Here is a 56564-nt window from a genome sequence, read left to right as displayed (position 1 = left end):
ACTCTGCAGTAGATTTTGGTCCCGCAAGGACATCTTGCGATTTAAGACAAAATACGAAATGGAAATCAAAGTCACAAGACCGAGACCGCCAATCTGCATCAAAAACATGGAGATTACTTGACCAAAGCCATTGTAGACCTCTGCAACAGGAAAAACAGAAAGCCCTGTCACACAGACCATAGAAACAGCGGTAAAAAGATGGTCGAGATAAGTTGTCGCAGGAGCGTTGTGGTAGTGCGCAATAGGCAGCGATAGCAAGAGGCTACCGATAAAGATAACCACCAAAAAGCTAAAGCTCAGCTGTTTGGTAACAGACATGCGATGGATATTAAAAATCGAAAACATAAAAACCTCACTACAGTGGCTTCTTAGCAGGAAGCCCAGCTCGTCTAGGGTATTTATTTGGCGTTTCTTTTTTCTTTTCGACGATTGTCAAATTGCGCTTATCACCGTTTGGTAGTTGGTAGTCACGACTGGTGATGACGCTAGCAAAAAGCAGGGTCAAAGCAGTTTTAGCCTCACTCAGTTCACTACCTGCTGCCGAAGCTTTGAGAGCGATGAGGCGTCCATTGAGTTTTAGAAAAGGAATCGTCAGCTCTGACAACACTTGCATTCTAGCGACGGCACGTGCGGTGACGATGTCAAATTGCCCACGAAAAGCCTTGTCATGTCCAAAATCCTCAGCCCGTCCGTGGTAAAAATGCACACCGTCAAGCTCTAATTCCTCTGCTAAATGCTTTAAAAAAGTGATGCGCTTGTTGAGCGAGTCGATGATGGTCACATCAAGTTTAGGAAAGATGATTTTCATAGGCAGGCTAGGAAAGCCAGCACCCGCTCCAATATCAAGCAATCGGATGTCTTCATTCTTAATATCCCCAAATAAAATAGGGCTAATAGAGTCGTAAAAGTGCTTGAGATAAACGTCATTTTTCTCTGTGATGGCTGTGAGATTTATCTTTTGATTCCACTCCACAAGTAGCTCAAAATAGCGCTCAAACTGCTCTTTTTGCTCTTGCGTCAGATGGATATTTTGCTGCTCTAACTGTTGGTAAAATTCTTTAGGTGTCATGTGTCCTCCTTTAGGTCTATAGGCTTTTATTGTACCAAAATGCTGGTAAAAAATATATCAGAAACAATGTCTTTATCTTGAGTTTATCTAAAAAATTGTTATAATATAATAAAACAGATAAATGGAGGTTCTACAATGATCTGGATTATTTTGGCTATTATTGTGATTATTGTCCTTTGGCTGATCATCAGCTACAATGGTCTTGTTAGAAGTCGTATGCACACACAAGAAGCGTGGAGTCAGATTGATGTGCAGCTTAAACGTCGTAATGATCTTATTCCGAACTTGATTGAGACCGTAAAAGGTTACTCAGCTTACGAAGGAAAAACACTAGAGAAGATTTCAGAGTTGCGTGCACAAGTGGCTAAAGCGCAAAATCCTGTGGATGCTATGGCAGCAAGTAATGAGCTTAGCCGTCAGGTGACAGGTCTCTTTGCAGTCGCTGAAAACTACCCTGACCTAAAAGCTAATGCTAGCTTTGTTAAATTGCAAGAAGAGTTGACAAACACAGAAAATAAAATCTCTTACTCCCGTCAACTCTATAACACCACTACAGCGAACTACAATGTCAAACTGGAAACATTTCCATCTAACATCGTAGGTAATCTCTTTGGCTTTAAAGCCAGTCAGTTCTTGGAAATTCCAGAAGAAGAAAAAGAAGTTCCTAAAGTATCATTTGATTTTTAAGAATGCCATTTAAGGGTTAGAAAGGACAATCATGCTTTACAACCAAATCGCTCAAAACAAAAGGCGAACTGTTGTCTTGCTCTTTTTCTTCTTTTTACTGCTAGGTGCGATTGGGGCTGCGGTTGGCTATCTTTGGCTAGGCAATGTCACAGGTGGCGTGCTGATTGCTCTAGTTATTGGCTTTATCTATGCGGTTTCTATGATTTTTCAATCCACCAATATCGTCATGTCTATGAACAATGCACGTGAGGTGACCGAAGAGGAAGTACCAGACCTGTATCATATCGTTGAGGACATGGCGATGGTAGCACAGATTCCTATGCCACGTGTCTTTATCATTGATGACCCATCTTTAAATGCCTTTGCGACAGGTTCAAGTCCACAAAACGCTGCGGTTGCTGCAACGAGTGGGCTTTTAGCGATTATGAATCGTGAAGAACTCGAAGGGGTTATCGGGCATGAGATTAGCCATATTCGCAACTATGATATCCGTATCTCAACCATTGCTGTGGCTCTAGCCAGTGCCATTACGCTGTTATCTAGTCTTGGTAGCCGTATGATGTGGTATGGAGGCGGTAGACGTCGTAATGACGACCGTGAAGAAGGCGGAGCAAATATTTTCATTCTTATCTTTTCGATTTTGGCTCTGATTTTAGCGCCGCTAGCTGCAACGCTTGTTCAACTAGCGATTTCACGCCAAAGGGAGTACCTAGCAGACGCTAGTTCAGTAGAGCTCACTAGAAACCCTCAAGGGATGATTAGAGCGTTAGAAAAATTAGAACAGTCGCAGCCCATGCAACAGCCTGTTGATTCTGCAAGCGCTGCCTTGTTTATCAATGATCCCAAGAAAAAAGAGGGAATGAAATCACTATTTTACACGCACCCTCCGATTGCTGATCGGATTGAGCGTTTAAAGCACATGTAGTTTTCTAAGTTGCTATAGGCTTTTTGGGCACATATAACACTTAGTGGAGTTTGAGAAAAAGTATCTCAAACTCTTTTCGCTAAATGAATGATTTGACTTCAAAATAATTAGATTAATAAAACAAACAAATTATTATTCTTTTTTAATTTAATATGTTATAATTGTATGGGAGATTACAGACTTCTAAAACAAGATGAGGAGAAATGATGCTCACACTAGCAGAGATTCGTAAGCAAGCCGAAGGTTTAGCGTTTGATGTAACCTTAGATTTAAATGATGTATTAAAAAAACGTAATGCAGATATTATTTCAGTAGATGATATTCATGCGGTAGGTCTTGCTTCTTATGATGACGGACTTTACTTATTACATTATCAGTTGACTTATCGTATTACCCTACCTTCAAGTCGCTCGATGCAGCCCGTTACTCTTGCAGAAAAAGAGGTGGTTGATGAGGTATTTGTTGAGACGAGTCATCTTGTCTCTAAAAAAGACCTTATCGAGCAAAATTTAGCTTTAGTCCTTGAAGGCGATAGTATTGATTTGAAAGAGAGTGTTGCTGATAATATTTTACTTTCGATTCCATTAAGTGTATTGACTGAGGAGGAGATAGCTGGAGAAGGCTTGCCATCTGGCAAGGATTGGACAGTTATGACTGAGGAGCAATACGCTTCACTGCAAGCTGAAAAACAAAAAGAAGCTAATCCGTTTTCAGCTTTAGATGGTCTTTTTGAGGATTAGTTCAGTAACTGTTTGGGAGCAGTTTTAATGTTAAAGGGTTAGTGAGAAAATAATTTAGTGGGTTGGGGGTGTTTTACCACATGAAAAAAAAGGTACTTATTATTGAGCCAGAAAAAAGTTTGGCACGCCTTTTATCTTTGGAGTTGATGAATGAAGGTCATATCGCTGAGACAGCGCACAGTGCGCAGTCTGGCTTGAAGCGTGCACTAGAAAAAGACTATGACCTGATTTTGCTGGATGCTGGATTGTCAACGGATGGTGAGGAGACGCTAGTACATCGTCTGCAAGAAAAGCAATCCGGCTATATCATCATGCTCATGTCACGTGACTCGGCGATGGATGTTATCTCTGTGCTTGAGGATGGCGCAGATGCGTACATCACAAAGCCGTTTGCCATTGAGGAGTTGATGGCACATATTCATGCTATTTTCCGTCGTCAAAGCAAAACAGGTCACGATAGTCCTGTTGAGCCTAAAGTGGCAGCACACGATTTGGTATTAAACAAACAAAACCGCTCTGTTAAGCGTGGCGATAAGGAAATCGCTCTGACCAAGCGTGAGTTTGATTTGCTGAGTATCTTGATGCAAAATATGGGACAAGCCATGAGTCGTGAGAGTCTGCTTGAAAATGTTTGGCAGTATGACTTAGAAGCCAAAACCAATGTCGTTGATGTTTACGTGCGTTATCTGCGTGGTAAAATCGATATTCCAGGTAAAGATTCCTTTATCCAAACGGTTCGTGGCGTTGGCTACATTATTCGTGATAATTAGTGATAAAAGCAGGTTGGCAAGCAGTCAGCCTGCTTTGTTTTCTGGTATTTTAGACGAAAACATGGTATAATACACTATTATGGTAAAATGGTTTGTGTTGGCTAATTTGCTAGCTAGTATCTAATGGAGGTCTTATATGCGTTGTCCGAAGTGTCATTTTAATAAATCGAGTGTTATTGATAGCCGTCAAGCAGAAGAAGGGGCAACTATTAGACGTCGTAGGGAGTGCGAGAACTGCCATTATCGCTTTACGACCTTTGAGCGTGTGGAGTTGTTGCCCTTACTTGTTGTCAAAAAAGACGGCACACGTGAGCAGTTTTCACGTGAGAAAATCTTGAATGGGATTGTGCAGTCAGCCCAAAAACGTCCTGTCTCTAGCGATGATATCGAGTCTGTGATTAGTCGTATTGAGCAGCAAGTCAGAGCAGACTATGAAAATGAAGTACCAAGTACCGTGATTGGAAATCTTGTCATGGATGAGTTGGCAGAGCTTGATGAGATTACCTACGTGCGCTTTGCTAGTGTCTACAAGTCCTTTAAGGATGTGGATGAGATTGAGGATTTATTGCAGCAAATCACTAAGCGTGTGCGTGGAAAGAAAAAGAAGGCGGAAGTCAAAGATGATGCCGATTGACACCTTTCGCTACGTCAAAAATAATCAAACGAGTCGAGACCTAGACAATCTCACACAGCTCTATCAGCCGATTATCGGCAATGACGCACAGGCGCTCTATCTTTATTTTCAAAGTTTTTTTGACAATGGGAATTACGACCACAAGGTCACAGATATTTTGAACCATTTGCAGTTTGGGGCTCCTCGCTTAAATGAAGCTCTTGATTTTTTGACAGCCATGAGTTTGGTTGCTCTCTACCAGACTGTGGAGGGTGTTTATCTGGTCAAGCTCAACTCACCTCTTGATAGAGAGCATTTTCTAGCGCATGCTGTTTATCGTAAGCTTTTAGAAGCTAGGATCGGTGAGGTAGCTGTCAAGGAGTTGGAGTATGTTTTGCCTAAGGATGTGACCAATCAGTCCAAACGTTTTTCAGATGTTTTTGGGCATGTAGAAAAAAGTGCGTCTGCTAAAACGGTGACGTCTTCAGCAGCTGTGCAGTTTGACTTGGAGAGTTTCAAGCGCCTTATGCAGCGTGATGGTTTGTTCTTTAAGGATGAGCAGGCGGATGTGGTGACTTTGTACTCGATAGCTGAGCGCTACCATCTCAACTGGTTTGACACTTACCAGCTTGCTAAAAAAACAGCCATCGATGGCGAGATTGCACCTAAAAGAATGGTCAAAGACCGTCAAAAAGAGACGCAGCAAACAACGACAACAAGCTTTACAGAGAGTGAGCAAGCGCTCATCCGTGAAGCAAAATCCTGTGCTGCTCTGCCATTTTTAGAAAAAATCAAGCAAACGAGACGTGCCGTTGTGACCTCTAGCGAGAAGCAGCTGCTTAAAGACCTAGCTGCCATGAGCTTTTTAGACGAGGTCATCAATATCATGGTCCTCTACACGCTCAATAAAACCAAATCCGCTAATCTCAACAAACCTTATCTCATGAAGGTGGCAAATGATTTTTCTTATCAGAAAATCACGAGTGCAGAAGAAGCGGTGCTAAAGATGCGCAGCTTCACAGAGCGCAAAAAATCACCCTCTAAACAAGCAAAACCAAAAACCAAAACCAATGTTCCATCTTGGAGCAATCCAGATTTTAAAGACAATACAACACCTGAAATGCAAGCTAAACTTGATAGTCAAAAGCAAGGCTTGCTCGAGAAACTAAGAAAGGCTGGTGAGTAGATGAAGTCTGTAGGAGAGTCTATGGGCGAGCTTAATCGTCAGGTTGATACTGACTGGGTGCAGGCGATTTTGTCAGACCCGCAGGTGGCAGAGTTCATCACAAGCTACCAACTGACACAGCACGAAATCAACATTAGTTTGTCAAAATTTAACCAATTTTTGCTGGAGCGCAGGAAATATGAGACAAACGATGCGACTTATCACGCTAAGGGCTATCGTCCTATACTGGTGATGAATGAAGGCTATGCTGACGTCACTTATCAAGAGACAAAAGAGCTCATTGAAGCGCAAAAAGCGCAAGCTATTACTAAGAATATCAATCTTGTCAACCTTCCAAAATCGTATAAAAACATTACGTTTAGAGATATTGACCCAACAGCGTCTAAGTTAGCTGTTCTCAATATCTTGGTGGATTTTGTCGAGCAGTATCCAAAAGAAGGGCAAAAAGGGCTCTATCTTTACGGCGATATGGGTATTGGGAAGTCCTATTTTATGGCGGCACTAGCGCATGAGATGTCTGTTTTAGGGGTTGCTACGACCATGGTGCATTTTCCAAGCTATGTCCTTGATGTCAAAAATGCCATCTCAACTGGCACGGTAAAGGAAATGGTGGACGCTATCAAGTTAGCTCCAGTGTTGATTTTAGATGATATTGGTGCAGAGCAGGCGACGTCTTGGGTGCGTGACGAGGTCTTGCAGGTCATCTTACAGTACCGCATGACGGAGAATTTGCCGACCTTTTTCACTTCTAACTATTCCTTTTTAGATTTGGAAGCCAAGTGGGCAAATATCAAGGGCAATGACGAGACCTGGCAGGCAAGACGTGTCTTAGAGCGTGTACGCTATCTGGCTAATGAATTTCACTTAGAAGGTGGCAACCGCCGCCACGACGCTATGGAAGAATAGAATAAATTATAAAAGAAAGAAGGTTTTTATGGCATTACCAACAGTTGCCATTGTTGGTCGTCCCAATGTCGGGAAGTCAACATTGTTTAATCGTATTGCAGGAGAGCGCATTTCGATTGTCGAGGATGTCGAAGGGGTGACTCGTGACCGTATTTATGCGACTGGTGAGTGGCTCAATCGCTCTTTTTCGCTGATCGATACAGGTGGTATTGATGATGTAGATGCGCCTTTTATGGAGCAAATCAAACATCAAGCTGATATTGCCATGACAGAAGCAGATGTCATCGTTTTTGTCGTGTCTGGAAAAGAAGGTGTCACAGACGCTGACGAGTACGTCTCAAAAATCCTCTACCGCACCAACAAACCCGTGATTTTGGTGGTCAATAAAGTGGACAATCCAGAGATGAGAAGCGATATTTATGATTTTTACTCACTCGGACTTGGTGACCCCTATCCAGTGTCGTCTGTTCACGGTATCGGAACCGGTGATGTGCTAGACGCTATCGTGGAAAATCTCCCTGTCGAAGCGGTCGAAGAAAATCCAGACATCATCAAGTTTAGTCTCATCGGTCGTCCCAATGTCGGAAAATCAAGTCTTATCAATGCTATCCTTGGTGAGGAGCGCGTGATTGCCAGTCCTATCGCTGGAACGACTCGTGATGCGATTGATACGCATTTCACAGACAGCTCTGGTCAAGAGTTCTTGATGATTGATACCGCTGGTATGCGCAAGTCTGGCAAGGTCTATGAAAACACGGAAAAATACTCTGTCATGCGCTCCATGCGAGCTATTGACCGCAGTGACATTGTCCTCATGGTGATTAACGCTGAAGAGGGCATTCGTGAGTATGACAAGCGTATCGCTGGTTTTGCCCACGAAGCTGGAAAAGGCATTATCATCGTTGTCAACAAATGGGACACCATCACAAAGGACAATCGCACCGTCAAAGAATGGGAGGATGATATCCGTGATAACTTCCAATACATCAGCTACGCTCCGATTATCTTTGTATCAGCGCTGACCAAGCAACGTCTCAATAAACTGCCAGATATGATCAAGGCAATCAGCGAAAGTCAAAACAAACGTATCCCGTCAGCTGTTTTGAACGATGTCATCATGGACGCTATCGCAACCAACCCAACGCCAACGGACAAGGGCAAACGCTTGAAGATTTTCTACGGCACACAAGTTGCTGTCAAACCACCGACCTTTGTCATTTTTGTCAATGAAGAAGAGCTCATGCACTTCTCTTATCTACGCTTTTTGGAAAATCAAATCCGTGCTGCCTTTGGCTTTGAAGGCACACCGATTCACTTGATTGCACGAAAGAGAAAATAGCCATGCCGCTTCGCTTTGAAAAGGTTACAGAGAGTAATAAAGCAGCAGTTCTTTCTTTGCGTCTTCACTCCTTTCAAAAAGGCTACACGGAGTCAATAGAAGAGAGCTTAGAAGAGGCAGGAAAACACCCAGAGTGGCAGCCTTGTGCGGTGTATCATGGAGAGGAGCTTGTCGGCTTTACCATGTATGGTTATTTCGCTGAGGATAGTGAGCTGTGGATTGATACCATTGTGATTGACCGCTTTTATCAAGGTAAGGGTTACGGTCGCAAGCTTCTAGAGCAGCTCTTAGAGCTACTAGCCGAGCGCTATTTGCGTAAGCCTGTCTATCTCAGCGTTTTTTCGGACAATCACTCAGCTATCTACCTCTATCAAAACTTAGGCTTTCAGTTTAATGGTCGGCTAGATACCAAAGGTGAGCAGATAATGGTCTATACGTTTGAGGACTAGTCCTCTAGCATTCAAAAATAAACTGAAAAACCAGCGTTAGCTGGTTTTTTCTTTACACAACGTCAAAAAACGTCTCATTTCCATTTAATAAGCAAAACAATTTTTACTTTTAAGCCAAATTAAAGACATTTTTCACATATATTTGTTATAATAGAGTGATAAGGAAATGGTGGTATGAGAGCATGAGTAGAATGATTCCAGGGCGTGTCCGCAATCAAGGAATTGCTCTTTACGACGATGGTTCAATCGCATCTGTTTCAGAGCAAAATGGGACAATTATCGCCAATATTCAAAATGAAAAACTCCAATACACTTTAAATGGTGATGTTGTAGACTGTACGTGCCCGCTTTTTTCGAGTAAGGGCTACTGTGAGCATTTAGCAGCCTTAGAGTATTACCTCAAGAACGCTCCAACTGGGCAAGCGCTTGTTGAGAGCTTGGAAGCTCCAAAAGAAGAAGTCGAACTTCCTAAGGAAGCTTCTTTTAGCAACCTCTTTTTAGATAGTTTGTTAGGTAGTGATGATGATACGACACGCTACCGTCTTTGTGCTTATGGCGAGATAAACGCTAATGGCAACGAGGTTTGGTGGACACTCAAGCTAAATCGCCTGCCAGATAGTAAAAGCTATGTCATCAGAGACATCAGAGCTTTTTTAGCAACGGTTCAAAAAGAAGGCTTCTATCAGATTGGTAAGCACTATTTTGAATCGCTCTCTTATGGGCAGTTTGATGAGAAGAGTCAAGAGTTACTCTGCTTTTTAGCAAAATTGTTGCCAGACTCTGACCAGTTTGGGGCTGAGAACTGTCTACGTCACAACGGACGCTATCTCTTTTTTAGTAGTGGTTTTTTCACTGAGGGCGTTGCTTATTTACAGGCTCTTTATGACTTTAACTTTGAAGCGGACAATAAGTCCTACGCAAAACTTGTGACCAAGCGACTAGAAGGCAAGGACAATCTTTTTGTTTTTACAGTGGTTGTAGAGCGTCATAGTGTTGTTTTGACCATTGCTGAGCATGATTTTGACACGCTCTATGGCAGTCGTATTTTGCGTCGTGACAATACCTTTTACCTGCTCGATCCTAAGCAGCTTAGAATCCTACAAGCCATTCACAGTTTGCCGATTGAGACGGATGATAAGCGTCATCTTTTCTTCACGCATAATGACCAGCCTTCTCTTGCCATGAGTTTACTTGATTTTCAGCTTTTAGGAGTGGTGCATGCCCCTAAAAACTATCAGGTTAAGGACTTTACGACGCATTTTTACTTGGACATGCCAGAGGATGATAGGATTAGTTTGCAGCTCGTTTTTGACTATGGGGACGGTCTTTTGGTAGACAATCAAAAGGATTTGCAGGAGTTGCCCTTTACCAGTCATTACCGCCATCAAGAGCGTCTTTTCCGCTTTTTGGTCAGTAAAGGCTTTGATAAGCGCTTTAAGACCAGCCTCGTCTTAGAAAATGCAGAAGATATCTATTACTTTTTTGTAGAGTGGTTGCCAGAATTTGAAAAACGAGGCGTTGTGCATTTATCCCTTCGCCTAGCTAGTCAACGTATCCAAGAGCAACCTAGAATTGCCCTTGATTTTCAAGGCGGTTTTTTGGATATTTCCTTTGACTTTTCAAGTCTTGATGAAAAGGATATCGACAAAGCCCTTGATGCTCTTCTTGATAATCAATCTTACTTCGTCAATAAAAAAGGGAAGCTACTGGTTTTTGATGAGGACACACAAAAGGTCAGTAAAGTCTTGCAGACTTTACAAACCAGCACGCTTTCGGATGGACACTTGAAGGTGCACCAAGCAGAGGCTTATAGGCTGTCTCATCTGCTATCTTCTGAGAGTCAGGTGGTATTTTCTAAGAACTTTGAGCAGCTTGTACATGACCTTAGGTACCCAGAAGAGTACGCCCTGCCAGATATTAGTGTGCAGGCGACACTTAGAGACTATCAGCAGTTAGGGGTACGCTGGCTGTCCATGCTTTCTGACTATGGCTTTGGTGGGATTTTGGCAGATGATATGGGGCTAGGTAAGACCTTGCAGACTATTGCTTTTTTGAGCTCACGCTTGACTGAGCAGTCACGTGTTCTCATCCTAGCGCCGTCTAGTTTGATTTTTAACTGGCAGGATGAGTTTAAGAAATTTGCTCCGCAGTTAGATGTGGCTGTTTCTTACGGCTTAAAGCCAGCACGAGACAGTATCATATCTGAAAATCACCAAGTCATCATCTCAAGCTATGCTGCTTTTCGTCAGGACTTTGAGACTTACCAATCTCAAGGTTTTGCCTATGATTATTTGATTTTAGACGAGGCGCAGGTCATGAAAAATGCCCAGACCAAGATTTCAAAACGCCTACACCAGTTTGAGGTCAAACACTGCTTTGCCCTTTCTGGAACACCGATTGAAAATAAATTATTAGAAATCTGGTCTATTTTTTCTATTGTCATGCCAGGGCTTTTGCCAAGCAAACGTGAGTTTCTCAAGTTGAGTTCAGCACAGGTTGCCCGCTACATCAAGCCTTTTATCCTACGCCGTCGTAAAGAGGATGTGTTACCAGAATTGCCAGAGTTGCTTGAGATGACCTATACCAATGAACTGGCAGACAAACAAAAAGCCATGTACCTAGCGCAATTGCGTCAAATGCAGCAAAGTATCGCTGGTGCTAGTGATAGGAGTATCAGCCGTCAGAAAATCGAGATCCTATCAGGTATCACTCGCTTACGTCAAATCTGCGACTCACCAAGTCTTTTTATGGAGGATTATGATGGGGAAAGTGGTAAAGTGGAGAGTCTTCGCATGCTGCTTGCCCAGCTAAAGGAAAATGGACACCGTGCGCTTATCTTCTCACAATTTAAAGGTATGCTGGATATTGCTGAAAAAGAGCTCAAAGCCCTTGAGATGACCAGCTACAAACTCACAGGCTCAACTTCATCTGTTGACCGCCAAGAGATGACCAAAGCCTTTAACAAAGGAGCTAAGGACGTCTTTCTCATTTCACTAAGAGCAGGCGGTGTTGGGCTCAATCTCACAGGTGCAGACACGGTTATCTTGATTGACCTTTGGTGGAATCCAGCAGTTGAAATGCAAGCCATTAGCCGTGCCCATCGTATCGGGCAAAAAAGCACCGTTGAAGTTTACCGCCTAATCACACGAGGCACCATCGAGGAAAAAATTCTTGAACTGCAAGAAAGCAAGAAAAATCTAGTCACCACAGTCCTTGATGGCAATGAAAGCAGAAGCTCTCTATCTGCTGAGGAAATCCGTGAAATACTCGGTGTGGATGAACCAGTCACTTAAATCTGCTATTAAACTTTGAAAAATGATAGATTTTAGTTTATAATGGGAATGTTGTCACTTAGAGGTGATAAAGGATGACACGTCGTAGCAAGAAAATCTTGCTGCCATGTTTAAAAGAAATTGTATTAGAGAGGGTGACGCTATGCACAAAGACAGAAGACCGTTTCCGCTAGTAGCGGATGGTGAGCCAGTCAGTACAGAAGAGACTGTAATGTCCTTGTATGACAACGAAGATTTGATTAGTAATATTCATGGAGTTTACCATGAAAAATCTTACGATGACATCAAACCAAGTCACAAGACCTTGCAGCCAAATCAAAGACAAGCCCAGCGTCATCAAAAAGACATTGATAGTGGTAAGTCCTACGCTAGACAAGCAAGACAGCAGGCAAAAGTAGATGTCAAAAAGAAACGTCAGACCTATCTGACCAAGGACATCACTAAAACCACAGGCTTTGAAATGCCTAAAAAAGTGGTTTCTGTGCCTGCCAAAAAGAAACGTCAAGGCGATTATGCCAAGTACTCTAGCAGACTATCGCAAGACAGCTATATCTTAGCCGAGTTGCCAACGGTTTACAAAGAACCTCAAAACAAGCCAGCTATCAAGTCGAAAAAAAATAATTATGATTTCTTGAAAACAAGTCAAATCTATAATCCAAAAGATAAACAAACACTCCATGAGCCTGCTCAAGAGCTGAACTTAGCTCGTTTTGAAGGCTAGTTTATCTGTTATCTTAAAGAGGAAAAAATATGTCAAAAATCTATCATTTTATCGGAATTAAAGGCTCAGGAATGAGTGCGCTTGCTCTAATGCTTCATCAAATGGGCTACAAGGTTCAAGGAAGCGACGTTGAAAAGTATTATTTCACACAGCGTGGCTTGGAGCAAGCAGGGATTACCATTCTTCCTTTCTCTGAGGCAAATATCACAGAAGATGTTGAGTTGATTGCTGGAAATGCCTTTCGTGAAGATAACAATGTAGAAGTTGCTTACGCTATTAACAATAATATCCCGTTTAAACGCTATCATGAGTTTTTAGGGCATTTTATGGAGCAGTTTACAAGCCTAGGTGTGGCTGGAGCGCACGGTAAGACCTCAACGACGGGGCTTTTATCACATGTTCTCAAAAACATCACAGATACGTCTTACCTCATTGGGGACGGGACAGGGCGTGGCTCTAAGGATGCTAAGTACTTTGTCTTTGAGTCTGACGAGTACGAGCGCCATTTCATGCCATATCACCCAGAGTACTCCATCATCACCAACATTGACTTTGACCATCCAGACTATTTTACAAGCATTGATGACGTCTTTAATGCCTTTAACGACTATGCTAAGCAGGTGAAAAAAGGCTTGTTCCTTTACGGAGACGATGTTTATCTTCGCAAGATTGAGTCTGACGCACCGATTTATTACTATGGTTTCAATGATAATGACGACTTTACTGCTTTTGACATCACACGTACAACAAGCGGTTCTGATTTCAAGGTGAAGCACGATGGAAAAGTCTTAGGGACTTTCCATGTGCCAGCTTTTGGACGTCACAATATCCTCAATGCGACGGCTGTTATTGCTAACTTGTATGTCTTAGGGATTGATATGGAGCTAGTAGCTGAGCACTTAAAGACCTTCTCTGGCGTTAAACGTCGCTTTACTGAAAAGGTTGTCAACGGCGCTACCATCATTGATGACTTTGCCCACCACCCAACTGAAATCATCGCAACACTGGATGCGGCACGTCAAAAATACCCATCTCGTGAGATTGTGGCGATTTTCCAACCGCATACCTTTACACGTACCATTGCTCTCTTAGATGAGTTCGCAGAAGCACTCAACCAAGCGGACAGTGTCTATCTAGCACAGATTTACGGCTCTGCACGTGAGGTGGACCACGGCGATGTTAAGGTTGAGGATTTGGCAGCCAAGATTGTCAAGCCAGCACAGGTGATTACAGTGGAAAATGTCTCACCACTACTTGACCATGACGACGCTGTCTACGTCTTTATGGGAGCGGGGGACATTCAGCTCTACGAGCGCTCTTTTGAGGAGTTGCTTGCAAGCTTGACTAAAAATAGACAATAACCTTTCACCACAACGGTTGATAGTAAAGACTGGGTCTAGTAAGACTCAGTCTTGTTTGTAGGAGAAGTATATGATGATTAGAAATGTAAAACCAGATGATTTTGAGACCATCTGTCAGATTGAGAGAGCAAATTTCTCAGCCAGTGAGGCAGCAAGCTCACAGGCGATGAAAGAGCGGATAGAGCGTCTAGCAGATACTTTTTTAGTTGCTGAGATAGAGGGCGAGATTGCTGGCTATGTTGTGGGTGCTGTGACTTTTGATAAGTACCTAGACGACGCTCTGTTTGAGACAGTCACTAAAAATCCAGCGCAGGGTGGCTTTATTGCTGTGATGAGTCTGTCGGTCTCAAAAGACTATAAAAAGCAAGGTATTGGAACAGCTCTGCTTGCTGCGCTAAAGGATGTGGCTGTAGCTAGACAGGCTAAAGGCATTACGCTTACTTGCCATGAGGAGCTGATTGGCTACTATGAGATGAATGGCTTTTGCGATGAAGGACAGTCACTCTCAACGCACGGTCAAGCGACTTGGTACAATATGCTCTGGTACTGCTAAGCAGCTCGCTACAGCGCTAGAGCTTGATTTTACTAGCTTTTTAAGGTATAATAGCTTGATTACTATTAGGAGGACGATGCTTTGGCGGATAATCAAGACGACAAGCAGAGGGCTAAACGGGAGTTTGGCAGCTTTAAAGAGCGCATCCTAGCGGAGTTGGAAGAAGCCACCCGTATCAGACAGGAGCGTGAGGAGAGAGCTTACCAAGAACAGCTAAAACAGCAAGAAGAAGCCAACCTGTTAGCACAACAATTGGAAAAGGATTCCCAACCTAATCTTATCAATACGACATCATCTGACAGTGATAATTTTGAGACTCAGGAGACAGAGCTTCTTAGGACCTCAGAAAGTGACGATCAGCCAGTTTCCTCGGAAGATTTAAGTCAACCTTTAGAGGAGACTTCTGAGCTTGCGAGTGAGAGCAGCTTGCCTCGTGCGACCTTTGTTCCTGATTGGAATGAGACAGACCTTGCTCAGGTTGAAAAAAGTGCGTCGCAAGAGAGTGAACCTTCAATTGATGAGACTTCAGAAGATGATGTTCATCAACTCTTGGGAAATATAGAAGAAGTTGAGCAGGATGATAGGACAACGTCTGAATCTGATGCTGGTGCAGACCAAGCGTCAGAAACATTTGCAGTCCATCCCATCTCAGTCTCTGATGACCAGATAGAAGTCGATAATTTCTCTGCTAATGACAATGCAGGGCTAGAAGTTGACTCACTGCTTGATGTGACTGCAGGACGTACCGAGGTTCATCAAGTACTGGATAACTTAGAAAAAGTCTTTAGCCCAGAGCTTGAAGTATCTGAAGCTTCTGCTGTGGAGCCTGCTAGCGAGCTACCGACAGAACCTCAAGTATTTGAGATAGAGCAAACTAACTCAGAAGTGCCCCTTGAGAGCACTCCTAGCGTCTCTGATGAACAGCCAGAAACTGAGTCCATCGAAGTCAAGAACGCTCAATCTGAAGAGTTTGAAGAGGAAATCTCATCTGAAAGCGAGTCGCTACTTGATGTGACTGCAGGACGTACCGAGGTACACCAAGTGCTAGATAACTTGGAGAAAGTCTTTAGCCCTGAACTCGAGGGCGACACTCCTGTAGCCTTTCCACCAGTTGAGGACAAGCCTACAGTAGAAGCGGAACAAGAGGTTTCAACAGAGACTCCTGTTTCTGAAGGTTCTAGCGAAGTAGCCGTATCTGAGTCAGATGAGGAAGAGTTGGAGGAGAGTGTGGGGAAACGTAGAAAGAAAAAGTTGGTGCAAAAGAAGCGCCAGAGACGTGAAAGTCTCGCTAAAAAGTTAGCCTTGTATATCATTTCCATAACCTTAGTTATTTTATTAGCGGTTGGTGGATTTGGGGCTTACTATATCTCAAACAGCCTAAAACCAGTTAATAGCAAGTCAACAGACTATGTACAAGTCGAGATCCCAGCAGGCTCTGGTACCAAGATGATTGGGCAAATTTTAGAGAAAAAAGGTCTCATCCGAAATGCTACGATTTTCAACTATTATTCTAAGTTTAAAAATTATAGCAATTACCAAAGTGGCTACTTTAACTTGCAAAAGAGTATGTCGCTAGATGAGATTGCAAAAGCGCTCCAAAAGGAAGGAACAACCAGCCCAACCCAGCCTGTACTTGGTAAAGTCCTCATCAAAGAAGGCTACACTATCGAGCAGATTGCAAAAGCTATCGAGGTCAATGCCAACAGCAAGAAATCAAGTAAGACACCGTATAGCGCTAGTGATTTCTTGAAGTTGATGAAAGACGAATCCTTTATCAAGGAGATGGTTGAGAAATATCCTAAGCTTTTGGCGAATTTACCGTCAAAAGACGAAGCGGTTTACCAGCTTGAGGGTTATCTCTTCCCAGCGACCTATGACTACTATAAGGCGACGAGCCTTAAGGACTTGGTCGATACCATGCTTCAGACCATGGACACGACACTTGCAAACTACTACACAACCATTTCAGAAAAGGGCATGACGGTCAATCAAGTCTTGACGCTTGCTTCTCTTGTTGAGAAGGAAGGGCAAACCGATGAGGATAGAAGAACCATTGCTAGCGTCTTTTATAACCGTCTAAATGCTGGACAAGCGCTTCAAAGTAACATTGCTGTTTTGTATGCGATGGGTAAACTTGGTGAGACCACCACACTTTCTGAAGACGCTAATATTGACACAAGCATTGATTCGCCTTATAATGATTATACTCATACAGGACTCATGCCAGGACCTGTAGACAGTCCGGGGCTTTCAGCTATCAAGGCAGTACTCAATCCTGAAAGTACTGATTATTACTACTTTGTAGCGGATGTCAAGACTGGTAAGGTTTATTATGCAAATGACTATGAAACCCATCAGAAAAATGTTGAAAAATATGTCAACAGTCAAATTTCAAATTAGAAAAGAGAGTAATTAACAATGGCAGAAAAAACATATCCTATGACACAGGCTGAAAAAGAACAGCTTGAACAAGAATTAGAAGAGTTAAAATTAGTGCGTCGCCCAGAGGTCGTTGAGCGTATCAAGATTGCACGCTCTTACGGTGACCTTTCTGAAAACAGCGAGTACGATGCAGCAAAAGATGAGCAAGCCTTTGTTGAGGGACAAATCTCAACTCTTGAAACCAAAATCCGCTACGCAGAAATCATCGATAGCGATGCCGTTGCCAAAGATGAAGTGGCTATCGGAAAAACAGTTGTTGTTCAAGAAGTGGGAACAACGGACAAAGATACTTACGTTATCGTGGGTGCAGCGGGAGCAGACATCTTCTCAGGTAAGATTTCAAACGAAAGCCCAATCGCACAAGCCCTTATCGGTAAAAAGACTGGTGACCAAGCAGTCATCGAGTCACCTGCTGGTGATTACACTGTTGAGATTATCAGCGTTGAAAAAACAAACTAAGAAAAATCCCAAGAGACACTCTTGGGATTTTCTGCTATCTAAAAACTCTCAAGTTAGCCTTGAGAGTTTTGTTTTATTTCTTACGTTTTTTCTGTTTACCAGCGTTGCGTTTTTTGTGCTGTTGTGAGATAGCTGCTTGATTTGCGTTCTTTGGTTTTTGTGTGACATCTTTACGACGTTTTGGTGTAGAGACACGAGGAGGATTTTTCTTGTATTCTTCCTCAACACGCTGACGTAAACGTGGTTTCATGATGTAGGTTGTAATCAACTGTTGGATGATACTAAAGATACCACCGACAAACCAGTAAAGAGCGACACTCGCTGGAAGGCTGATAGACATAAAGAGCATGACCAGTGGCATGGTATAAGTCATGGTCTTCATCTGACTGCGTTGCGCTTCAGGAGCAGCCTGGAGTGACAGCCAAGATTGCACATAGTAGAGAGCAGCGATGATAAGTACCAAGATGAGGTTTTGCTTACCAAGGTCCATCCCAAGGAAGGTCGCTTCTGAAACCCCTGCAGTGTAGCGAGTCGCCACAAAGATGGCTGAGAAGAAAGGCATTTGGATGAGCAGTGGCAGACATCCCATACCACCAAACATGCTAACGCCAGCTTCACGTTGAGCCTGCATGAGCTCTGTCTGCGCAGCCATTTTTTCCTCTTGTGTTGTGGCATTGCGGATACGCTCGTTGATTGGCTCAAAGATAGGTTTGAGATAGTTCATCTTTTCAGCTTGGTAGCTTGCCTTATAGGACTGATAGAGCCCTAGTGGTAAGATAATCAAACGAACAATGATGGTTACAAGGATAATAGCAACCCCAAATCCTAAACCTTGATTTTTGGCAAAGAAAGTAATGAGATTTGCCATGGGAACACCAAGGACATTCCAAACCGTTCCAGTTGGCTGACCATTTTTAACGTTGACACAGCCAGAGAGTAGCACTAGCATGGATAGAGCTAACCCTGAAAAGAGAAGACGCTTCGTATTTTTTTTCAATGATATAATCCTTTTTCTAAATTTAGTCTTACCTTACTATTTTACTTTTTTTTTAGGTAGAATACAATAGTTCTTGAGACGGATTTTTAATTGGCGATTTTAAAATCGTGGTAATCGGGGAAGTTGTCCATCTTCACATCCACATAAGTGACCTTTGCCCACTGAGAAGGGCCTTGTCTGACGCCTTTGATAAAGGCTGCCATTTTGCTGTTATCATCGGACTGAGCGAGAATCTCGACGGTACCGTCATCGTTATTCCAGACACGACCGTAGATGTCACCAATTTCTAGTGCGAGAGCATAGGTGGAGTAGCGAAAGCCAACTCCCTGAACACGCCCAGACACAAGCATACGTACTTTTTTCATGTTCTCCTCCTTTGTTTTTTCAATCTTGTGGGATTTGTGTTATACTTTCTCTATGACTATTATAACCTCAAAAGCAAATAATCTCATCAAAAAGACTAAAAAATTGCTCCAAAAAAAGTACCGTAAGACATCCTACTTGATTGAGGGCTGGCACTTATACGAAGAAGCGAGAGCAAATAAAGCTGATATTTTACGTGTCTTTGTGACGGAGGAGTTTTTAGAGCGTGTGGGTGACGAAGAGCAAGTAGTTGTGGTTTCCTATGATGTGCTAAAAGAGCTGACAGAGTCGCAAACGCCACAAGGTATCGTCGCTGAAATAGCGCTAGAGAGCAAGGAATGGCAAGCTAGCGCAGGGCGTTTTTTGATTTTGGAGGATGTGCAAGATCCAGGAAATGTCGGTACCATGATTCGCACAGCGGACGCCGCTGGTTTTGATGCGGTTATCGTCTCTGACAAGTCAGCAGATATCTACAGCCAAAAAACGCTACGTTCCATGCAGGGTAGCCACTTTCATCTCCCCATCTACCGTATGCCCATGTCTCATGTGCTGGATGATGTGACGGCGCACAAGATTCCACTCTTAGCCAGTACCTTGTCAAAAGACTCGATCGACTATCGTCAGCTTGACAAATTTTCTTCCTTTGCTCTTGTCATGGGAAATGAAGGACAGGGTATCTCAGACGAGATGGCAAAGCGTGCCGATTATCTGGTGCATATCGACATGCCTGGGCAGGCTGAAAGCCTCAATGTCGCTGTCGCTGCGGGTATTCTTATTTTCAGCCTTATTTAAGTCAAAGTGGTATAATAGACTATAGAGGTGATTGTGATGAAATCTTATAAAAAAGATAAAGAATACATGTCTCTTGTTGGACCACTCATTGACCATCCTCGCTTTCAAAAGTTAGATGGTATTGTCCAACATCACCACTCTACTAGATTAGAACATTCGATAAACGTCAGCTACACCAGCTATAAGATTGCCAAGCGTCTCGGTTGGGACGCTAAAAGTACAGCACGTGGTGGGCTGCTACATGACTTTTTCTACTACGATTGGCGCACAACCAAGTTCAACAAAGGACATGCTTGGGTACATCCACGTATTGCCGTGCGTAACGCTAGAAAAGTCACGACACTGAATAAACGTGAAGAAGATATTATCCTAAAACATATGTGGGGAGCGACTATCGCGCCGCCACGCTATAAAGAAGGCTATATCGTCACCATGGTTGACAAATACTGGGCGGTGCGTGAAGCGTCTCGTCCCTTGAAAAAATGGTTCAAAAAACCGATTGCCTATAGCAGAAAACTGCTAGGTAGTCATCATCATTAAAAGCTGGGCTTTGCTTGGCTTTTTCTTCTCCCTGACTTTTCAAAAAGGGTACAAATAATAGACGTTTAAGAAGCTTTTATGTTAGAATAGGACTATTACAAGTTGAGAGGACATTGATATGAATGATAATGTGATTTATACACAGAGCGACGCTGGTCTCAATCGTTTCTTTGCCAAGATTTATGGACTGGTTGGCATGGGGATTGGTCTGTCTGCTTTTGTGTCGTACTTAATGCTTTATGTCTTTACAGATAATTTGATTGCCAGCTACTCTAATCCTGTGATTTACTACGGGGCGTGTATTTTGGAGTTGGTTTTGGTCTTTAGCGCAAGTAGTGCAGCTCGCAAGAACACGCCAGCAGCTCTGCCTTTATTTTTAGTTTATTCAGCGCTCAATGGCTTTACGCTTAGCTTTATCATTGCTACTTATGCGCAGGCTGTTGTTTTGCAGGCATTTTTATCAGCTATGGGCGTGTTCTTAGTGATGGCGTTGATCGGTGTGGTTGTCAAGCGTGATTTGTCAGGCATTGCTAAGGCGGCTATGGCGCTTTTGATTGGTATTATTATCGCAAGTGTGCTCAATATCTTCTTTGCTAATGGCACGATGAGCTATATCATCAGTCTCTTATCAGTTGCGATTTTTTCAGGCTTGATTGCTTATGACAATCAACTCATCAAGCGTGTTTACCAATCTACAGGCGGTCGTACAACAGACGGTTGGGCGATTTCGATGGCACTAAACCTCTACCTTGACTTTATCAACCTGTTTCTAAGTTTACTACGCCTCTTTGGTGATAACGATTAAGAGTAAAAACTGGGGCAACCCAGTTTTTTTGTGGGCTTTCTTGTCAGAATTTTCTATAAAATTATCATTTTTATGCTATAATAGGAGCAACACACCAAAGGAGAATACGATATGAAGACACCATTTGTGAGCAAAGAGCAAGTAGACCTTATCACCGAGCAATTTCCAACACCTTTTCACCTCTACGATGAAAAAGGTATCAGGGAGACGGCTCGTGCAGTGAATGCAGCCTTTTCATGGAACGAGGGATTTAAAGAATATTTTGCGGTCAAGGCAACACCCAATCCAACGATTTTGAAGATTTTAAAAGAAGAGGGGTGTGGTGTTGACTGTGCGACAGATGTGGAGCTGATGATGAGCCATAAAGTAGGCTTTAGCGCTTCTGAGATTAGCTTCACCTCAAACGACACACGCCCAGAAGAGTTTGTCTATGCCCGTGAGATTGGAGCAACTATTAACCTTGACGCTTATGAGGACATTGCCTTTTTAGAAAAAGCATGTGGTCTGCCAGATAAAGTATCGCTTCGCTTCAATCCTGGGGGTGTCTTTGCGCTAGGCACAGACATCATGGATCATCCAGAGGAGTCCAAGTTTGGGATGACCAAAGAACAGCTCTTTAAAGGCTACAAAGAATTGACAGAAAAGGGCGTCACTTCCCTTGGGCTCCATGCTTTTCTGGCGTCAAATACAGTGACCAATGACTACTATCCAACGCTTGCCGCTCAGCTCTTTGAGCTGGCTGTTGAGCTGAAAAATGAACTTGGTATTTCGCTTGACTTTATCAATCTGTCTGGTGGTATCGGTGTAGATTACACGCCAGAAAATCGTCAAAATGACATCGCTGCGATTGGACAAGGTGTCCATGAACAGTTTGATAAGATTTTGGTGCCAAATGGTCTAGGTCATATCAGCATTTACACAGAGCTTGGGCGCTACATGCTAGCGCCACACGGTCATCTCATCACAAAGGTCTTGCACCGAAAAGAAACCTATCGCACCTACATCGGACTGGACGCTTGTGCAGTCAATCTCCTGCGCCCTGCCATGTATGATGCTTATCATCACATCACCAATCTCACTAACCCAAACGGTAAACTGGAGACAGTTGATGTGGTTGGCTCTCTATGTGAAAATAATGATAAATTTGCCAAAAATCGTGAATTGCCTGAGGCAAGAATCGGCGATACACTTGTCATTCACGACACGGGAGCGCACGGCTTTTCAATGGGCTACAACTACAATGGTCGTTTGCGCTCGGCTGAGATTCTCCTGCAAGAAGATGGCACCGCTCGTATGATTCGACGTGCCGAGATGCCAGAGGATTATTTCAACACTTTGTATGGCTTTGATTTTGACAAATAAGATAGCAAGGAAGCGCTTGTTTTCTTGTCTCCCTTTCTTTATTTTGGTATAATGGGTAAGAGAATTTATAGAGGAGAATGCTAGAATGAATACTGCACTTTGGATTTTATTGGTTATCATTGCGCTTTTTGCGGGAGCTGTTGGGGGAATTTTTATTGCTCGCCGTCAGTTCACCAAGGAAGTCAGTGAATATCCTCGCCTAACACCAGATGCTATTCGTGAGATGATGAGCCAAATGGGACAAAAACCAAGCGAAGCTAAGATTCAACAAACCTATCGCAACATTATCAGACAATCAAAAGCAGCTGCCAATAAAGGCAAAAAATAGACAGTCAACAAGATTGTCCAAAAGAGTGAGTCAGTGTCCACTAAACTTGAAAACGGGTCAGACTTAGCTCAGATGATGAGAGAGTTTGGGGCAGAGGTCTCAAACTCTTTTTTAGCAAGATAGGCAAAGAAGGAGAAGATATGGATAATCGTCCAATCGGTTTTTTGGACTCTGGTGTTGGTGGCTTGACTGTCGTCAAAGAAATGTTTAAGCAACTGCCAGAAGAAGAGATTATTTTTATCGGGGATCAAGCACGTGCTCCCTATGGTCCAAGACCAGCCGAGCAAATCAGAGAATACACTTGGCAGATGGTCAATTTCTTATTAACACAAAATGTCAAGATGATTGTCATTGCCTGCAATACCGCAACGGCTGTTGTCTGGAAGGAAATCAAAGAGCAGCTGACCATTCCTGTTTTGGGGGTTATCTTGCCCGGTGCTAGCGCAGCCATTAAGTCTACGCAGACAGGAAAAATCGGCGTCATCGGCACTCCCATGACGGTTAAATCCGACACTTATCGTGAGAAAATCCAGCGCCTAGCGCCTGAGATGGAGGTGGAGAGCCTTTCTTGTCCCAAGTTTGCGCCTATCGTTGAGTCCAATCAGATGACCTCAAGTGTCGCTAAAAAGGTAGTCTATGAGACCTTGGCGCCTCTAGTGGGCAAGGTTGATACGCTCATTCTAGGATGTACGCATTATCCTTTATTAAGACCGATTATCCAAAATGTGATGGGACAATCAGTCAAACTCATTGATAGCGGAGCAGAGACGGTGCATGATATTTCCGTCTTGCTTAACTACTTTGAGATTAACCGCAACCGTAAGCAAAAAGAAGCACAGCATCACTTTTACACAACAGCCAGTCCCAAGGGCTTTAAAGAAATTGCCGAGCAATGGATGGGAAGAAAAATTACTGTGGAGCATATCGATTTATGACAGAAAAAATATTTGAATATAAAGATGACAAAGACTGGTATGTCGCAAAACTCGAAATTGATGGGTGTAGATTTTCATTCTCAGATGAAATTGATATGATTGTGATGTCTTTAAACAATCTCCTATTAGATGAGGACAATCACTTTAAAATTGCACTGGGTGTGATTAAATACAGCTCGCCTTATCGCTTGATTCGTTTTTACTTGGAGTTGATAAATGCGCTTGAAAACCGTTCGTTAAAAGCGGTGGCTCATAAAGGTGCGGTGCTTGTTGTTGAGGATGATAAGGTGCTGTTTGTTCATGTACCAAAAGGTGGGATAGAAGTGTCCGCTTTCTTAGACGGTGCTGAGCTTGATTTTGGCGATACCATTTTGATTGCGACACGCAATGAAGGCAAAACCAAAGAATTTCGTCAGTTGTTTGCTAAGCTCGGTATCAGCGTTCAGAACCTCAACGACTATCCAGATTTACCAGAAGTTGAGGAGACAGGCATGACCTTTGAGGAAAATGCTCGCCTCAAGGCAGAAACCATCTCACGCTTAACCGGTAAAATGGTGCTGGCAGACGACTCAGGACTCAAGGTGGATGCGCTAGGTGGGCTTCCAGGCGTGTGGTCCGCTCGCTTTTCAGGACCAGATGCCACAGACGCTAAGAACAACGCTAAGCTCCTCCATGAGCTGGCTATGGTATTTGAGCCAGAAGACAGAAGCGCTCAATTTCACACGACCTTGGTCGTTGCAGCACCCAACAAAGAGAGCTTAGTGGTTGAAGCAGACTGGGAAGGTTATATCGGTGTGGAGCCAAGAGGAGAAAACGGCTTTGGCTATGACCCACTTTTTCTGGTTGGACACACAGGACGTACAGCAGCAGAACTCTCTGCTGAAGAAAAAAATGCCCAATCTCACAGAGGACAGGCAGTGAAAAAACTGATGGAGGTATTTCCACAATGGCAACACAATTTGTAGTAATGAGTGACTCACACGGTGATTATGACATTGTCAAAGATATCAAGGACAGATATCAAGGCAAGGTGGATGCTATTTTTCATAATGGAGACTCTGAGCTCAAGAGTTCTGACCCTGTTTGGGATGGGATTTATGTGGTGCGTGGCAATTGTGACTATGATGACGGCTATCCTGAAAATAATGTCGTCGAGCTTAATGGTGTAACCATTGCACAGACACACGGACACCTCTATCAGATTAACTTTATGTGGGATAGACTGGACTTATTTGCCCAAGAGGCTGGCGCTGATATTTGTCTGTATGGGCATTTGCATAGAGCTAGTGCTTGGCGCATGGAGGATATTGTCTTTATCAATCCTGGAAGTGTCTTGCAGCCACGAGGTGAGGTGATGGAAAAACTTTATGCTCTTGTCACAGTGACAGATACGACCATAAAAGTAGACTTTTACACCCGCAACCATGAGCTATACCCACAATTATCACAGGAGTTTACACGATGATTGCAAAACCGTTTGAAGATTTTCTATTAAAACATTTGGAGCACTATCTGATTCCTGCGGATGAGCTGGCGATTTTTATTGATACGCACAATGCAGACCATGTCATGCTGGTTTTGAGTGCTAATGGCTTGTCACGTGTCCCTGTTATCACAAAAGACAAGATTTATGTGGGTACGATTAGCATAGCTGATATGCTAAGCTATAAGGCTAAACACCACTTGTCAGACTGGGAAGTGACTGGCAGTGATATTGCGCCTATGGTCAATACCAAGATTGAGCCTTTGCATAAGGACGCTGACTTGACTGAGATTATGCACAAGCTTGTGGATTATCCTTTCTTGCCTGTCGTAGATGACGAGGGTGTCTTTCAAGGGATTATCACACGAAAATCTATCCTAAAAGCTGTTAACAGCCTGCTTCATGACTTTACCAATGACTATGACCTCATCCCAAAAGAGACTGACTGACTGGTTAGATGACTTTTTAGCGCACAAGCGTTTGTCGCAAAATTCGCAAATGAACTATCGCTACGACATCAAGCAGTTTTTAGAAGATGTTGATAATCAATTAACGCTTGAGAAATTGCGTCTCTATGAGCAAAAGCTCTCGACCAAGTCACCAGCTGTCAAAAAGCGAAGACAATCCACGCTCAATCAGTTTTTATGGTTTTTGTATAGCAAGGGAGTTCTTGATTATGCTTATAAGTTTCATGTCGCCTCTCAAGCGAGCTCTCCTCAGCTCACAAAGCAGCCACAGCTTTTAGATAAGTCTCTCTTTTACGCTGATACTCCTGATACAGATGGTCAGCTGATAGCGCTGTTGATGATAGAGTTGGGGCTGACACCGACTGAAATTGCCCGCCTTGACAGTGAGAGTATTGACCTTGAGTTTGGCATTATCCGCCTTGAGAAAAAGGACTGTGTGCGTATTGTCAAGTTGCCTAAGCCCTTGGTTAGCTGTCTTGAAAAAAAACTGGTAAACACAGGCTACCTCTTTTCTCATAAGGGCAAGCCTTACTCAAGGCAGTGGTATTTTAAAAAATTGAGCGCTTATTTGGAGACGATTGGTCTCGCCAATGAGACAGCTCAGTCGCTTCGTACGCAGTATATCTTGGGTGAAAAAGCTGCCGGAAAGACAGCACAAGAAATCGCACAGCAGTTAGGACTGAAAAGCGCAGTGACACTGGAGAAATATTTTTAATGGATATTAAGCTAAAAGATTTTGAAGGTCCGCTGGATCTTCTTCTTCATCTTGTTTCAAAATACGAAGTGGATATTTACGATGTTCCGATTGTAGAGATTATCGAGCAGTATCTGGCTTACATCGCTACGCTTAAAGCCATGCGTCTTGAGATTGCTAGCGAATATATGGTCATGGCAAGCCAACTCATGCTGATAAAGAGTCAGAAGTTATTGCCCACAGTTGTTGAAAATCTCCCTGATGAGGAGGACTTGGAGCAGGAGCTGCTCAGTCAGATTGAGGAGTATCGCAAGTTTAAAGAGCTGAGCGAAGAGCTTGGTAAGCAACACAATAAGCGGGCTCAATTTTACTCCAAACCCAAGCAAGAACTCATCTTTGAGGAGACGACGCTAGCGCATGACAAGACCATTATGGATTTGTTTTTGACCTTTTCAAAGGTCATGGCGAGTCGGCAAGAGACGCTTATGCAGCAGCATACGGTCGTTGAGCGAGATGACTATCGCATTGAGGATATGATGGAGGATCTTCTGTATCGCTTGGGCAGTCAACAAAAGCTCTGCTTACAAGAGGTTTTTGAGGCATGCCAGCAAAAAAACGAGATGATTACCCTCTTTTTAGCGACGCTTGAGCTGATAAAGCTGCAGCAAGTAGATGTCAAGCAGTCTGAAAACTTTGGTAAGATTTACCTAGCACTTCCTAAGGAAAATAAAACAGAAAAGGTATAAAGGTGAGATGAATTATTTAGCACGATTAGAGGCACTTCTTTTTGTGGCAGGTGAGGATGGGCTTAGTTTACGCCAGTTAGCGGAGCTATTGGAGCTGACACCGACAGCACTCACACAGCAGCTGGAAAAATTAGCGAGTCGTTATGAAGAGGATGCAGACTCTAGTCTTTGCTTGTTAGAGACCTCACAGACCTACAAGCTAGTGACAAAGGACAGTTTTTCAGACTTGCTTAGGGATTTTGCCAGCTCACCAATCAATCAAACCTTGTCACGAGCTAGCCTTGAGGTGCTCTCGATTATTGCCTACAAGCAGCCAATTACCCGCATTGAGGTTGACGCCATTCGAGGGGTTAATTCAAGCGGTGCCATTAGCAAACTGCAAGCCTTTGGATTGATTAAGGAAATAGGGAAAAAAGAGGTTATTGGACGTCCAAAGCTCTATGCAACGACGGATTATTTTTTAGATTACATGGGAATCAATCACCTTGATGAGTTAGTAGACGCTTCTAATATCCAGTTGGTTGACCAAGAGTTGACACTTTTTAATCTCGAAGAAGACGAAAGGGAAGAACAAGAATGAGAATAAACAAATACATCGCACATGCTGGTGTTGCTAGCCGAAGAAAGGCAGAAGAACTGATCAAAAATGGACATGTCACGATCAATGGTACGGTCGTTGACAATCTCGCTACACAAGTCAAAGCAAGCGACCGTGTCGAGATTGATGGCAGTCCTATCTACAACGAAGAAAAGGTCTACTACCTGCTCAACAAACCTCGTGGGGTTATCTCAAGTGTCTCTGATGAAAAGGGACGTAAGACTGTTGTGGACTTGTTGCCTGAGGTGAGAGAGCGTATCTATCCTGTTGGGCGTCTCGATTGGGACACATCTGGGCTGCTTATTCTAACGAATGATGGTGATTTTACTGACAAGATGATTCACCCAAGAAATGAGATTGACAAGGTCTATCTGGCACGTGTCAAGGGCATTGCGACCAAGGAGAACTTGCGCCCTTTGACCCGTGGGGTTATGGTTGATGGCAAGAAAACAAAACCAGCACACTATCATATCGTCAAGGTAGACAAGGACAAAAACCGCTCTGTTGTGGAGCTGACGATCCACGAAGGACGCAATCACCAAGTCAAGAAAATGTTTGAAGAAGTGGGGCTTCTGGTAGACAAGCTCTCACGCATTCGCTTTGGGACACTGGATTTGGCAGGGCTTCGACCTGGTGAGTTTAGAAAATTAAGCAAAAAAGAAATCAGTCAGCTGCACAACGCAGCCATCAACAACAAATGATCACACGTTTTTTTATCTGGCTTGTTAGGCTCTATCAGCGCTACATTTCCCCAGCCTTTCCAGCGACTTGTCGCTATCGTCCCACCTGCTCAGCCTACATGATTGAGGCGCTGCAAAAGCATGGCTTAAAAGGGTTTGTCATGGGAATTGCTCGCATTTTGCGTTGCCATCCCTTTGTCAAGGGAGGAGACGACCCTGTCCCAGACCATTTTACACTCAGACGATCACAAAAATAGCGGTGTCAATGACACACGCTATTTTTTATAGTTTAGACCATGTTCTAGGTAGGAGTAACAGGATAATAGGATAAATCTCAAGACGCCCTGCAATCATGGCAAAGGAGAGCAGGAGTTTTGAGAAGGGGCTAAAGATAGCAAAGGTATCTGTCGTTCCTAGCATAGGTCCGATATTGTTAAAGCAAGAGGCTGCTGCGCTGACCACCACCATGAAGTTGTTGTTATCAAGGCTCAAAAAGAGAGTAAGCGCCAAGAAAATCGCTCCGTAGATGGTCAGATACTTGAGCACGCCGTGCTGTGTTTCCTTGTCGATGACACTGCCGTTGATATGTAGAGACAGCACACGGTTAGGGTAGAGATTTGAGAGGATGTGATTGCGTGAGATTTTGGCTAAAATCAAAGCCCGCATGACCTTGAGCCCCCCAGCTGTTGAGCCCGCTGAACCTCCGATAAACATCAAAAGAAGCAAGATACATTGGGAGAATAACGGCCAATGCGCAAGGTCTGTAATCCCAAAACCGGTCGTTGTGATGATGGTTGACACTTCAAAGAAGACCTTCTCTAAACCGTCTGTGAAGTTATCATACATACCAAGGACGTTCAGCGCAATGAGAGCAGTTGCCGCAAGCACGATACCCAGATAAGTGCGCAATTCCTCGTCTTTAAAGAAAGCTTTGAGTTTACCCAGTAAGAGCAGGTAGTAGAGGTTAAAGTTGACCCCAAAGACCAGCATACCGATAGCCACGGTATTGGTGATGAGTGGGCTGTTGTAGTGAGCCATACTGTCGTTGTAAACAGCAAAGCCTCCAGTCCCTGCCGTTCCCATAGCGGTCACAAAACTATCAAAGACAGGCATGCCCTCAAAAATAAGGATAACCGTAAAAATAGCAAACATAATCAAGTAGAGAATGTAGAGGATTTGTGCGGTTTCCTTTAGCTTAGAGACGACCTTACCAAAAACTGGTCCAGGCACTTCAGCCCGCATGACCTCAAGGTAGCTGCTTTTGCTATTTTCCATAATGGCAAGGGCAAAAACCAGCACTCCCATCCCTCCGATGAGGTGGGTAAAGCTCCGCCAAAAAAGCAGCGAATGCGATAGCACACTCACATCTGGCAAGATAGTCGCCCCCGTCGTTGTAAATCCTGAGCTGGTCTCAAAAAAAGCGTCAATGATATTTGGAATTTGCCCTGAAAAGACAAAAGGCAAAGCTCCAAAGAAAGACCAGAGAATCCAACAAAGAGCGACAATCAACATCCCTTCACGGGTGTAGATGTGATGATCACGAGGCTTAAAGCCATTTCCAATCGCTCCAATGACCAGCAAGATGGCTATGGTCGCAAGGATACTCAGAAGTATCTTAGGCGACTCATGATAGATTAGCGCCACAATCAGTGGGACAACTAAGAGTGCAGCCTCGATAAAGAGCAATTTTGAGAGAAGATAACGTACCATATGTCGATTCATACTCTACCTCGCAATCAAATCACTCAGCTGTGTGATGTTTTGTTTGAGTGTAATCACGACAATTTTGTCATTACATTGCAGTTTGTCCTCACCTGTTGGGTAGATAGCTTTTCCATGTCGGATGATAGCTGCAATCAGAATATCTGATTTAAGTTTGAGACTGGAGAGTGGCTTGTCCACAATCTTTGTCGCCTCTGTAATCTCAAACTCCAGCGCTTCAATGCGACCATTTGCCACGTGATGAAGCGATTCTAAGTTGGAGTCCTTAGCATTGTAGCGCCCACGGATGAAGTGCATGATACTATCCACTGCGATGTTCTTAGGCGTGATGATGGTTGAGAACTCCTTGCGATCAATGATTTCTAAGAGACTGGTGCGGTTAATCTTGGTGATGTTTTTGCTGACACCGAGTGATTCTAGATACATGGACGTGATGATATTTTCCTCATCAACCCCTGTCATGGTAGCGACCGCATCGTAGTGGGTGACGTTTTCCTCCATGAGGATAGGTTTTGCTGTCCCGTCACCAAGGACGATATTGACATTTGGAAATTCCTGACTAAAGAGTTCGGCACGTTGGCGGTTAATCTCGATGAGTTTGACCTTGATGTGCGTGTCTTTTAGGAGACTAAGCAGATAATACGCAATCCGCCCTGCTCCAATCAACATCATGCTGTTAACCATTTTGGATTTGAGGGAGTTGTGAAAAAGCACCATCTCAATTCGATTTCCCGTTACAAAAATGGTGTCGCCCTCTTGGATAGTCGCCTCACCATTTGGGATGAGCAGACGTCCATCACGCTCGATAGCACAAATGACGATATTGCCAAAGCGTTTTCTAAACTGGCTCATGGTCAGGTCAGAGAGCTTGCTGTTTTTAGAAATCTTAAACTCCATCAGCATGACACGCCCATTGGCAAAGTGCTCAACAGACAGGGCATTTGGAAAGTCAACGATATTGGCAATCGCACGTGCTGATAAAAGCTCTGGATTGACAATCATGGAGTAGCCAAGGAAGTTTTTCTCCTTAAAGTAGGCGTTTGAGTATTCAGGATTACGCACACGCACAATGGTTTCTTTGGCGCCCATTTTCTTAGCCAAAACAGCCGCAATCATATTAAGCTCATCCTTATCGGTGAGGGCAATGAAAATATCACAATTTTTGACCTCAGCCTGCTCTAAAATCTTAAAGTTTGCACCATTGCCGACAATCCCCATGATATCGTAGCGCTTAGTGACACGCTTGAGGACACTTTCTTTTTCCTCAATGAGAATAACATCATGTTTTTCGCCGACAAGTGAGCGACAAAGTGCTGTACCCACCTTGCCGCCACCGACAACAATAATCTTCATATTTACCTCCGAGTTATCTTTCTATCATACTCTTTTTTTGCAAAAAAGTAACTACCCACGAGCAAAAAGATATAAAATACATGGAACTGTTTACGTTTTGTAATAAATCTAAAAAATAACTTAAAGCTATTGGGAAAGACTTTCTTTCCCAATGGTTCTTTTTCTTGTTTTTGAGAAATGGCTATGTTAGACTTATATTCGTTCAAAAAATTAAACGAAAGATAAAACGCTATGGAAAAACTGTTAAAACTTGCTGATTTGTTTGAAAAAAGCAAGCCCAGCCTACTCGCTATGGGCAATGAAACAAGGTTACACATCGTGATGACCATGCTAAAGCTGGACTGCCATGGTGTGCGAGTGGGCGAGATTACGGCGCACACGCATTTATCACGACCAGCAGTGTCTCATCATTTGGGTATTTTAAAAGAGGCGGGCATCATCGGGCTACGCCGTGAGGGAACGAAGAATTACTATTTTTTAGACTCTGACCTGACGTCACTTTCTCAGTTGGAGGAGTTGATTCAGTTGGTCAAGCAAGTCATTTTGGAGGAAAACCGTGAGCAATAAAAAGATTTTAATTGTGATGACAAATGTTGAAAAATACGCTACAACAAACCGTGCAACGGGTCTTTGGTTGAGTGAGCTGACTCATTTTTATGACAAGATTCACCGTGCAGGCTACGACGTTGATTTTGCTAGTCCAAAGGGTGGTTATGTACCTCTTGACCCCCACAGCCTGCGTTTTGCAGATGAGACGGACTGGGCTTTATATCATGATGAAGACTTTAGACAGAAAGCTCTAGCTACTAGCTTGTCTGTTGACACAATTGACCCAAGCCAGTATGTGGCGATCTACTACACAGGTGGACATGGTGTCATGTGGGATTTTCCAGATAATCAAGCCCTTCAAAAAATTGCAGAGAGCATTTATCAAAATGGCGGTTACGTCACAGCCGTGTGTCATGGTGTGGTAGGACTTCTCAATCTCAAAGCTGAAAATGGAGAACCACTTATCAAAGGACGTCATGTGACCGGCTTTACTAATACCGAGGAAGCTCTCAATCGAACGACCAAGTTTGTGCCTTTTTTGACCGAAACAGCGCTCAAAAGCATGGGGGCACAGTTTACGAAGCGTCGTTTTTTCTCAAGCCATGCCGTGCGTGATGGACGCTTGATTACAGGACAAAACCCACAGTCACCAGCAGGTGTCGCTGATTTATTAGTCAAAGCATTGGAGGAAAACTAACATGAAAAAAGGAACAACAATAGGAGTAGGGCTATTATTAGGACTTATCTGCGGAGTTTTTTGCTGGTGGTCTGCTATCTTCTTTTTACAAGTACCGTTCACATTGGACAATCTTTTCTTTTTGATGCTTAATCGCATGGGGCTAGGTCTTGCTGTTGCGCTAGGTCATATAGCTTTAGAGGGTAAGTGGTATCTAAGAGGACCTATGATTGCTTTTGTTATTGGACTTTGCGTGACTTATTTTGATTATATGATGGGCTATGGCTGGGTCTTAACTCTTGCAGTCAACTTCATGAGCTTAAGCTATGGTTTTGTCATTGATGGGATTTTGACTTATGGGGATAAGCAAAGATAAAAATCATATCTCGCCTAAAAAATCCTCAAAAAGCTATTGACAGATAGTCCATAAGTGTTATAATAGTGATAACGATTCGTTGTTTTAAATCAAACCTGTTATGATTTAAGGTAGCGAGCAACCACAACCACATTGTTTGCTGAGCTTGACTCCGGGCAATGTGGTTTTTATTATGTTTAAGAGAGGATCAGCATGAATATCGAAGCACTCAGCCAGCAAAACCACCGCAGTGACAGCAGTTCTAACCACATCGTTTTATTTGAACCACAGATTCCAGCTAATACTGGCAATATCGCCCGTACCTGCGCTGCGACCAACAGCCCCCTTCATATCATTCGCCCTATGGGTTTTCCTATTGATGACAAGAAAATGAAGCGTGCTGGGCTTGATTATTGGGACAAGCTTGATGTGACGTTTTACGATAGTCTAGAGGAGTTTTTAGAGGCTTGTGATGGCAAACTCCACTTGATTAGTAAGTTTGCTAGTCGTGTTTATTCTGAGGAAAAGTATAACGATGGCTGTGCCCACTACTTTTTGTTTGGGCGTGAGGATAAGGGTTTGCCAGAGGATTTTATGCGCCAACATGCTGACAAGGCTCTGCGTATCCCTATGAATGACCAGCACGTCAGAAGCCTCAACCTCTCAAACACTGCCTGCATGATTGTCTATGAAGCGCTGCGCCAGCAGTCATTTCCAAATCTAGAGTTGAGCCATGTCTATGAAAAAGACAAGTTGAAATAAAGTATTACAATTGCGTGTCTACCAGCTTAAAAAAATCTTAAAATTCCTTGAAAAATGCCTAAAATCATGCTAACATAAACATATAGGAAAATAGAAATGAGGATATTTAGGATGCACTATTCACGTATGGAGAGATTACATCAACACAGAACTGTTCGTAAGCAACGCTTCGGTATTCGCAAAGTGTCTACTTTGGGTGCCGTATCGGCTTTGCTTGGGACAGCTGTTTTCTTTTCTGGTGGTGTACAAGCCGACCAAGTGACAGCAACGCAGCCACAAGCAAGTAACACTGAGACCGTTGTCGCAAGTCCGCAAGAGACGGTAAGTGACACTTCAACCGCAGCTACGTCAACTTCTTCTGAAGCAGCCAGTCAAGCCGTTGAGCAGACGTCAGAAGTAGCGGTTGTTGCAGCAACGAGCGAGGAAGCTAGCACAACAGGTACTAGCGAAAGTGCTAGTAGTGTAGCGAGCACAGAGAGCGTTGCTGCTTCGGAAGCTGCTAGCGCTACAGCAGTCACTACGCAAGAAACATCAGAAGTAGCTAAGTCAGCTGACACAAGTGCGACTACACAAAGATCTGCTAGCGAAGGATTGGAGCCAGCAACTGCCACAGTAGCAGAAGAAAAAGCTTCTGCAGGTAACGAAGAGTCTAGCAATCCAGCAGTTGGCGTTATCAACTATGACAAAGATAAAACTACTTTTGATGTTGCCGTTGTGGGAAACGCTAGCACTAAAGCTGTCAAAGGCGCTCGTATCGCCGTTTGGTCAGCCGACAAAGGTCAAGACGACCTCAAATGGTACACGCCAGCAGCCGTTAACAACCAAATCCGCCAAACCATCAATATTTTAGACCATGCCGGTACTAGCGATGATTATTATGTGCATGTCTACACCGATTTTACGGACGGCACGACCTACGCTGTCAGCTTAGGTACTTATCACATTGACGTTCCAGAACCCGCCAAACCAGAGGTTAAGGTCGTTAATTATGACAAAACTAAAACAACCTTTGATGTGGTTGTAACAGGTAGCGATAAGACAAAACAAATCAAAGGTTCTCGTATTGCTGTTTGGTCAGCGGACAAAGACCAAGATGACATTAAGTGGTACACCCCAACAGCCAGCAATAACCAAGTCCATCAAACGGTAGACATTAAAAATCATGCAGGCAATAGTGATAACTACTATGTGCATGTCTACACCGACTTCACGGACGGCACAACCTACGCTGTCAGCTTAGGTACTTATCACATTGACGTTCCAGAACCCGCTAAGCCAGAGGTCAAGGTTGTTAACTACGATAAGACCAAGACCACTTTTGACGTCGTTGTAACAGGTAGCGACAAAACGAAACAAATCAAGGGTTCTCGTATTGCTGTTTGGTCAGCGGACAAAGACCAAGATGACATTAAGTGGTACACCCCAACAGCCAGCAATAACCAAGTCCGTCAAACGGTAGACATTAAAAATCATGCAGGTAATAGCGATGATTATTATGTGCATGTCTACACCGATTTTACGGACGGCACGACCTACGCTGTCAGCTTAGGTACTTACCACATTGATGTACCAGAACCAGCTAAGCCAGAAGTTAAGGTAGTCAATTATGATAAGACCAAAACGACTTTTGATGTGGTTGTAACAGGAAGTGACAAGACGAAACAAATTAAGGGCTCTCGTATCGCTGTTTGGTCAGCGGACAAAGACCAAGATGACGTCAAGTGGTACACCCCAACAGCTAACAACAATCAAGTCCGTCAAACGGTAGACATTAAAAATCATGCAGGTAATAGCGATGATTATTATGTGCATGTCTACACCGATTTTACGGACGGCACGACCTACGCTGTCAGCTTAGGTACTTATCACATTGACGTTCCAGAACCCGCCAAACCAGAGGTTAAGGTTGTTAACTACGATAAGACCAAGACCACTTTTGACGTCGTTGTAACAGGAAGTGACAAGACGAAACAAATTAAGGGCTCTCGTATCGCTGTTTGGTCAGCGGACAAAGACCAAGATGACGTCAAGTGGTACACCCCAACAGCTAACAACAATCAAGTCCGTCAAACGGTAGACATTAAAAATCATGCAGGTAATAGCGATGATTATTATGTGCATGTCTACACCGATTTTACGGACGGCACGACCTACGCTGTCAGCTTAGGTACTTATCACATTGACGTTCCAGAACCCGCCAAACCAGAGGTTAAGGTTGTTAACTACGATAAGACCAAGACCACTTTTGACGTCGTTGTAACAGGAAGTGACAAGACGAAACAAATCAAGGGCTCTCGTATCGCTGTTTGGTCAGCGGACAAAGACCAAGATGACGTCAAGTGGTACACCCCAACAGCCAGCAATAACCAAGTCCGTCAAACGGTAGACATTAAAAACCATGCAGGCAATAGCGATGACTACTATGTGCATGTCTACACTGACTTCACAGATGGCACGACTTATGCTGTCAGCTTAGGTACTTACCACATTGATGTACCAGAACCAGCTAAGCCAGAAGTTAAGGTAGTCAATTATGATAAGACCAAAACGACTTTTGATGTGGTTGTAACAGGAAGTGACAAGACGAAACCAATCAAGGGCTCTCGTATCGCTGTTTGGTCAGCGGACAAAGACCAAGATGACGTCAAGTGGTACACCCCAACAGCTAACAACAATCAAGTCCGTCAAACGGTAGACATTAAAAACCATGCAGGCAATAGCGATGACTACTATGTGCATGTCTACACTGACTTCACAGATGGCACGACTTATGCTGTCAGCTTAGGTACTTACCACATTGATGTACCAGAACCAGCTAAGCCAGAAGTTAAGGTAGTCAATTATGATAAGACCAAAACGACTTTTGATGTGGTTGTAACAGGAAGTGACAAGACGAAACAAATTAAGGGCTCTCGTATCGCTGTTTGGTCAGCGGACAAAGACCAAGATGACGTCAAGTGGTACACCCCAACAGCTAACAACAATCAAGTCCGTCAAACGGTAGACATTAAAAATCATGCAGGCAATAGCGATGACTACTATGTGCATGTCTACACCGACTTTACAGACGGCACGACCTACGCTGTCAGCCTAGGTACTTACCGCTTTGAAGTGCCTAAAGCAGTCACTGCCACCTACAAAGGTACTGGTAATTACGAGCTAAGAGCAACTGCTGTGCCAAGTTCAGGAGATATTTTGTTTGCCGTTTGGTCTGATGCCAAGGGACAAGATGATTTGAAATGGTATGCTTCTAGCCATCAAAATAGCCAAGCTGTGACAAGAATCAACGTCACTGACCATGCCGATACAGGCACTTATCATGTCCATGTCTATCAAGTAGAAAATGGCAAGTCTAATTTCTTGGTTGCGAATACCTTCACTGTTGATCGAGTCAATTATAAGACTCCTTACTACCGTCAACGTGATCCAAGATGGGCAAGTAAGGTTTATGGCTTGTCTAATCTAGATAAAACAGGCTGTGTGCCAACAAGCCTTGCTATGGTCTTTAGTTCCTTGTCAGGAAAAGAAGTCCTTCCAACAACTGTGGCAGATTATCTCTACAATAACACTGACCAGTTCAACAAGCAGTGGACAGGTACAGGAGCTGTAGGGTTACTAAAAGCTGTTGACCATTGGGGCTACACAGCAACACCGCTACCAAGTCTTTCTGCTGTTGCAACCGCTCTGCAAGAAGGCTATCATGTGATGGCAGCTGTGCAAAATGACATTTTTGTCAGAAATGGTAGCCATGAGCTTGTCCTAAAAGGCTACAATAATGGCAAGACTTATGTATCTGACCCTTATACACCAATGTTATCTGGTTGGTACCCTATCTCTCAACTCTGGTCTGAACAAAGTCGTTATGCAGAAGACCGTGTTGGTCTCCCTTCAACCTTTATCAAGATTACAGATATCTAAGTATGAAGCCCTTGCATTTGCAGGGCTTTTTTGTTATCATGGAAATGTCTTCAGGGCAGGGTGAGATTCCCGACCGGCGGTGACACTTATATGATGAGTGAAGTCCGCGAGCGCAAGCTGACGTGGTGAGATTCCACGACCGACAGTATAGTCTGGATGGGAGAAGACAAAGGTTTTTTGTGTACGCACATACCTTTTGGCCTTCTTTCAATTTGTAAAAATTGGAGGAATTTTTTATGACAATGACAAACACAAGACGTTTGACGCTTTTAGCGGTACTCTCTGCACTATCGTTTGTGCTCATGTATGTGAGTTTTCCCCTCATTCCAGGGGCAAACTTTCTAAAGCTCGACTTTAGTGTGATTCCCATGCTTTTAGCCTTGGCACTTTTTGATTTTAAGAGTAGCGTGGTCGTTCTTTTTTTACGCTCGCTTTTAAAACTGGTGCTCAATAATCAAGGGGTGGAAACCTACATCGGGCTTCCGATGAATATGGTAGCTTTATTTGTTTTTCTGTGGGCATTTGCCTTTATTTGGAAAAAACATATGGTGCTTACAGCCTATCTAAAAGCAACTGTATTAGGGACGCTGATATTGACGGTTGCTATGGTATTGATAAATCTCTTTTATGCCGTGCCGCTGTATGCCACCTTTGCTAATTTTGACATTGCAGCAACGATTGGGGTTAGTCGCTACATTGTAGCCATGGTTATTCCTTTTAATATCATTGAGGGTGTGCTTTTGGCTCTGGTTTTTTATATCGTCTATACGTCTTGTAAACCGTTTATAGAAAGATATCAATTGAAATGAAAAAAAGACAACACTATTGGGTAATTGCCTCTTTTGCTTTTTTATTCTTTGTCATGCTAGGTTATGTGGTCAAATTTTATCCTGAAGCTTTACGGCCATTTGATACTAGTGTGCAAAGTGCCATCAGAGGGGATCTTCCCCAGCCTCTAACGGCTTTCTTTAAAACCATAACCGTTATTGGAAATCCAAGTACCCAGGCTATCATTGCCGCTGTTGCGGTCATTATCTTATGGCTGAAAAAATGGTATGCCGAGGCGATTTACGTCGCTACAAACAGCATTTTAGCGGGTATTTGTATCGTGTCGCTCAAGTATATCTACCAGCGCCCAAGACCTAGCATTACGCACTTGGTCTATGCGAGTGGCAATTCATTTCCGAGTGGTCATGCTACGGGGACCTTTTTGATTATTGGAAGTATCCTTGTTATTTGCTTCCAGCGCTTGTCCTCACAGACTGCCAAATGGACGGTGGCTATCCTTTTAGGGCTTTTGATTTTCTGTATTGCCTTATCACGGATTTATCTGGGCGTGCATTACCCAAGTGATATCATAGGTGGCTTTTTACTCGCCTATGCTATCCATAACTTAGTGTTTCCTTACTATGACCAATTGCGCTTTAAGTGGCGCTTTCAGGGTAAACAAAAGTAATTTTAAGAAGAGACCAGAAGCTTGCTTCTGGTCTCTTTTTTAGAGCAATTTTGGTGAAAATCTCATGATTTGTGTTACAATAGAGTCATGAAAAAACGTTACAACACCCTAAATGACTATTATCGTTTAATTTTTGGTGAAAAGATTTTCAAAGTGCCGATTGACGCTGGATTTGACTGTCCCAATCGTGACGGTACGGTAGCGCACGGCGGCTGTACTTTTTGTACAGTGTCAGGGTCTGGCGACGCTATCGTTGCCCCTGAAGCACCCATTCGTGAGCAATTTTACAAGGAAATTGACTTTATGCACCGCAAGTGGCCCGAGGTCAAGAAATATCTGGTGTATTTTCAAAACTTTACCAACACACACGACCGTGTGGAGGTTATCCGTGAGCGCTACGAGCAGGCGATCAACGAACCTGGTGTGGTTGGTATCAACATCGGGACACGCCCAGACTGTCTGCCAGATGAGACCATTGCCTATCTAGCAGAGCTGACAGAGCGCATGCATGTGACGGTGGAGCTGGGATTGCAGACCACTTATGAAAAGACCTCGGAGCTTATCAATCGTGCCCATTCTTATGACCTCTACAAGGAAACAGTGGAGCGTTTACGCAGGCAAGCTCCAAAGGTAGAGATTGTCTCCCACCTTATCAATGGGCTACCAGGGGAGACGCACGAGATGATGCTAGAGAATGTCCGTCGCTGTGTCACTGACAACGACATCAACGGTATCAAGCTCCATCTCTTGCACTTGATGACCAACACCCGCATGCAGCGGGATTACCATGAGGGACGCTTGCAATTGCTTAGCCAAGAGGAGTATGTCTCTATTATCTGCGACCAGCTAGAGATTATTCCAAAAGATATTATCATTCATCGTATCACTGGCGATGCGCCTAGGGATATGCTCATAGGACCTATGTGGAGTCTCAATAAATGGGAAGTTTTGAACGCTATCGATAAAGAAATGGAGCGCCGAGATGCTTATCAAGGCTGCCGCTTAGTTTAGAACAAGTTTGGAGAATAGTAATGATAAAACGTCCAATCACCCTCTCTCATGACTTTTTAGCAGAAGTCATTGATAGTAAGAGTATTGTTGTTGATGCGACGATGGGAAATGGTCACGACACTGCCTTTTTAGCGCAGAAAGCAGGAAAAGTCTACGCTTTTGATATTCAAAAGCAGGCGCTTGATAAAACCAGTCAGCTCCTAGAAAGTCAAGGACTGACAAATGCTGAGCTTATCCTAGATGGACATGAGACGCTTGACCACTACGTAGACGAGCCTATCACGGCTGCTATTTTTAATCTGGGGTATTTGCCAAGTGCAGATAAGAGTCTTATCACAAAACCAAGCACGACGCTTGAGGCGCTAGCTAAAATTTTGGAGCGCTTAGTGGTTGGGGGTCGGGTGTCCTTGATGGTCTATCACGGGCATGCTGGCGGTGATATTGAGAAAAAAGAAGTGCTTGCCTTTGTCAAAAATCTGCCGCAAGAAGACTTCGCCACCATGCTCTATCAGCCGCTAAATCAGGTGAATACGCCGCCATTTTTGATTATGATTGAAAAATTGAGGTAAAGATGATGTTAAAGGAATGGTTAAACACAACAGGATTTGAAAAAACACGTGAAGCCAAGAAAATGGCGAAAATCAAAAAGAAATTGATGACGCTTGAAATCGAGCGTTGCCAAAAGAAAATGACCCATTGTGACGTCACAGCAGTGGACAAAAAAATCGCTGACCACAAGAGCGCCTATGCGAAAATGTGTGAGGATAAGCGTTAGGAGTGAGTTGGAGATTTTGTTGAGATGCACGTTGCTGTTTTAATTATTGTTTTTCTGTTTGCACTGATTCTCTCGAACTTAATCAACAGGCTCTTTCCAAAGGTGCCTCTGCCTTTGATTCAGATTGTCTTTGGTGGGCTTTTGTGTTTGATTTTTGGAGAGCATTTTGTCTCGCTAGATAGTGAGCTCTTTCTAGCCTTTGTCATTGCACCGCTCCTTTTTCGTGAGGGAGAAGAGAGTGATATTACTAATGTTTTGAGGCATTGGAAGATTATTTTGTATCTGATTTTTCCAGTGGTTTTTGTTAGCACCCTTACCTTGGGCTTTGCTACCTATAAGCTATTGCCTGCTGGGGTGTCCTTGGCAGCCTGCCTAGCGGTAGGGGCTGCGCTTGGACCAACGGACTTGGTCGCCTTTAACTCGCTATCAAAGCGTTTTCGCTTTCCAAAGCATGTCCAAAATATCCTAAAAGGGGAAGGTCTGCTCAATGATGCCAGCGGTCTGGTATCATTTCAGGTCGCCATCACTGCACTTACAACAGGTGTCTTTTCCCTGCAAAATGCCAGCCTTAAGCTTTTACTGTCTGTTTTTGGTGGGCTTCTGGTTGGGCTGATTGTGGCACTGGTCAATCGTCTCTTTTTAGCTATTTTAGATAGCATGGATGTGGCGGATGTGTCAGGTGTTATGCTGCTTGAGCTGACCCTGCCTTTTATTGCCTACTTTTTAGCGGAGGAAATCCACGGCTCTGGTATCATTGCGGTCGTAATTGCTGGTATCTCGCAAGCCAGCCGTTTTAAAAAAATCACCCTTTTAGATGCCCAGATTGACAATGTCGGAAGTGTCATGTGGGGCATGATTGCTTTTCTTCTCAACGGTGTGGTCTTTTTGATGTTAGGAGCAGAGTTGACCAAGTTTGCAAGACCTGTGCTTCTCAGTCAAGAAATTAACACACTCTTGATTTTAGGGGTGATAGTGCTGGTGACGCTTTTGCTCTTTGCTATTCGCTTTGTGATGATTTGGCTGTTTTATGCTTATCGCAGCCGTCATCTCAAAAAAGGGCTTAAAAAGTACCTCAAGGACATTCTCGTTTTGACCTTTTCTGGTGTCAAGGGAACGGTATCTATTGCGACTATCTTGTTGCTACCGACTTTGACAACAGTTGAGCATAGTATGTTGCTCTTTATCGTGGCAGGCGTTACTCTTTTTAGTTTTTTAGTTGGTATCGTTGCTCTGCCAAGACTTGCTAGCGCAAGTAGCACTAGTCCTGATCACTACATGCAAATTGCGATTTTAAATGACGTGATTTGGCAGTTGCAACAAGATCTCAAAGAGGATAAAAGCAGGACTGCCCTCTACGCCGTGATTGACAATTACAATAAACGCTTAGAAAACCTCATCCTAGATCAGGAGTCTAATGAGGTCAAGTCTGACTTGGCTCTGATTAACATCATGATTTTAGGAATTGAGAGTGATGGTCTTGAGAATGCCTTTTTAAATGGTGACATTGATATGAAAGAGTATCGTCTCTATCAAGGTTATCTCAAGTTTTTGGAGCGTCGGATTAACCGTGGCTTCATCTCAAACTTGACCTATGTTTTAGCGGTTCTTTTGCGGGCACTTCCGCAAATCTTGCACGAGATTTTGACCTTAGGATCTACCATTCGTCAGTTTTTGCGAGCGAGAAATAACCAGCAAGCTATCACCAAGGAAAATAGACAGCACTTGATTGCCCTCTATCAAGCTAATACCGCCTTGGTTTTAGAGGCGCTACAAAACCTTGATGATGTCTACAGTGCAGATCTTGTCGGCTATCTGATTCACTCCAGAAAGCAGGAAGCACAAATCATCCAGTCAGGAGCCTTTGTCGAGCGTGTCATTACGAGAAATGTCCCAGACAATGTTGATGAGATGTTGCGTGGCTTCTATCTAGAGCGTAAAGTCATTGCCGAGTATGAGGCGGAGGACCTGATTAGCCGCAGATACGCTAAAGCCCTGCGTAAAGAAGTCAACGCCCTTGAAAACTATTCTCTAAAAGAAACGGTCAATACCCTTTCCTATGACCTCTTTAACTACACGAGAAGTCGGTTGAATAATTAAAAAAGTCACGGAGAAGAAGATGATTAAACAAGCCATTGAAACAGCTTTTCTCAATCTGGCACAGACAAAGCCTATAGATAAAATTACGGTGACCGATGTGGTGAATGCTTGTCAGATTTCAAGACAGACTTTTTATTATCATTTTCAAGATATTGTAGAAGTGGTTGAGTGGTCTTTTCAATGTCGCATGACAGAGCTCTTAGCCACCAGTATGAAGGCAACAACTCCTAGTCAAGCTATTGATTTGTTTGTTGAGGAGTTATGTCAGCACCAGCCGCTTTTACGTGACCTTTACTTTTCTAAACGACGCCAGTTGGTTGAAAAGCAGTTGATTGAAATTATCAAGATTTATCTCAGCCAGTTGTCTATCCATAAGGCGGACACCAGTGCTAAAAATCACCAGATGATTGATTTTGGTTTGAGTTTTTATGCTATTGGACTAGCAGAGTATTTTTTAGTCCACTCGCAGGAAAGGTGGGAAAAAGAACAACTAAGCAGTCTCATCTATCAGACACTCAGCGGAGAATTTTCTATTTTTAGCAAGTCTACTTGACACTTGCCACATTTTGTAAAAACAGATAAGGAAAACTGCATATTCCTTATCTGTTTTTTATTTGCTAAACTATTGAGTAAATACTTAAAGGTAGAAATGGAGAAAGTCTATGGTAGAGAATAAAACACCATTTGAAATGTATTTTACTTCAGGTATGCCATTGGCGCAATCGCCATATCCTGGTTTAGATTCTAAGACATTTATCCTAGAAAAGGGAAGTATCCAAAAAGAAGGAGCTATGCCTTTAGAAGCAGATATATTAGTTGAACAAGACGCACAAGTTCCTCTTCGAGATGACGTTAAAATTCGTGTTGATATTTTTCGTCCAACAAAAGAGGGGAAATATCCAACAATTATGTGGTATGCTCCTTATGGTAAACGTGGTAGTGTTTTGAGTATGGATAACTTTGGTCATCCAACGCGCATGGACGTCAAGCCTGAATGGGAAGACGGTCTAAATGCTTTTGAAGCTCCTAATCCATCCTATTGGGTAGCAAGAGGGTATGTTGTTGTATCTCCTGACCCACGTGGTGTTGGAAGTTCAGAGGGGAATGTCTATGCTTGGGGAAGCCAACAAGCAAAAGATGAATACGACGTGATTGAATGGATAGCAACACAAGACTGGTCAAATGGGAAAGTTGGTTTGACAGGAACATCTTATCTCTCAATGAGTCAATATGCTGTTGCAGAACTCCAGCCACCTCATCTAGCAGCCATTGCTCCATGGGAAGGGGCGTTTAATCCTTACAAGGATACACTAGCACGTGGCGGTGTTAGTGATACCTCTTTTAATCAGTCTTTATCTCGCATGATTTATACAGATGGTCTAGTTGAGGATATGGCTCGTCTATCTGCTGAACATCCCTTTTATGATGCCTATTGGCAAGATAAAACACCAAATTTAGAAAAAGTAACCATTCCTACGTATTTGGTAGGTTCTTGGACAAATGCGATTCATAGTTCAGGACCTTATCAAGCTTACAAACAGTTACCTACTAAAGAAAAATGGCTCCGTGTTCATAATACTCATGAATGGACAGATTACTACAATCCTGAAAATGTAGCTGATTTACAAAAATTTTTTGACCATTACCTAAAAGGTGAAGAAAATGGATGGGAGAAAACTCCACATTTACGTTATGCTGTACTCAACCCAGGACATGAAGATAAGTTTCAAACTTCACCTAATTTCTTAGAAAATCAATCCTTTACAACTTACTACTTAGTAGAAGAAAATGGAAAGTTAAAATTATCTGAAACACCTCAAGCAGTAGAAAGTCAGATAGTTTATGACACTACAGAGTTAGATGGTATTACCTTTGAGTTAGAAATGAGAGAAGCTGTTGATTTTATTGGTAACTTCTCTTTAAGACTATGGGTTGAGTCTGTAGGAAATGATGATATGGATTTGTTTGCTTTTGTTAGAAAGTACAATCAAGAAGGGCAAATTTTAGAGCATGAATTAGTCACAGAACGCTATTATCCAGGACCAAATGGACGCTTACGTGTGTCACAGCGTTCACTTGATAAAGAAAAATCAACAGAGCTAACCCCAGTTCTATGTCAAACGAAAGAAGAGAAGATAGGAGAGGGGGATATTGTATCGGTTGAGATTCCATTTTGGCCATTTGCTATGCGTTGGGAAAAAGGAGAAAAATTAGCTTTGACTGTCTGTCCAGTTGATAAGATTGTTCGTCCAGAATTTCCACAGCTACCACCTTCACCAAATGTAAATAAAGGAAAACATGTCATTCATTTTGGGGGCAAGTATGATTCAAAATTACGTGTACCCAAAGAAGCATAGAGTAAAACAATATAGAAAGAAGGAATACTATGTACAACAATATCAATCCTAATCTCATGACTGAAAATGTCAAAACGCCTCGTCTTGGTGTTGCACCTCAAGTGGATTTAACAGGTGATTTACCACGTAAACCGGGCTACACAGTAGATTCTTGGTTTGTTATTGGGCGTGTTGAGACGGAAGGGCAAAAGCTCAATTATCTTTTTCATATTATGGCAATGGAGATGCCTATTCCTATTAAGCCATTGGGTAAAAAATGGCAGGTTGCCTATTCTATCATGAATGAAACGACAGGCTACTACACATCAGGAGATGAGATTTATATGGATAAGGATGTCAAAGCCGATACAAATCATTTTGAGTTAGACATGCCAAATGCTCACATGTCTGGTGACTGGGATAAGATGAAGATTTACCTCAAAACAGAGGCATTTGAAATTGACACGACAGCTACGGCTATTCACTACCCAGTCTTTACACGTGGGTCTGCTGTTTTTGACCTTTTTGGGATGGTCATTCATCAATATTCTGTGCCTTATATGAAAACGACAGGTCATTTGACTGTCCAAGGTAAAACCTATGACCTAGATGGGGACAATGCAGTCTCTTGGTTTGACCGCCAGTGGCAAATGCAGAACTTTAAATTAACAACGGAGTGGTCTTGGATGGCTATTTATCTTGACAATGGGGATATTATTAGTGTGCTAGATAGTGTTGGCGATACGGATACACCACGTTTTATGACTGTTTTAAAAACAGATGGTAGTTTAGTTCACTCGACTAATATCAAACCATTTGCTGAAGGAGAGACTCGCCATTGGACATCTGAGCATTCTGGACAGCGTTATGCCACTCAATGGGATTTAGAGTTTGGCGATTTTGATGCTAAACTGCATGTTGAACCTATTATTGAAAAGCAGGAAATTCTCTCTTCTATGAATAAACTCAGTAAGTATGAAGGCTCAGCAAACGTTACAGGAACTTATGAAGGTAAGCCTATAGAAGGTCGTGCAACCGTTGAGTTGATTAAGATTTAAAAAGTGCCAACAGGCACTTTTTTACATGATAGGCTTGATAAAAAAGCGTGTGTCGTCTAGCGGGATGAGCTTAACTGGGCTTTGGTAAAAGTCTGTTAGGACTTGTGGGGTGAGGATGTCGTCTTTTTTGCCTTTTGCGACAATAGCTCCTTCACGTAGCAGTAGGATGTGTGTCATCTTAGCGGTGATTTCCTCGGCGTGGTGCGTCACGTAAAGCACAGTAGGTGCGTGTGGTAAATCAGCGATACGCTCGACTTGATGGAGCAATTTTTCTCTCGCAAAAAGGTCAAGCCCAGTCGTCGCCTCATCTAGGATAATCATATCTGGATTTTCCATGAGGCTCCTTGCGATTAAAAGCAATTGCTTCTCACCTTGAGAGAGACTAGCGTAGATACGCCCAAGCAAATGTTTACCACCAAGCGCAATCAACATTTGCCGAGCTTCCTCTAAGTCCCTCTCGTCATAAGCCTTGTAGAGAATACTGCTCTTGTATTTTCCGGTTAGGACGACCTTTTCAGCGAGCATGTTGCCTGCGATACGCTCCGAGATAAAAGAGCCAACCACTCCAATCTTGGTGCGCACTCCAGTGATGTCTCCCTGCCCAAAGCGATAGCCTAAAACCTCCATCTTCCCACTTGATGGAAAATACTCTGCCATAATCATCTTGAGTAGTGTCGACTTACCAGAGCCATTCAGTCCTAAAATCGCCCACATCTCGCCCTTTTCTATCTGCCAATTAAGATTGTTGAGCAATAACTTGCCTTGTCGCTTCAAACTGACATTCTCAAGTGAAATCACTGCCATTATCTGTTCTCCTCTTTATTTCCTAAACTTAATAGATGACATATGTTACAGTATTTATTATAGCATAAGAGGGGCAAAGTGTGGTATAATGGAGGTATTACATTTTAGGAGAAAAGATTTCATGGAAGACCCTAGCAGTCAGAATCTGCTGTTTCAATTTATTTTACTGATTATCTTGACCATTTTAAATGGCTTTTTCTCAGCGACCGAGATGTCTTTGGTGTCATTAAACCGCTCTCGTGTCGAGCAAAAAGCAGAAGAAGGCGACAAGAAATACCAGCGCCTGCTCAAGGTTCTTGATAATCCTAACAATTTCTTATCAACCATTCAGGTTGGTATTACCTTTATCAGCTTGCTTTCTGGGGCTAGCTTGTCGGCTAGTCTGGGTGAGGTAATTGCAGGTTGGTTTGGTGGTTACGCTTGGGCAAAAACAGCAGGAAGCGTTTTGTCACTGGTCTTTTTGACCTATGTGTCTATCGTTTTTGGTGAATTGTACCCTAAGCGTATTGCGCTTAATCTAAAAGACAGCCTAGCAGTTGTTACCGCTCCCGTTATTAGTGGACTAGGCTTAATCATGCGTCCTTTCGTGTGGTTGCTCTCAGCTTCCACCAACCTTCTCAGTCGCATAACACCCATGACTTTGGATGATGCTGATGAGAAAATGACACGTGATGAAATCGAATACATGCTGACAAACAGCGAGGAGACGCTTGACGCTGAGGAAATCGAGATGCTTCAAGGGGTGTTCTCGCTTGATGAGTTGATGGCTCGTGAGGTCATGGTGCCTCGTACCGACGCCTTTATGGTCAATATCAATGACGATACACAGACCAATATCAAGGACATCCTGCGTCAGAGTTTCTCACGTATTCCTGTTTATGATGATGATAAGGACAGGGTTATCGGTGTCTTGCACACCAAACGTCTCTTAAAGGCAGGCTTTGAAGAGGGATTCGACAAGCTCAATCTGCGTAAGATTTTGCAAGAACCGCTGTTTGTTCCTGAGACGATTTTTGTCGATGATTTGCTAAGAGAATTGCGAAAAACGCAAAATCAGATGGCGATTTTGCTGGATGAGTACGGTGGTATGGCAGGGCTTGTGACACTTGAGGACCTGCTTGAGGAGATTGTCGGTGAGATTGACGATGAGACGGACAAGTCCGAGCAGTTTGTCCACGAAATCGCAGACAACACTTATATTGTCGTAGGTACCATGACGATCAATGAGTTTAACGATTACTTCGAGACGGACTTGGAGAGTGATGATGTGGATACCATCGCAGGTTTTTACCTAACGGGTGTCGGCAGTATCCCAAGCCAAGAAGATAAGCAAACCTACAGCCTTGATAGTAAAGACAAGCACCTCGAGTTAACTAACGATAAGGTGCGTGACGGTCGTGTGACAAAACTCAGACTCTATATGACTGATATAGAACCCGAGGCAGAAAAAGACTAGGCAAAATCTAGTCTTTTTTTCATGGAACGTGATATAATAAGAATAAGATGAAACGGTTACATAGGAGGCGACTACCAGTATGGAAACGATAGATTATAAAAAAGTGACAGGAATGATTCACTCAACGGAAAGTTTTGGCTCTGTTGATGGTCCAGGTATTCGCTTTATTGTCTTTATGCAGGGCTGCAAGATGCGCTGCCAATATTGCCACAACCCTGATACTTGGGCAATGGAGACCAACAACTCTCGTGAGCGCACGGTTGAGGATGTGCTAGCTGAAGCGCTTCGCTACAAGCACTTCTGGGGTGATAACGGAGGAATAACGGTCTCTGGTGGTGAGGCGCTGCTGCAGATCGACTTTGTCACAGCCCTCTTTACAGAAGCTAAGAAATTAGGCATTCATTGCACGTTAGATACTTGTGCTATGCCTTTTAAAAACACGCCAGAATATCTAGAAGTGTTTGACCGCCTGCTTGAGGTGACGGATTTGGTACTTCTTGACATCAAGGAAATCTGTGATGAACAGCACAAGTTTGTCACTAAGCACACTAATAAAAATATCCTAGAGTGTGCGAGGTACCTCTCAGACAAGGGAGTGCCTGTCTGGATTCGTCATGTGCTTGTCCCAGGGCTGACTGACATTGATGAGGACTTGGAAAAGCTAGGTGAGTTTGTAGCTACCCTCAAAAACGTACAAAAGTTTGAAATTTTGCCTTACCACACTATGGGTGAGTTCAAATGGCGTGAGCTGGGCATTCCTTATCCGCTTGAGGGGGTCAAGCCACCAACTCCAGCCCGTGTCAAGCATGCTAAAGAGCTTATGAAAACAGAACGCTACACAGACTATCTCAAACGTATTCATGGCTAAGACAACCAGCAAAATAATGCTGGTTTTTTTGTGAAAAAAAACTCGTATGTATTGTAAACCTAGTACAATAATGGTATAATACTCTAAAAGAAATCGAAAAAGGAGTTTATCATGAGAACAAGAGAGAGTTTAAAAGCAGAAGCTAAGGATTTGCTGCGTGGTAATTGGTGGTCAGGGATTAGTCTCAATACGATTCCCTATCTTATCGTCAACGTATTGGTTAGTGTTGTGTCGTGGATGGCTATTTTCCCAGTTTTGTTGCCATTGGTTGGTCTAGGGCTACTTCAAGATACCTACACAGACACGACAGGGGTCAGTGATATTGGTCTCATTCTTGGAGGGATTATTTTAGGCATTATTATATTTGTTCTTTCTATCCTCATCTCGTTTGCGACAAATATCGTGACGATTGGTATTGCAGCAAGTGACCTTGACTGGGTCAAGACAGGAGATGCCAGTGACGCTGGTTTTGCGAAGGCTTTTCGCTATTTCAGCGCCAAGGACTTTTGGAAAGTTTTTGTTCTATCTCTTAAGCAGGTGCTCTATGTTTGGTTGTGGGGACTTATTCCAGTTGTCGGTCCTATCATCAGTTTTGTTAAGACCCTCGCTTACTCACAGACAGCTTACATTTACCGACAAAAAGGAGATGTGCTGACGTCAGGTGAAATCATCACAGAAAGCCGCAAACTCATGGACGGCAATAAACTAGACTACTTTGTCTTGCAATTGAGTTTTATCGGCTGGCTTCTTCTCTCAATGCTTAGCTTTGGGATTGGACTCATCTGGCTAGTGCCATATTACAATATGACTCTAGCTCTTTACCACAAGGATTTATGTGAATCTGCTACAGTTATTGACTAATAGAATAGGGCACTCTAACTTGTTTAGTGCCCTTATTTTTGTTACAATAAAGGAAACGATATAAAGAGGTAAAACTATGTCTAAAATTTTTGTCTTTGGTCATCAAAATCCAGATTCTGATGCGATTGGTTCATCTCTTGCCTTTGCTTACTTGGCAAAAGAAGCTTACGGCTTAGACACAGAAGCAGTGGCACTTGGCACACCAAATGAAGAAACAGCTTTTGTGCTAGACTACTTTGGTGTGGAAGCGCCACGCGTTGTCACATCTGCTAAGGAAGAGGGTGTGGACACTGTTATCTTGACAGACCACAATGAGTTCCAACAGTCTATCTCTGATATTGCTGACCTGACTGTTTACGGTGTGGTTGACCACCACCGTGTGGCGAACTTTGAAACCGCTAGTCCGCTTTACATGCGCTTAGAGCCAGTTGGTTCAGCGTCATCTATTGTTTACCGCATGTTCAAAGAAAGCAATGTTGAAGTGCCTAAAGCTTTGGCTGGTCTCATGCTTTCAGGTTTGATTTCAGATACACTTCTTTTGAAATCTCCAACAACACACGAAACAGACCATCAAGTCGCAAAAGAATTGGCAGCTATCGCAGGTGTCAACTTAGAAGAGTATGGTCTTGCTATGCTCAAAGCAGGAACAAATCTTGCCAGCAAATCTGCTGAGGAATTGATTGACATCGACGCTAAAACCTTTGAGCTTAACGGCAACCAAGTGCGTGTCGCACAGGTCAACACTGTTGATATCGCTGAAGTGTTGGAACGTCAAGCAGAGATTGAAGCCGCTATCCAAAAAGCACAAGCAGACAATGGCTACTCAGACTTTGTCTTGATGATTACAGACATCATCAACTCAAACTCTGAAATCTTGGCACTTGGTAGCAACACAGACAAGGTTGAAGCAGCCTTTGACTTTGTCCTAGAAAACAACCACGCTTTCCTAGAAGGTGCTGTCTCTCGTAAGAAACAAGTTGTCCCACAATTAACAGAAAGCTTCAACGCTTAATTAACTAAAAAGACTTTGAGTACACTCAAAGTCTTTTTGTGATTTTCCATAGAAAAAGAGGCTCTCTAGTGCTATAATGAAAGGTATGATTACTGTTATTAACCCTGATAAAGTGACGGGGCATGCTTTTTTTAAGGACCTTGTCAACTACTTGTACACACATGAGGATGTGACCCTTCGTCAGATAAAAAAGGCGTTTTTAGATGTCAAGCATATCGATAAAGCGATTGAAACCTATGTGCAGGCTGGCTACATCACTCGTAGGAACAAACGCTATGCGCTTGCCTTTTCGCCACTAGAGACAGATGAGCTGCCACAGCTAGATGAGATGGTTTTTATTGAGACGACGTCAAAGATTGCTTATGACTTGCAAGAACGAGCTTACACCACTAAATTGTCCAATCAGACCAACGGTCTTGTCATTATTGAGCAGACGGACTTTTGTCGAGATAGCTTGACGCTGTCCAATTTCTTTTACAAGCTGGCGCATGGCTATGCCTTGTCTGAGCAGCAAGAAGAACTCTATGCCCTACTCGGTGATGTCAATCCCGAGTACGCTCTCAAGTACATGACTACTTTTCTCTTAAAGTTTACCCGTAAAGAGCTGGTCAAGCAAAAGCGTCCTGATATTTTTGTGCAGGCTCTCGTTCTACTTGGCTACATCAAACAGGTGGACGAGGTGACCTATCAGTCCTGTGTTGCTATTGACAAGGATAGCCTAGAAGTGATAACTTATGAATAAAAATAGCTGGGACTTGTGTCCTAGCTATTTTCCTTTGTTTTTGACATGAGCCATAAAAAGTAAGGGGCGCCGATACAAGAGACGACAAGCCCTGTCGGAATGCCAGAACCAACTAAAAGCACACGTCCGATAGTGTCTGCAACGAGAAGAAGTATCATGCCAGTCATCATACCAAAAGGCAAGATGACACGGTGGTCACCGCCTATAAAGCGCCGTGTGATATGTCCAGATACCAAGCCGACAAAGGTGATATTGCCAATCATGACCACGCTAAGCGCAGCAAGGGCTGTGGATAGGATGATGGTTATCAAGCGTTCACGCTTGAGGTCAAGCCCTAGGGCAAGAGCTGTCTGTTCATTGAGCGCCATGATGTTGAGATAGCGACTACGGCTATAAGTGATGAGCCATAAAAGGACAAAGATAGGCGCAAAGAGAGCGATATTTTCCCAAGTAGCTCCACTCACCTTACCACTAAGAAAAGAGATGATATAGTCCATCTTGTCAGGGGAGAGGGTGCTTGTGATAGAGACCATGACACCAGAGAGCATGGTTGACACACCAACGCCTGTGACAATCAAACGAGTGGGGCTTATGCCATGATTTTTCTTTCTTGCCATGAGATAGACAGTAGCAATGGTAGCAATCCCGCCAAGCATAGCCATAAAAGGAAGCAAACTAATGGCGCTTGCGCTAGTGATATCCAGATAGCCAATCACAAGAGCAATCATAAAGCCAGCGCCTGTATTGATGCCTAGGATACCAGAGTCAGCCAGAGGATTTTTAGTCAGTGTCTGCAGCAGCATGCCAGCAAGTGCAAGAGAAGCGCCGCCAAAGAGACAGGCGATAATCCTTGGTAGACGGATGGTGGTCATGATAAAGGTCATGGCAGAGCTGGATTGCCCTAGGATAAGGTCAATCACATCAAGAAAAGATGATCTCGCATAACCCATAGACAGCGATAGGAGAATAGAAAGCCCCAAAAGACCTGTCAAAACAAGATAGGACGTGATGAGCCTTTGACGTGTCATCATAGACTTTTCCCCTTTCTAATCAACCACAAGAAGCAAGGCAAACCAACAAGGCTGATGATAGCACTGATTGGCGTCTCAGCTGGCGGATGGATGACTCTAGCAATCACATCCACCCAGAGCATAAAGGTCGCACCTAGAAAAGCTGTCAGCGGCAGAAGCAGTTTGTAGTTCTTGCCTACAAACAGTCGGACAAAGTGTGGGATGATGAGCCCCACAAAAGAAATGGTACCTATCAAAGCCACGGCTCCGCTAGACAGTATCAACACAACAGCTAAAAGGGAGATGGTCGTCAAAAGAGTGCGCTGTCCCAGAGCTTTTGCGACCGTTTCATTGAGGCTGAGGATGGTCAGTTGATGACTAAGAACTTGAGCAAGCAGTAACCCAATGATGAGAATAGGAGCAATGATGGCAAGCATTTTCCAGTTGGTCTGTGCCAGTCCACCAGCTTGCCAGCCGATAATGGTCGTCGAGAGGTCAAAATAAAGCGTGATGGCTTGTCCAATTGCTGAAAAGAGTGTGGACACCATAGCCCCTGCAAGGATAAGGCGCAGCTGGCTGTAGCCTCTTTGTCTGTGGTAGGAAAGCCCAAAAACCAAGAGAGCAGCAAGGAGTGACCCCATAAGGCAGACCAGTAAAATGCTGGTGTAGTGTAGGCTGCCAAAGATAGCATAGGCTAAAATCAAAGCCAGCCCAGCGCCAGCATTGATGCCTAAAAGCCCAGGGTCAGCGATGGGATTACGTGTGACGCCTTGGATGATGGCGCCTGCCTGCGCCATACTAGCGCCAACGAGAATGGCAGCAAGAGAGCGTGGTAAACGCAAATCAAAGATGACATCTTGCGCACTAGAGTTTGTCAGCGGATGTTTTGCCACCTCTAGCAAAGTCTGATTGCTGTAAGAGACAGCGCCAAAGCGTAAGCTAGCGTACCAGCCAAAGAGAAAAAGAATGAGCGTGATGAAAAAAACAAGCCAAAGGTGATTTGGCTTTGTTTTTTGACGCAAAGGTGATGTCGTCATAGAAAGTCCTCTACTTGTCCATTTTCTTGATAGCAGACACAAAGGCTTTTAATTGAGCGTCAAGAGATAGTGGGTCTGAGAAGTAGAAAGTGCCCTCAGATACCTCTAAGACATGCCCAGCCTTGACAGCAGGGATATTTTTCCAGACGTCGCTTTCTTTTAGACTAGCAGCTGCTTGGCTGGTTTTGCTGTCGACATTTAAAAGAGCATAGTCGCCGATGTAGTCTCCGATGACTTCTTGTGAAATGCCAAGCCAGCCTGGCTTAAAGACATCTTCTTTGACCTTTTCAGGAGCTTGATAGCCAAGGGCGTCGTAAATCAATTCTCCCCCACGTCCCCAGTTGTTACTGTATAGGTAGAGACTCTTGTCGTAAAAGTCCATGACGGTAAAGGTTGACGTTGGTGAGATGTAGTTAGCCAGTTCTTTTTTGGCTTTAGCGACAGATTTTTTCCACTGAGCGAGCCAAGCCTTAGCTTTATCTTCTTTGCCAAAGACTTTTCCAAGGTCTGTTAGCATTTGCAAATAGTTGCGCTCGCCGTACTTGATTTCAAGGACAGGAGCGATTTTTTTGAGGGATTCAAGGTTTTGGTCTGTTGAAAAAGCGATAATCAAGTCAGGTTCTTGCGCAGCGATAGCTTCGGTGTCGTCTGAAGTGAGTTGAACGGCTTTTGCTTTTTTGAGGTCATCTCCAAAGACAGGGCTATTTTTTTCCAAATCCAGCGAATAGCTGTTGACATTGACACCAAGTTCTAGGAGATAGCCAGTGTAGGAGTAGGCGAAGTTGACGACTTTTTTAGGATTTTTAGGAATATCTCCGTGATAGGTAAAGCCAGAAATCTTTGGCATGCTAGAGATTTCGCTAGAGTTTGTACTTGTTTTACTTTGATTGCCACAAGCGACTAAGACAAGTGCAGCTAGTAATAGTGTGAGCCATGAGGCGATTTTTTTCATAGGGTTTCTCCGTAAAATCTATAATAACTGATAAGACAGTAGCGTAGGACGATTAAAGATAGGGTCTGTGACGATTTGCGCCTTGATATGAAAGATGTCTTTTAGAATAGCATCTTTCATAATTTCTTCTGCACTTCCTTGGTACTTGATTTTGCCGTCTTTCATAGCGATGAGACAATCGGAAAAGCGTGCAGCAAGGTTCAAATCATGCAGAACCATGATGATGGTCTTATGGTTTTCCTGATTGAGGCGATAGAGGAGCTCTAGGATTTCCAGTTGGTGATTCATATCCAGATAAGTCGTAGGCTCGTCTAAAAAAATCGTATCTGTGTCTTGAGCAAGAGCCATAGCAATCCAGACACGCTGGCGTTGCCCACCAGATAAGCTATCCACATCGAGGTTGGCGTAAGGCGTGACCTTGGTCACTTCCATCGCCCAGTGAATCTTATCACGGTCAAAGCTGGTCAAGTTGCCCAGATACTTTTGGTGCGGAAAGCGCCCATAAGAGACCAATTCATACACTGAAATACCTTCCGTTGCTTCTAGCACCTGTGGCAAGAGAGCGATTTTCTTGGCGACTTCCTTGGTGGAGAGTTTTGCGATAGCCTCCCCATCAATCAAAATCTGTCCATTCTTAATCGCTTGAATGCGAGTCAGTGCCTTTAAAAGCGTCGACTTGCCACAACCGTTGCTGCCGATGATAGTCGTGATATTGCCGTCAAGCAAATCAAGGGATAAATCCTCTAAAATGACCTTATCCTCATAAGCAACCGAGATATGTTCAGCTGAAATCTGTGACATACTGACCTCCTTTCTGTTTGACTGTAACTGCGCTAAGCACAGTGATACCTCATTATAACATAGAAAAGAGACTTATTTAAGTCTCTTTTAAGGGTTTCGTGTATATTGGAATCGTTTAAAATAAGCTGTTTACAGATACTGGCTGGCGATAGCTCTATCGCCCTCGTATGCTGTGCGCTCACCGTTTACTAATTGGAAAGCGTCAGCGCCTTTTCCAGCGATAATGACAGCGTCATCACTAGTTTTGGTCTTAGCGAGCGCTGTTTTGATAGCTAGTGCTCGATCGACAATAATCGTGGCTGGGCGATTGATATGCTCAGCAATTTCAGCACAGATAGCATTTGGATCCTCAAAGTTTGGGTCGTCAGCGGTGAGGATAGGAGAGATACGAGGGTGTTGGCTGATGACCTTGCCAAAGTCCTTACGTCTGCTCTCGCCTTTATTACCTGTCGCCCCGATAATCAGCGTGATATTACCAGATTGATGAGGCTCAACAACGGATAGGAGTTTCTCAAGGCTGTCACCGTTATGCGCATAGTCGATAAAGACCTTGGCTCCATTTTTCTGGGTCAAGACCTCCATGCGCCCAGGCACGCTGGTTTTAGCAATCCCCGCTTGAATGTCTTCAAGTGCAATCCCAAGCTTGTGGC

At 43.4% G+C, this 56564-nt stretch carries 60 protein-coding genes and 1 riboswitch (2 of these 61 running past the window's edge); of the genes, 48 read left to right on the top strand and 12 right to left on the bottom strand.

Going from position 1 to position 56564, the window contains the following annotated elements; translation table 11 throughout:
- Positions 1 to 345: the start of a TrkH family potassium uptake protein gene (locus G5B60_RS08830; protein WP_164683673.1), read on the bottom strand. The gene continues 1035 nt to the left of window position 1, outside the view; 345 of the gene's 1380 nt are visible here — the first part of the coding sequence; the start codon lies at positions 343 to 345; the stop codon falls past the left edge of the window.
- A gap of 10 nt (positions 346 to 355) precedes the next feature.
- On the bottom strand, positions 356 to 1069 hold the full coding sequence (gene rsmG / locus G5B60_RS08825; protein ID WP_164683672.1) for a 16S rRNA (guanine(527)-N(7))-methyltransferase RsmG: 714 nt from the start codon (positions 1067 to 1069) through the stop codon (positions 356 to 358).
- Between the two features lie 135 nt (positions 1070 to 1204).
- Here rsmG and G5B60_RS08820 point away from each other — a divergent pair, with 135 nt between their 5' ends.
- The 15 genes from G5B60_RS08820 (at position 1205) to greA (ending at position 17513) form a co-directional block, all read left to right on the top strand.
- Positions 1205 to 1756, top strand: coding sequence for a LemA family protein (locus G5B60_RS08820; protein WP_164683671.1), 552 nt, complete (start codon positions 1205 to 1207; stop codon positions 1754 to 1756).
- 31 nt (positions 1757 to 1787) lie between these two features.
- A complete protein-coding gene (htpX, locus tag G5B60_RS08815) occupies positions 1788 to 2681 on the top strand; it encodes a zinc metalloprotease HtpX (protein WP_164683670.1) in 894 nt (297 codons plus the stop codon).
- Between the two features lie 206 nt (positions 2682 to 2887).
- Positions 2888 to 3421 (top strand): YceD family protein, encoded by a 534-nt coding sequence (locus tag G5B60_RS08810; protein ID WP_115270774.1) that lies wholly within the window; start codon positions 2888 to 2890, stop codon positions 3419 to 3421.
- Positions 3422 to 3501: 80 nt separating this feature from the next.
- Positions 3502 to 4191, top strand: coding sequence for a response regulator transcription factor (locus G5B60_RS08805; protein ID WP_164683669.1), 690 nt, complete (start codon positions 3502 to 3504; stop codon positions 4189 to 4191).
- A gap of 136 nt (positions 4192 to 4327) precedes the next feature.
- On the top strand, positions 4328 to 4825 hold the full coding sequence (nrdR, locus tag G5B60_RS08800) for a transcriptional regulator NrdR (protein WP_115270770.1): 498 nt from the start codon (positions 4328 to 4330) through the stop codon (positions 4823 to 4825).
- Entirely contained in the window at positions 4812 to 5990 is a 1179-nt protein-coding gene (locus tag G5B60_RS08795) for a DnaD domain protein (protein WP_164683668.1), read from the top strand. Before nrdR ends, G5B60_RS08795 begins: the two co-directional genes overlap by 14 nt.
- A complete protein-coding gene (gene dnaI, locus G5B60_RS08790) occupies positions 5991 to 6896 on the top strand; it encodes a primosomal protein DnaI (protein ID WP_164683667.1) in 906 nt (301 codons plus the stop codon). It abuts the gene before it with no gap.
- 28 nt (positions 6897 to 6924) lie between these two features.
- Complete coding sequence (der, locus tag G5B60_RS08785; RefSeq protein ID WP_164683666.1) at positions 6925 to 8235, top strand: ribosome biogenesis GTPase Der; 1311 nt, start codon at positions 6925 to 6927, stop codon at positions 8233 to 8235.
- A 2-nt stretch (positions 8236 to 8237) separates the two neighbouring features.
- Entirely contained in the window at positions 8238 to 8684 is a 447-nt protein-coding gene (locus tag G5B60_RS08780; protein ID WP_164683665.1) for a GNAT family N-acetyltransferase, read from the top strand.
- A gap of 182 nt (positions 8685 to 8866) precedes the next feature.
- A complete protein-coding gene (locus tag G5B60_RS08775; RefSeq protein ID WP_164683664.1) occupies positions 8867 to 11977 on the top strand; it encodes a DEAD/DEAH box helicase in 3111 nt (1036 codons plus the stop codon).
- Positions 11978 to 12119: 142 nt separating this feature from the next.
- Positions 12120 to 12698 carry a hypothetical protein gene (locus tag G5B60_RS08770; RefSeq protein WP_206225094.1) on the top strand — a complete coding sequence of 193 codons (579 nt, stop codon included), beginning with the start codon at positions 12120 to 12122 and terminating at the stop codon, positions 12696 to 12698.
- Positions 12699 to 12727: 29 nt separating this feature from the next.
- Positions 12728 to 14059 (top strand): UDP-N-acetylmuramate--L-alanine ligase, encoded by a 1332-nt coding sequence (gene murC / locus G5B60_RS08765; RefSeq protein ID WP_164683663.1) that lies wholly within the window; start codon positions 12728 to 12730, stop codon positions 14057 to 14059.
- 70 nt (positions 14060 to 14129) lie between these two features.
- The gene (locus G5B60_RS08760; protein WP_164683662.1) at positions 14130 to 14612 is read left to right on the top strand and encodes a GNAT family N-acetyltransferase; all 483 of its coding nucleotides are present in this window, start codon (positions 14130 to 14132) and stop codon (positions 14610 to 14612) included.
- A 729-nt stretch (positions 14613 to 15341) separates the two neighbouring features.
- Positions 15342 to 17012: an endolytic transglycosylase MltG gene (mltG, locus tag G5B60_RS08755; RefSeq protein WP_430523660.1), complete on the top strand. Its 1671-nt coding sequence runs from the start codon at positions 15342 to 15344 to the stop codon at positions 17010 to 17012.
- Positions 17013 to 17030: 18 nt separating this feature from the next.
- Entirely contained in the window at positions 17031 to 17513 is a 483-nt protein-coding gene (gene greA, locus G5B60_RS08750) for a transcription elongation factor GreA (protein ID WP_115270756.1), read from the top strand.
- A 73-nt stretch (positions 17514 to 17586) separates the two neighbouring features.
- Here greA and yidC read toward each other — a convergent pair whose 3' ends face one another.
- Positions 17587 to 18510 (bottom strand): membrane protein insertase YidC, encoded by a 924-nt coding sequence (gene yidC / locus G5B60_RS08745; RefSeq protein WP_164683661.1) that lies wholly within the window; start codon positions 18508 to 18510, stop codon positions 17587 to 17589.
- 86 nt (positions 18511 to 18596) lie between these two features.
- Positions 18597 to 18875 (bottom strand): acylphosphatase, encoded by a 279-nt coding sequence (locus G5B60_RS08740; RefSeq protein WP_115270752.1) that lies wholly within the window; start codon positions 18873 to 18875, stop codon positions 18597 to 18599.
- A 52-nt stretch (positions 18876 to 18927) separates the two neighbouring features.
- On the opposite strand from G5B60_RS08740, the gene G5B60_RS08735 reads away from it, so the two are divergent.
- The 14 genes from G5B60_RS08735 to yidD all read left to right on the top strand — a co-directional run bounded on the left by G5B60_RS08735 (position 18928) and on the right by yidD (position 28560).
- Entirely contained in the window at positions 18928 to 19665 is a 738-nt protein-coding gene (locus G5B60_RS08735) for a TrmH family RNA methyltransferase (protein ID WP_164683660.1), read from the top strand.
- A gap of 36 nt (positions 19666 to 19701) precedes the next feature.
- Complete coding sequence (locus G5B60_RS08730; protein WP_115270748.1) at positions 19702 to 20205, top strand: HD domain-containing protein; 504 nt, start codon at positions 19702 to 19704, stop codon at positions 20203 to 20205.
- Between the two features lie 118 nt (positions 20206 to 20323).
- A complete protein-coding gene (locus tag G5B60_RS08725; protein WP_164683659.1) occupies positions 20324 to 21010 on the top strand; it encodes a Bax inhibitor-1/YccA family protein in 687 nt (228 codons plus the stop codon).
- Positions 21011 to 21121: 111 nt separating this feature from the next.
- A complete protein-coding gene (locus tag G5B60_RS08720; RefSeq protein WP_164683658.1) occupies positions 21122 to 22372 on the top strand; it encodes a diaminopimelate decarboxylase in 1251 nt (416 codons plus the stop codon).
- A gap of 85 nt (positions 22373 to 22457) precedes the next feature.
- Positions 22458 to 22700, top strand: coding sequence for a YneF family protein (locus G5B60_RS08715; protein WP_115270740.1), 243 nt, complete (start codon positions 22458 to 22460; stop codon positions 22698 to 22700).
- 140 nt (positions 22701 to 22840) lie between these two features.
- Positions 22841 to 23635, top strand: coding sequence for a glutamate racemase (gene racE / locus G5B60_RS08710; protein ID WP_164683657.1), 795 nt, complete (start codon positions 22841 to 22843; stop codon positions 23633 to 23635).
- Positions 23632 to 24600, top strand: a complete 969-nt coding sequence (locus G5B60_RS08705) for a nucleoside-triphosphate diphosphatase (RefSeq protein ID WP_206225093.1) — start codon at positions 23632 to 23634, stop codon at positions 24598 to 24600. Before racE ends, G5B60_RS08705 begins: the two co-directional genes overlap by 4 nt.
- Positions 24582 to 25100, top strand: coding sequence for a metallophosphoesterase (locus tag G5B60_RS08700; protein ID WP_164683655.1), 519 nt, complete (start codon positions 24582 to 24584; stop codon positions 25098 to 25100). Before G5B60_RS08705 ends, G5B60_RS08700 begins: the two co-directional genes overlap by 19 nt.
- Positions 25097 to 25567, top strand: a complete 471-nt coding sequence (gene cbpB, locus G5B60_RS08695; protein WP_164683654.1) for a cyclic-di-AMP-binding protein CbpB — start codon at positions 25097 to 25099, stop codon at positions 25565 to 25567. Before G5B60_RS08700 ends, cbpB begins: the two co-directional genes overlap by 4 nt.
- On the top strand, positions 25533 to 26300 hold the full coding sequence (gene xerD, locus G5B60_RS08690) for a site-specific tyrosine recombinase XerD (RefSeq protein WP_164683653.1): 768 nt from the start codon (positions 25533 to 25535) through the stop codon (positions 26298 to 26300). The genes cbpB and xerD overlap by 35 nt, the downstream gene beginning before the upstream one ends.
- Complete coding sequence (locus G5B60_RS08685) at positions 26300 to 27025, top strand: segregation/condensation protein A (protein ID WP_164683652.1); 726 nt, start codon at positions 26300 to 26302, stop codon at positions 27023 to 27025. Before xerD ends, G5B60_RS08685 begins: the two co-directional genes overlap by 1 nt.
- 7 nt (positions 27026 to 27032) lie before the next feature.
- Complete coding sequence (gene scpB / locus G5B60_RS08680) at positions 27033 to 27605, top strand: SMC-Scp complex subunit ScpB (RefSeq protein WP_164683651.1); 573 nt, start codon at positions 27033 to 27035, stop codon at positions 27603 to 27605.
- Positions 27602 to 28324 carry a pseudouridine synthase gene (locus G5B60_RS08675; protein ID WP_164683650.1) on the top strand — a complete coding sequence of 241 codons (723 nt, stop codon included), beginning with the start codon at positions 27602 to 27604 and terminating at the stop codon, positions 28322 to 28324. Before scpB ends, G5B60_RS08675 begins: the two co-directional genes overlap by 4 nt.
- On the top strand, positions 28321 to 28560 hold the full coding sequence (gene yidD, locus G5B60_RS08670; RefSeq protein ID WP_164683649.1) for a membrane protein insertion efficiency factor YidD: 240 nt from the start codon (positions 28321 to 28323) through the stop codon (positions 28558 to 28560). Before G5B60_RS08675 ends, yidD begins: the two co-directional genes overlap by 4 nt.
- A gap of 25 nt (positions 28561 to 28585) precedes the next feature.
- On the opposite strand, the gene G5B60_RS08665 is transcribed toward yidD, so the two are convergent.
- Both G5B60_RS08665 and trkA read right to left on the bottom strand, forming a co-directional pair.
- A complete protein-coding gene (locus tag G5B60_RS08665; protein WP_164683648.1) occupies positions 28586 to 30025 on the bottom strand; it encodes a TrkH family potassium uptake protein in 1440 nt (479 codons plus the stop codon).
- A gap of 3 nt (positions 30026 to 30028) precedes the next feature.
- The gene (gene trkA, locus G5B60_RS08660; RefSeq protein ID WP_164683647.1) at positions 30029 to 31378 is read right to left on the bottom strand and encodes a Trk system potassium transporter TrkA; all 1350 of its coding nucleotides are present in this window, start codon (positions 31376 to 31378) and stop codon (positions 30029 to 30031) included.
- Positions 31379 to 31609: 231 nt separating this feature from the next.
- Here trkA and G5B60_RS08655 point away from each other — a divergent pair, with 231 nt between their 5' ends.
- The 14 genes from G5B60_RS08655 to G5B60_RS08590 all read left to right on the top strand — a co-directional run bounded on the left by G5B60_RS08655 (position 31610) and on the right by G5B60_RS08590 (position 46371).
- Entirely contained in the window at positions 31610 to 31945 is a 336-nt protein-coding gene (locus G5B60_RS08655; RefSeq protein WP_164683646.1) for an ArsR/SmtB family transcription factor, read from the top strand.
- Positions 31946 to 31961: 16 nt separating this feature from the next.
- Positions 31962 to 32624 (top strand): type 1 glutamine amidotransferase domain-containing protein, encoded by a 663-nt coding sequence (locus tag G5B60_RS08650; protein ID WP_164684267.1) that lies wholly within the window; start codon positions 31962 to 31964, stop codon positions 32622 to 32624.
- 1 nt (position 32625) lies between these two features.
- A complete protein-coding gene (locus G5B60_RS08645; protein WP_164683645.1) occupies positions 32626 to 32979 on the top strand; it encodes a hypothetical protein in 354 nt (117 codons plus the stop codon).
- Positions 32980 to 33171: 192 nt separating this feature from the next.
- Positions 33172 to 33720: a tRNA (cytidine(34)-2'-O)-methyltransferase gene (locus G5B60_RS08640; protein WP_164683644.1), complete on the top strand. Its 549-nt coding sequence runs from the start codon at positions 33172 to 33174 to the stop codon at positions 33718 to 33720.
- Between the two features lie 126 nt (positions 33721 to 33846).
- On the top strand, positions 33847 to 37638 hold the full coding sequence (locus tag G5B60_RS08635; protein WP_164683643.1) for a GBS Bsp-like repeat-containing protein: 3792 nt from the start codon (positions 33847 to 33849) through the stop codon (positions 37636 to 37638).
- A gap of 42 nt (positions 37639 to 37680) precedes the next feature.
- A riboswitch (FMN riboswitch) is annotated at positions 37681 to 37810 on the top strand.
- A 70-nt stretch (positions 37811 to 37880) separates the two neighbouring features.
- Complete coding sequence (locus G5B60_RS08630; protein ID WP_164684265.1) at positions 37881 to 38447, top strand: ECF transporter S component; 567 nt, start codon at positions 37881 to 37883, stop codon at positions 38445 to 38447.
- A complete protein-coding gene (locus G5B60_RS08625) occupies positions 38444 to 39094 on the top strand; it encodes a phosphatase PAP2 family protein (RefSeq protein WP_164683642.1) in 651 nt (216 codons plus the stop codon). The genes G5B60_RS08630 and G5B60_RS08625 overlap by 4 nt, the downstream gene beginning before the upstream one ends.
- An 87-nt stretch (positions 39095 to 39181) precedes the next feature.
- Positions 39182 to 40105, top strand: coding sequence for a TIGR01212 family radical SAM protein (locus G5B60_RS08620; RefSeq protein WP_164683641.1), 924 nt, complete (start codon positions 39182 to 39184; stop codon positions 40103 to 40105).
- 20 nt (positions 40106 to 40125) lie between these two features.
- The gene (locus G5B60_RS08615) at positions 40126 to 40674 is read left to right on the top strand and encodes a tRNA (mnm(5)s(2)U34)-methyltransferase (RefSeq protein ID WP_164683640.1); all 549 of its coding nucleotides are present in this window, start codon (positions 40126 to 40128) and stop codon (positions 40672 to 40674) included.
- Between the two features lie 2 nt (positions 40675 to 40676).
- A complete protein-coding gene (locus tag G5B60_RS08610) occupies positions 40677 to 40880 on the top strand; it encodes a hypothetical protein (protein ID WP_241154526.1) in 204 nt (67 codons plus the stop codon).
- A gap of 24 nt (positions 40881 to 40904) precedes the next feature.
- On the top strand, positions 40905 to 42977 hold the full coding sequence (locus G5B60_RS08605; protein WP_164683639.1) for a cation:proton antiporter: 2073 nt from the start codon (positions 40905 to 40907) through the stop codon (positions 42975 to 42977).
- A gap of 19 nt (positions 42978 to 42996) precedes the next feature.
- A complete protein-coding gene (locus tag G5B60_RS08600; RefSeq protein WP_164683638.1) occupies positions 42997 to 43530 on the top strand; it encodes a TetR family transcriptional regulator in 534 nt (177 codons plus the stop codon).
- 109 nt (positions 43531 to 43639) lie between these two features.
- The gene (locus tag G5B60_RS08595) at positions 43640 to 45334 is read left to right on the top strand and encodes a CocE/NonD family hydrolase (RefSeq protein WP_164683637.1); all 1695 of its coding nucleotides are present in this window, start codon (positions 43640 to 43642) and stop codon (positions 45332 to 45334) included.
- Between the two features lie 29 nt (positions 45335 to 45363).
- Entirely contained in the window at positions 45364 to 46371 is a 1008-nt protein-coding gene (locus G5B60_RS08590) for a lipocalin family protein (RefSeq protein ID WP_164683636.1), read from the top strand.
- 21 nt (positions 46372 to 46392) lie between these two features.
- On the opposite strand, the gene G5B60_RS08585 is transcribed toward G5B60_RS08590, so the two are convergent.
- Entirely contained in the window at positions 46393 to 47175 is a 783-nt protein-coding gene (locus G5B60_RS08585; RefSeq protein WP_164683635.1) for an ABC transporter ATP-binding protein, read from the bottom strand.
- A 121-nt stretch (positions 47176 to 47296) separates the two neighbouring features.
- Between G5B60_RS08585 and G5B60_RS08580 the strand changes: the two genes are divergently transcribed.
- The 5 genes from G5B60_RS08580 to G5B60_RS08560 all read left to right on the top strand — a co-directional run bounded on the left by G5B60_RS08580 (position 47297) and on the right by G5B60_RS08560 (position 52114).
- Positions 47297 to 48631, top strand: coding sequence for a hemolysin family protein (locus G5B60_RS08580; protein ID WP_164683634.1), 1335 nt, complete (start codon positions 47297 to 47299; stop codon positions 48629 to 48631).
- A gap of 79 nt (positions 48632 to 48710) precedes the next feature.
- Positions 48711 to 49499, top strand: coding sequence for a pyruvate formate-lyase-activating protein (gene pflA / locus G5B60_RS08575; RefSeq protein ID WP_164683633.1), 789 nt, complete (start codon positions 48711 to 48713; stop codon positions 49497 to 49499).
- Between the two features lie 111 nt (positions 49500 to 49610).
- A complete protein-coding gene (locus G5B60_RS08570) occupies positions 49611 to 50360 on the top strand; it encodes a DUF975 family protein (RefSeq protein ID WP_164683632.1) in 750 nt (249 codons plus the stop codon).
- Between the two features lie 76 nt (positions 50361 to 50436).
- Positions 50437 to 51372, top strand: coding sequence for a manganese-dependent inorganic pyrophosphatase (locus G5B60_RS08565; protein WP_164683631.1), 936 nt, complete (start codon positions 50437 to 50439; stop codon positions 51370 to 51372).
- Between the two features lie 85 nt (positions 51373 to 51457).
- On the top strand, positions 51458 to 52114 hold the full coding sequence (locus G5B60_RS08560; RefSeq protein WP_164683630.1) for a DUF1803 domain-containing protein: 657 nt from the start codon (positions 51458 to 51460) through the stop codon (positions 52112 to 52114).
- Between the two features lie 20 nt (positions 52115 to 52134).
- Here the strand turns inward: G5B60_RS08560 and G5B60_RS08555 are convergent, their stop codons facing one another.
- The 5 genes from G5B60_RS08555 to G5B60_RS08535 all read right to left on the bottom strand — a co-directional run.
- Positions 52135 to 53145, bottom strand: coding sequence for a FecCD family ABC transporter permease (locus tag G5B60_RS08555; protein ID WP_164683629.1), 1011 nt, complete (start codon positions 53143 to 53145; stop codon positions 52135 to 52137).
- Positions 53142 to 54161, bottom strand: a complete 1020-nt coding sequence (locus tag G5B60_RS08550; RefSeq protein ID WP_164683628.1) for a FecCD family ABC transporter permease — start codon at positions 54159 to 54161, stop codon at positions 53142 to 53144. The genes G5B60_RS08555 and G5B60_RS08550 overlap by 4 nt, the downstream gene beginning before the upstream one ends.
- Before the next feature lie 10 nt (positions 54162 to 54171).
- Positions 54172 to 55113, bottom strand: a complete 942-nt coding sequence (locus G5B60_RS08545) for an ABC transporter substrate-binding protein (protein ID WP_164683627.1) — start codon at positions 55111 to 55113, stop codon at positions 54172 to 54174.
- 18 nt (positions 55114 to 55131) lie between these two features.
- Positions 55132 to 55914, bottom strand: coding sequence for an ABC transporter ATP-binding protein (locus tag G5B60_RS08540; protein ID WP_164683626.1), 783 nt, complete (start codon positions 55912 to 55914; stop codon positions 55132 to 55134).
- Between the two features lie 129 nt (positions 55915 to 56043).
- A protein-coding gene (locus G5B60_RS08535) for a UDP-N-acetylmuramoyl-L-alanyl-D-glutamate--L-lysine ligase (protein WP_164683625.1) crosses the window boundary here: on the bottom strand, positions 56044 to 56564 show its final stretch. It continues 928 nt past the right edge of the window; the window shows 521 of its 1449 coding nt (coding positions 929–1449); its start codon lies beyond the right edge, outside the window — the gene reads right to left on this strand; it ends in the stop codon at positions 56044 to 56046.

The organism is Streptococcus hyointestinalis, assembly GCF_011039275.1.
GTDB classification, from domain to species: domain Bacteria; phylum Bacillota; class Bacilli; order Lactobacillales; family Streptococcaceae; genus Streptococcus; species Streptococcus hyointestinalis_A.
The sequence above is the reverse complement of the archived record's forward strand: the minus strand, read 5'-3'. Positions and strand labels throughout refer to the sequence as shown.

Excerpts from the sequence above, each read along its gene's own strand:
- rsmG (WP_164683672.1), bottom strand. The coding sequence starts at position 1,069 with ATGACACCTAAAGAATTTTACCAACAGTTAGAGCAGCAAAATATCCAT.
- G5B60_RS08820 (WP_164683671.1), top strand. The coding sequence starts at position 1,205 with ATGATCTGGATTATTTTGGCTATTATTGTGATTATTGTCCTTTGGCTG.
- htpX (WP_164683670.1), top strand. The coding sequence starts at position 1,788 with ATGCTTTACAACCAAATCGCTCAAAACAAAAGGCGAACTGTTGTCTTG.
- G5B60_RS08810 (WP_115270774.1), top strand. The coding sequence starts at position 2,888 with ATGCTCACACTAGCAGAGATTCGTAAGCAAGCCGAAGGTTTAGCGTTT.
- G5B60_RS08805 (WP_164683669.1), top strand. The coding sequence starts at position 3,502 with ATGAAAAAAAAGGTACTTATTATTGAGCCAGAAAAAAGTTTGGCACGC.
- nrdR (WP_115270770.1), top strand. The coding sequence starts at position 4,328 with ATGCGTTGTCCGAAGTGTCATTTTAATAAATCGAGTGTTATTGATAGC.
- G5B60_RS08795 (WP_164683668.1), top strand. The coding sequence starts at position 4,812 with ATGATGCCGATTGACACCTTTCGCTACGTCAAAAATAATCAAACGAGT.
- dnaI (WP_164683667.1), top strand. The coding sequence starts at position 5,991 with ATGAAGTCTGTAGGAGAGTCTATGGGCGAGCTTAATCGTCAGGTTGAT.
- der (WP_164683666.1), top strand. The coding sequence starts at position 6,925 with ATGGCATTACCAACAGTTGCCATTGTTGGTCGTCCCAATGTCGGGAAG.
- G5B60_RS08780 (WP_164683665.1), top strand. The coding sequence starts at position 8,238 with ATGCCGCTTCGCTTTGAAAAGGTTACAGAGAGTAATAAAGCAGCAGTT.
- G5B60_RS08775 (WP_164683664.1), top strand. The coding sequence starts at position 8,867 with ATGAGTAGAATGATTCCAGGGCGTGTCCGCAATCAAGGAATTGCTCTT.
- G5B60_RS08770 (WP_206225094.1), top strand. The coding sequence starts at position 12,120 with ATGCACAAAGACAGAAGACCGTTTCCGCTAGTAGCGGATGGTGAGCCA.
- murC (WP_164683663.1), top strand. The coding sequence starts at position 12,728 with ATGTCAAAAATCTATCATTTTATCGGAATTAAAGGCTCAGGAATGAGT.
- G5B60_RS08760 (WP_164683662.1), top strand. The coding sequence starts at position 14,130 with ATGATGATTAGAAATGTAAAACCAGATGATTTTGAGACCATCTGTCAG.
- greA (WP_115270756.1), top strand. The coding sequence starts at position 17,031 with ATGGCAGAAAAAACATATCCTATGACACAGGCTGAAAAAGAACAGCTT.
- G5B60_RS08740 (WP_115270752.1), bottom strand. The coding sequence starts at position 18,875 with ATGAAAAAAGTACGTATGCTTGTGTCTGGGCGTGTTCAGGGAGTTGGC.
- G5B60_RS08735 (WP_164683660.1), top strand. The coding sequence starts at position 18,928 with ATGACTATTATAACCTCAAAAGCAAATAATCTCATCAAAAAGACTAAA.
- G5B60_RS08730 (WP_115270748.1), top strand. The coding sequence starts at position 19,702 with ATGAAATCTTATAAAAAAGATAAAGAATACATGTCTCTTGTTGGACCA.
- G5B60_RS08725 (WP_164683659.1), top strand. The coding sequence starts at position 20,324 with ATGAATGATAATGTGATTTATACACAGAGCGACGCTGGTCTCAATCGT.
- G5B60_RS08720 (WP_164683658.1), top strand. The coding sequence starts at position 21,122 with ATGAAGACACCATTTGTGAGCAAAGAGCAAGTAGACCTTATCACCGAG.
- G5B60_RS08715 (WP_115270740.1), top strand. The coding sequence starts at position 22,458 with ATGAATACTGCACTTTGGATTTTATTGGTTATCATTGCGCTTTTTGCG.
- racE (WP_164683657.1), top strand. The coding sequence starts at position 22,841 with ATGGATAATCGTCCAATCGGTTTTTTGGACTCTGGTGTTGGTGGCTTG.
- G5B60_RS08705 (WP_206225093.1), top strand. The coding sequence starts at position 23,632 with ATGACAGAAAAAATATTTGAATATAAAGATGACAAAGACTGGTATGTC.
- G5B60_RS08700 (WP_164683655.1), top strand. The coding sequence starts at position 24,582 with ATGGCAACACAATTTGTAGTAATGAGTGACTCACACGGTGATTATGAC.
- cbpB (WP_164683654.1), top strand. The coding sequence starts at position 25,097 with ATGATTGCAAAACCGTTTGAAGATTTTCTATTAAAACATTTGGAGCAC.
- xerD (WP_164683653.1), top strand. The coding sequence starts at position 25,533 with ATGACTATGACCTCATCCCAAAAGAGACTGACTGACTGGTTAGATGAC.
- G5B60_RS08685 (WP_164683652.1), top strand. The coding sequence starts at position 26,300 with ATGGATATTAAGCTAAAAGATTTTGAAGGTCCGCTGGATCTTCTTCTT.
- scpB (WP_164683651.1), top strand. The coding sequence starts at position 27,033 with ATGAATTATTTAGCACGATTAGAGGCACTTCTTTTTGTGGCAGGTGAG.
- G5B60_RS08675 (WP_164683650.1), top strand. The coding sequence starts at position 27,602 with ATGAGAATAAACAAATACATCGCACATGCTGGTGTTGCTAGCCGAAGA.
- yidD (WP_164683649.1), top strand. The coding sequence starts at position 28,321 with ATGATCACACGTTTTTTTATCTGGCTTGTTAGGCTCTATCAGCGCTAC.
- G5B60_RS08665 (WP_164683648.1), bottom strand. The coding sequence starts at position 30,025 with ATGAATCGACATATGGTACGTTATCTTCTCTCAAAATTGCTCTTTATC.
- trkA (WP_164683647.1), bottom strand. The coding sequence starts at position 31,378 with ATGAAGATTATTGTTGTCGGTGGCGGCAAGGTGGGTACAGCACTTTGT.
- G5B60_RS08655 (WP_164683646.1), top strand. The coding sequence starts at position 31,610 with ATGGAAAAACTGTTAAAACTTGCTGATTTGTTTGAAAAAAGCAAGCCC.
- G5B60_RS08650 (WP_164684267.1), top strand. The coding sequence starts at position 31,962 with ATGACAAATGTTGAAAAATACGCTACAACAAACCGTGCAACGGGTCTT.
- G5B60_RS08645 (WP_164683645.1), top strand. The coding sequence starts at position 32,626 with ATGAAAAAAGGAACAACAATAGGAGTAGGGCTATTATTAGGACTTATC.
- G5B60_RS08640 (WP_164683644.1), top strand. The coding sequence starts at position 33,172 with ATGAATATCGAAGCACTCAGCCAGCAAAACCACCGCAGTGACAGCAGT.
- G5B60_RS08635 (WP_164683643.1), top strand. The coding sequence starts at position 33,847 with ATGGAGAGATTACATCAACACAGAACTGTTCGTAAGCAACGCTTCGGT.
- G5B60_RS08630 (WP_164684265.1), top strand. The coding sequence starts at position 37,881 with ATGACAAACACAAGACGTTTGACGCTTTTAGCGGTACTCTCTGCACTA.
- G5B60_RS08625 (WP_164683642.1), top strand. The coding sequence starts at position 38,444 with ATGAAAAAAAGACAACACTATTGGGTAATTGCCTCTTTTGCTTTTTTA.
- G5B60_RS08620 (WP_164683641.1), top strand. The coding sequence starts at position 39,182 with ATGAAAAAACGTTACAACACCCTAAATGACTATTATCGTTTAATTTTT.
- G5B60_RS08615 (WP_164683640.1), top strand. The coding sequence starts at position 40,126 with ATGATAAAACGTCCAATCACCCTCTCTCATGACTTTTTAGCAGAAGTC.
- G5B60_RS08610 (WP_241154526.1), top strand. The coding sequence starts at position 40,677 with ATGATGTTAAAGGAATGGTTAAACACAACAGGATTTGAAAAAACACGT.
- G5B60_RS08605 (WP_164683639.1), top strand. The coding sequence starts at position 40,905 with ATGCACGTTGCTGTTTTAATTATTGTTTTTCTGTTTGCACTGATTCTC.
- G5B60_RS08600 (WP_164683638.1), top strand. The coding sequence starts at position 42,997 with ATGATTAAACAAGCCATTGAAACAGCTTTTCTCAATCTGGCACAGACA.
- G5B60_RS08595 (WP_164683637.1), top strand. The coding sequence starts at position 43,640 with ATGGTAGAGAATAAAACACCATTTGAAATGTATTTTACTTCAGGTATG.
- G5B60_RS08590 (WP_164683636.1), top strand. The coding sequence starts at position 45,364 with ATGTACAACAATATCAATCCTAATCTCATGACTGAAAATGTCAAAACG.
- G5B60_RS08585 (WP_164683635.1), bottom strand. The coding sequence starts at position 47,175 with ATGGCAGTGATTTCACTTGAGAATGTCAGTTTGAAGCGACAAGGCAAG.
- G5B60_RS08580 (WP_164683634.1), top strand. The coding sequence starts at position 47,297 with ATGGAAGACCCTAGCAGTCAGAATCTGCTGTTTCAATTTATTTTACTG.
- pflA (WP_164683633.1), top strand. The coding sequence starts at position 48,711 with ATGGAAACGATAGATTATAAAAAAGTGACAGGAATGATTCACTCAACG.
- G5B60_RS08570 (WP_164683632.1), top strand. The coding sequence starts at position 49,611 with ATGAGAACAAGAGAGAGTTTAAAAGCAGAAGCTAAGGATTTGCTGCGT.
- G5B60_RS08565 (WP_164683631.1), top strand. The coding sequence starts at position 50,437 with ATGTCTAAAATTTTTGTCTTTGGTCATCAAAATCCAGATTCTGATGCG.
- G5B60_RS08560 (WP_164683630.1), top strand. The coding sequence starts at position 51,458 with ATGATTACTGTTATTAACCCTGATAAAGTGACGGGGCATGCTTTTTTT.
- G5B60_RS08555 (WP_164683629.1), bottom strand. The coding sequence starts at position 53,145 with ATGATGACACGTCAAAGGCTCATCACGTCCTATCTTGTTTTGACAGGT.
- G5B60_RS08550 (WP_164683628.1), bottom strand. The coding sequence starts at position 54,161 with ATGACGACATCACCTTTGCGTCAAAAAACAAAGCCAAATCACCTTTGG.
- G5B60_RS08545 (WP_164683627.1), bottom strand. The coding sequence starts at position 55,113 with ATGAAAAAAATCGCCTCATGGCTCACACTATTACTAGCTGCACTTGTC.
- G5B60_RS08540 (WP_164683626.1), bottom strand. The coding sequence starts at position 55,914 with ATGTCACAGATTTCAGCTGAACATATCTCGGTTGCTTATGAGGATAAG.